Origin of the sequence: Amycolatopsis sp. NPDC089917 (genome assembly GCF_040684635.1) — a bacterium.
In the GTDB taxonomy this organism is placed as follows: Bacteria; Actinomycetota; Actinomycetes; order Mycobacteriales; family Pseudonocardiaceae; genus Amycolatopsis.
In genome coordinates this window covers 1-56318 of record NZ_JBFBGL010000044.1, presented here as the reverse complement: position 1 = coordinate 56318, position 56318 = coordinate 1, and the positions used below count along the sequence as shown (strand labels likewise).

At 69.2% G+C, this 56318-nt stretch carries 55 protein-coding genes (1 of these 55 running past the window's edge); 24 read left to right on the top strand and 31 right to left on the bottom strand.

The features are described from left to right. Positions 1–470 carry the 3' portion of an N-acetyltransferase gene (locus tag AB0N89_RS28220; protein ID WP_364210202.1) on the top strand. It extends 46 nt beyond the left edge of the window, so the window shows 470 of its 516 coding nt (coding positions 47–516); its start codon lies beyond the left edge, outside the window; it ends in the stop codon at positions 468–470. Here the strand turns inward: AB0N89_RS28220 and AB0N89_RS28215 are convergent. Genes AB0N89_RS28215 through AB0N89_RS28200 form a run of 4 tightly spaced genes read right to left on the bottom strand, consistent with a single transcriptional unit; the run spans position 467 to position 3820 of the window. Further along, a complete protein-coding gene (locus AB0N89_RS28215) occupies positions 467–1366 on the bottom strand; it encodes an ABC transporter substrate-binding protein (protein ID WP_364210199.1) in 900 nt (299 codons plus the stop codon). The genes AB0N89_RS28220 and AB0N89_RS28215 overlap by 4 nt on opposite strands. Next, positions 1363–2052, bottom strand: a complete 690-nt coding sequence (locus AB0N89_RS28210; RefSeq protein ID WP_364210196.1) for an ABC transporter permease subunit — start codon at positions 2050–2052, stop codon at positions 1363–1365. Before AB0N89_RS28210 ends, AB0N89_RS28215 begins: the two co-directional genes overlap by 4 nt. Beyond that, complete coding sequence (locus AB0N89_RS28205; protein ID WP_364210193.1) at positions 2049–2732, bottom strand: ABC transporter permease; 684 nt, start codon at positions 2730–2732, stop codon at positions 2049–2051. Before AB0N89_RS28205 ends, AB0N89_RS28210 begins: the two co-directional genes overlap by 4 nt. Continuing rightward, a complete protein-coding gene (locus AB0N89_RS28200) occupies positions 2732–3820 on the bottom strand; it encodes an ATP-binding cassette domain-containing protein (RefSeq protein WP_364210190.1) in 1089 nt (362 codons plus the stop codon). The genes AB0N89_RS28205 and AB0N89_RS28200 overlap by 1 nt, the downstream gene beginning before the upstream one ends. 91 nt (positions 3821–3911) lie before the next feature. Between AB0N89_RS28200 and AB0N89_RS28195 the strand changes: the two genes are divergently transcribed. After that, the gene (locus AB0N89_RS28195) at positions 3912–5315 is read left to right on the top strand and encodes a bis-aminopropyl spermidine synthase family protein (RefSeq protein WP_364210187.1); all 1404 of its coding nucleotides are present in this window, start codon (positions 3912–3914) and stop codon (positions 5313–5315) included. Positions 5316–5429: 114 nt separating this feature from the next. On the opposite strand, the gene AB0N89_RS28190 is transcribed toward AB0N89_RS28195, so the two are convergent. Next, positions 5430–6590, bottom strand: a complete 1161-nt coding sequence (locus tag AB0N89_RS28190; RefSeq protein ID WP_364210184.1) for an NADP-dependent malic enzyme — start codon at positions 6588–6590, stop codon at positions 5430–5432. A 402-nt stretch (positions 6591–6992) separates the two neighbouring features. Here AB0N89_RS28190 and rfbC point away from each other — a divergent pair, with 402 nt between their 5' ends. Continuing rightward, the gene (gene rfbC / locus AB0N89_RS28185; RefSeq protein WP_364210181.1) at positions 6993–7598 is read left to right on the top strand and encodes a dTDP-4-dehydrorhamnose 3,5-epimerase; all 606 of its coding nucleotides are present in this window, start codon (positions 6993–6995) and stop codon (positions 7596–7598) included. 1 nt (position 7599) lies between these two features. On the opposite strand, the gene AB0N89_RS28180 is transcribed toward rfbC, so the two are convergent. Further along, positions 7600–9207, bottom strand: a complete 1608-nt coding sequence (locus tag AB0N89_RS28180; RefSeq protein WP_364210178.1) for a GMC oxidoreductase — start codon at positions 9205–9207, stop codon at positions 7600–7602. A gap of 168 nt (positions 9208–9375) precedes the next feature. On the opposite strand from AB0N89_RS28180, the gene AB0N89_RS28175 reads away from it, so the two are divergent. After that, a complete protein-coding gene (locus AB0N89_RS28175; RefSeq protein ID WP_364210175.1) occupies positions 9376–10053 on the top strand; it encodes a hypothetical protein in 678 nt (225 codons plus the stop codon). Positions 10054–10155: 102 nt separating this feature from the next. On the opposite strand, the gene AB0N89_RS28170 is transcribed toward AB0N89_RS28175, so the two are convergent. Both AB0N89_RS28170 and AB0N89_RS28165 read right to left on the bottom strand, forming a co-directional pair. Further along, a complete protein-coding gene (locus AB0N89_RS28170; RefSeq protein WP_364210172.1) occupies positions 10156–10470 on the bottom strand; it encodes a hypothetical protein in 315 nt (104 codons plus the stop codon). Positions 10471–10500: 30 nt separating this feature from the next. After that, positions 10501–10977 carry a hotdog fold domain-containing protein gene (locus tag AB0N89_RS28165; protein ID WP_364210169.1) on the bottom strand — a complete coding sequence of 159 codons (477 nt, stop codon included), beginning with the start codon at positions 10975–10977 and terminating at the stop codon, positions 10501–10503. Between the two features lie 62 nt (positions 10978–11039). On the opposite strand from AB0N89_RS28165, the gene AB0N89_RS28160 reads away from it, so the two are divergent. Next, a complete protein-coding gene (locus AB0N89_RS28160) occupies positions 11040–11633 on the top strand; it encodes an acid phosphatase (protein WP_364210166.1) in 594 nt (197 codons plus the stop codon). Positions 11634–11635: 2 nt separating this feature from the next. Then, on the top strand, positions 11636–12118 hold the full coding sequence (locus AB0N89_RS28155; RefSeq protein WP_364210163.1) for a GNAT family N-acetyltransferase: 483 nt from the start codon (positions 11636–11638) through the stop codon (positions 12116–12118). Here AB0N89_RS28155 and AB0N89_RS28150 read toward each other — a convergent pair. Beyond that, on the bottom strand, positions 12115–12615 hold the full coding sequence (locus AB0N89_RS28150; RefSeq protein WP_364210160.1) for a hypothetical protein: 501 nt from the start codon (positions 12613–12615) through the stop codon (positions 12115–12117). The two genes, AB0N89_RS28155 and AB0N89_RS28150, sit on opposite strands and share 4 nt — an antisense overlap. Positions 12616–12897: 282 nt before the next feature. Here AB0N89_RS28150 and AB0N89_RS28145 point away from each other — a divergent pair, with 282 nt between their 5' ends. Together AB0N89_RS28145 and AB0N89_RS28140 are read left to right on the top strand one after the other, a co-directional pair. Beyond that, a complete protein-coding gene (locus AB0N89_RS28145; RefSeq protein WP_364210157.1) occupies positions 12898–13824 on the top strand; it encodes a diacylglycerol kinase family protein in 927 nt (308 codons plus the stop codon). 273 nt (positions 13825–14097) lie between these two features. Then, positions 14098–14352: a WhiB family transcriptional regulator gene (locus AB0N89_RS28140; RefSeq protein ID WP_026466945.1), complete on the top strand. Its 255-nt coding sequence runs from the start codon at positions 14098–14100 to the stop codon at positions 14350–14352. Between the two features lie 302 nt (positions 14353–14654). Here the strand turns inward: AB0N89_RS28140 and AB0N89_RS28135 are convergent, their stop codons facing one another. From AB0N89_RS28135 to AB0N89_RS28125, 3 genes are all read right to left on the bottom strand, one after another. Next, positions 14655–16178, bottom strand: a complete 1524-nt coding sequence (locus tag AB0N89_RS28135; protein ID WP_364210154.1) for a histidine kinase N-terminal domain-containing protein — start codon at positions 16176–16178, stop codon at positions 14655–14657. A gap of 248 nt (positions 16179–16426) precedes the next feature. Beyond that, entirely contained in the window at positions 16427–16750 is a 324-nt protein-coding gene (rsrA, locus tag AB0N89_RS28130) for a mycothiol system anti-sigma-R factor (RefSeq protein ID WP_093939353.1), read from the bottom strand. Further along, positions 16747–17385, bottom strand: a complete 639-nt coding sequence (locus AB0N89_RS28125; protein ID WP_364210151.1) for a sigma-70 family RNA polymerase sigma factor — start codon at positions 17383–17385, stop codon at positions 16747–16749. The genes rsrA and AB0N89_RS28125 overlap by 4 nt, the downstream gene beginning before the upstream one ends. Before the next feature lie 190 nt (positions 17386–17575). Between AB0N89_RS28125 and ybaK the strand changes: the two genes are divergently transcribed. Together ybaK and AB0N89_RS28115 are read left to right on the top strand one after the other, a co-directional pair. Beyond that, positions 17576–18052 (top strand): Cys-tRNA(Pro) deacylase, encoded by a 477-nt coding sequence (gene ybaK, locus AB0N89_RS28120; RefSeq protein ID WP_364210148.1) that lies wholly within the window; start codon positions 17576–17578, stop codon positions 18050–18052. Positions 18053–18282: 230 nt separating this feature from the next. Then, positions 18283–18846: a hypothetical protein gene (locus AB0N89_RS28115; RefSeq protein WP_364210145.1), complete on the top strand. Its 564-nt coding sequence runs from the start codon at positions 18283–18285 to the stop codon at positions 18844–18846. Here AB0N89_RS28115 and AB0N89_RS28110 read toward each other — a convergent pair. Together AB0N89_RS28110 and AB0N89_RS28105 are read right to left on the bottom strand one after the other, a co-directional pair. Further along, positions 18796–19404: an alpha/beta family hydrolase gene (locus AB0N89_RS28110; protein ID WP_364210142.1), complete on the bottom strand. Its 609-nt coding sequence runs from the start codon at positions 19402–19404 to the stop codon at positions 18796–18798. The two genes, AB0N89_RS28115 and AB0N89_RS28110, sit on opposite strands and share 51 nt — an antisense overlap. Next, positions 19401–20159, bottom strand: coding sequence for an SOS response-associated peptidase (locus AB0N89_RS28105; protein WP_364210139.1), 759 nt, complete (start codon positions 20157–20159; stop codon positions 19401–19403). The genes AB0N89_RS28110 and AB0N89_RS28105 overlap by 4 nt, the downstream gene beginning before the upstream one ends. Positions 20160–20260: 101 nt before the next feature. Here AB0N89_RS28105 and rsgA point away from each other — a divergent pair, with 101 nt between their 5' ends. The 6 genes from rsgA to AB0N89_RS28075 all read left to right on the top strand — a co-directional run bounded on the left by rsgA (position 20261) and on the right by AB0N89_RS28075 (position 25745). After that, the gene (gene rsgA, locus AB0N89_RS28100) at positions 20261–21271 is read left to right on the top strand and encodes a ribosome small subunit-dependent GTPase A (protein WP_364210136.1); all 1011 of its coding nucleotides are present in this window, start codon (positions 20261–20263) and stop codon (positions 21269–21271) included. A gap of 60 nt (positions 21272–21331) precedes the next feature. Continuing rightward, the gene (locus AB0N89_RS28095) at positions 21332–22228 is read left to right on the top strand and encodes a hypothetical protein (RefSeq protein ID WP_364210133.1); all 897 of its coding nucleotides are present in this window, start codon (positions 21332–21334) and stop codon (positions 22226–22228) included. Beyond that, positions 22225–23100 carry a hypothetical protein gene (locus tag AB0N89_RS28090; protein WP_364210130.1) on the top strand — a complete coding sequence of 292 codons (876 nt, stop codon included), beginning with the start codon at positions 22225–22227 and terminating at the stop codon, positions 23098–23100. The genes AB0N89_RS28095 and AB0N89_RS28090 overlap by 4 nt, the downstream gene beginning before the upstream one ends. Before the next feature lie 142 nt (positions 23101–23242). Next, a complete protein-coding gene (locus AB0N89_RS28085; RefSeq protein ID WP_364210127.1) occupies positions 23243–23920 on the top strand; it encodes a hypothetical protein in 678 nt (225 codons plus the stop codon). 72 nt (positions 23921–23992) lie between these two features. Then, positions 23993–24799 (top strand): hypothetical protein, encoded by an 807-nt coding sequence (locus AB0N89_RS28080; protein ID WP_364210124.1) that lies wholly within the window; start codon positions 23993–23995, stop codon positions 24797–24799. A 61-nt stretch (positions 24800–24860) separates the two neighbouring features. Further along, the gene (locus AB0N89_RS28075) at positions 24861–25745 is read left to right on the top strand and encodes an NAD-dependent epimerase/dehydratase family protein (RefSeq protein WP_364210121.1); all 885 of its coding nucleotides are present in this window, start codon (positions 24861–24863) and stop codon (positions 25743–25745) included. A 13-nt stretch (positions 25746–25758) separates the two neighbouring features. Here AB0N89_RS28075 and AB0N89_RS28070 read toward each other — a convergent pair whose 3' ends face one another. Beyond that, positions 25759–26250, bottom strand: coding sequence for a hypothetical protein (locus AB0N89_RS28070; protein ID WP_364210118.1), 492 nt, complete (start codon positions 26248–26250; stop codon positions 25759–25761). After that, positions 26247–27653 (bottom strand): wax ester/triacylglycerol synthase family O-acyltransferase, encoded by a 1407-nt coding sequence (locus AB0N89_RS28065; protein WP_364210115.1) that lies wholly within the window; start codon positions 27651–27653, stop codon positions 26247–26249. Before AB0N89_RS28065 ends, AB0N89_RS28070 begins: the two co-directional genes overlap by 4 nt. Positions 27654–27687: 34 nt before the next feature. On the opposite strand from AB0N89_RS28065, the gene AB0N89_RS28060 reads away from it, so the two are divergent. Continuing rightward, positions 27688–28452, top strand: coding sequence for an RNA methyltransferase (locus tag AB0N89_RS28060; RefSeq protein ID WP_364210112.1), 765 nt, complete (start codon positions 27688–27690; stop codon positions 28450–28452). On the opposite strand, the gene AB0N89_RS28055 is transcribed toward AB0N89_RS28060, so the two are convergent. Beyond that, a complete protein-coding gene (locus AB0N89_RS28055; RefSeq protein ID WP_364210109.1) occupies positions 28449–28853 on the bottom strand; it encodes an HAD-IA family hydrolase in 405 nt (134 codons plus the stop codon). The two genes, AB0N89_RS28060 and AB0N89_RS28055, sit on opposite strands and share 4 nt — an antisense overlap. A 110-nt stretch (positions 28854–28963) precedes the next feature. On the opposite strand from AB0N89_RS28055, the gene AB0N89_RS28050 reads away from it, so the two are divergent. Beyond that, a complete protein-coding gene (locus tag AB0N89_RS28050; RefSeq protein ID WP_364210106.1) occupies positions 28964–29464 on the top strand; it encodes an Rv3235 family protein in 501 nt (166 codons plus the stop codon). Between the two features lie 52 nt (positions 29465–29516). Here the strand turns inward: AB0N89_RS28050 and secA are convergent, their stop codons facing one another. The 8 genes from secA to AB0N89_RS28010 form a co-directional block, all read right to left on the bottom strand. Beyond that, positions 29517–32348 carry a preprotein translocase subunit SecA gene (gene secA / locus AB0N89_RS28045; protein WP_364210103.1) on the bottom strand — a complete coding sequence of 944 codons (2832 nt, stop codon included), beginning with the start codon at positions 32346–32348 and terminating at the stop codon, positions 29517–29519. 249 nt (positions 32349–32597) lie between these two features. Next, positions 32598–33287 (bottom strand): ribosome-associated translation inhibitor RaiA, encoded by a 690-nt coding sequence (gene raiA, locus AB0N89_RS28040; protein WP_364210100.1) that lies wholly within the window; start codon positions 33285–33287, stop codon positions 32598–32600. 543 nt (positions 33288–33830) lie between these two features. Further along, positions 33831–34469, bottom strand: a complete 639-nt coding sequence (locus AB0N89_RS28035) for a ComF family protein (RefSeq protein WP_364210239.1) — start codon at positions 34467–34469, stop codon at positions 33831–33833. Between the two features lie 204 nt (positions 34470–34673). After that, positions 34674–36401 carry an LpqB family beta-propeller domain-containing protein gene (locus AB0N89_RS28030; RefSeq protein WP_364210097.1) on the bottom strand — a complete coding sequence of 576 codons (1728 nt, stop codon included), beginning with the start codon at positions 36399–36401 and terminating at the stop codon, positions 34674–34676. Continuing rightward, positions 36398–38116: an MtrAB system histidine kinase MtrB gene (mtrB, locus tag AB0N89_RS28025; RefSeq protein WP_364210094.1), complete on the bottom strand. Its 1719-nt coding sequence runs from the start codon at positions 38114–38116 to the stop codon at positions 36398–36400. The genes AB0N89_RS28030 and mtrB overlap by 4 nt, the downstream gene beginning before the upstream one ends. Before the next feature lie 7 nt (positions 38117–38123). Continuing rightward, on the bottom strand, positions 38124–38801 hold the full coding sequence (mtrA, locus tag AB0N89_RS28020; RefSeq protein WP_005150760.1) for an MtrAB system response regulator MtrA: 678 nt from the start codon (positions 38799–38801) through the stop codon (positions 38124–38126). Positions 38802–38912: 111 nt separating this feature from the next. Continuing rightward, on the bottom strand, positions 38913–40049 hold the full coding sequence (locus tag AB0N89_RS28015) for an FAD-dependent oxidoreductase (RefSeq protein WP_364210091.1): 1137 nt from the start codon (positions 40047–40049) through the stop codon (positions 38913–38915). Continuing rightward, the gene (locus tag AB0N89_RS28010) at positions 40046–40363 is read right to left on the bottom strand and encodes a bifunctional 3-phenylpropionate/cinnamic acid dioxygenase ferredoxin subunit (protein ID WP_364210236.1); all 318 of its coding nucleotides are present in this window, start codon (positions 40361–40363) and stop codon (positions 40046–40048) included. The genes AB0N89_RS28015 and AB0N89_RS28010 overlap by 4 nt, the downstream gene beginning before the upstream one ends. 153 nt (positions 40364–40516) lie before the next feature. Between AB0N89_RS28010 and AB0N89_RS28005 the strand changes: the two genes are divergently transcribed. The 4 genes from AB0N89_RS28005 to AB0N89_RS27990 all read left to right on the top strand — a co-directional run bounded on the left by AB0N89_RS28005 (position 40517) and on the right by AB0N89_RS27990 (position 46146). Next, positions 40517–41302: an IclR family transcriptional regulator gene (locus AB0N89_RS28005; RefSeq protein WP_364210088.1), complete on the top strand. Its 786-nt coding sequence runs from the start codon at positions 40517–40519 to the stop codon at positions 41300–41302. A gap of 154 nt (positions 41303–41456) precedes the next feature. After that, positions 41457–43895: an FAD-dependent oxidoreductase gene (locus AB0N89_RS28000; protein WP_364210085.1), complete on the top strand. Its 2439-nt coding sequence runs from the start codon at positions 41457–41459 to the stop codon at positions 43893–43895. Continuing rightward, positions 43892–45037, top strand: a complete 1146-nt coding sequence (solA, locus tag AB0N89_RS27995; protein ID WP_364210082.1) for an N-methyl-L-tryptophan oxidase — start codon at positions 43892–43894, stop codon at positions 45035–45037. Before AB0N89_RS28000 ends, solA begins: the two co-directional genes overlap by 4 nt. Next, the gene (locus tag AB0N89_RS27990; RefSeq protein ID WP_364210079.1) at positions 45034–46146 is read left to right on the top strand and encodes an aromatic ring-hydroxylating dioxygenase subunit alpha; all 1113 of its coding nucleotides are present in this window, start codon (positions 45034–45036) and stop codon (positions 46144–46146) included. The genes solA and AB0N89_RS27990 overlap by 4 nt, the downstream gene beginning before the upstream one ends. Here the strand turns inward: AB0N89_RS27990 and AB0N89_RS27985 are convergent. The 3 genes from AB0N89_RS27985 to AB0N89_RS27975 all read right to left on the bottom strand — a co-directional run bounded on the left by AB0N89_RS27985 (position 46143) and on the right by AB0N89_RS27975 (position 48192). Next, the gene (locus tag AB0N89_RS27985; RefSeq protein WP_364210233.1) at positions 46143–46775 is read right to left on the bottom strand and encodes a dTMP kinase; all 633 of its coding nucleotides are present in this window, start codon (positions 46773–46775) and stop codon (positions 46143–46145) included. The two genes, AB0N89_RS27990 and AB0N89_RS27985, sit on opposite strands and share 4 nt — an antisense overlap. A gap of 83 nt (positions 46776–46858) precedes the next feature. Next, positions 46859–47626, bottom strand: coding sequence for a hypothetical protein (locus AB0N89_RS27980; protein ID WP_364210076.1), 768 nt, complete (start codon positions 47624–47626; stop codon positions 46859–46861). Continuing rightward, positions 47623–48192, bottom strand: coding sequence for a papain-like cysteine protease family protein (locus tag AB0N89_RS27975; protein WP_364210230.1), 570 nt, complete (start codon positions 48190–48192; stop codon positions 47623–47625). The genes AB0N89_RS27980 and AB0N89_RS27975 overlap by 4 nt, the downstream gene beginning before the upstream one ends. Positions 48193–48547: 355 nt before the next feature. On the opposite strand from AB0N89_RS27975, the gene AB0N89_RS27970 reads away from it, so the two are divergent. Further along, positions 48548–49516 carry a hypothetical protein gene (locus AB0N89_RS27970; protein ID WP_364210227.1) on the top strand — a complete coding sequence of 323 codons (969 nt, stop codon included), beginning with the start codon at positions 48548–48550 and terminating at the stop codon, positions 49514–49516. A 163-nt stretch (positions 49517–49679) separates the two neighbouring features. Here the strand turns inward: AB0N89_RS27970 and ahcY are convergent, their stop codons facing one another. Continuing rightward, a complete protein-coding gene (gene ahcY, locus AB0N89_RS27965; protein ID WP_364210073.1) occupies positions 49680–51152 on the bottom strand; it encodes an adenosylhomocysteinase in 1473 nt (490 codons plus the stop codon). 92 nt (positions 51153–51244) lie between these two features. Between ahcY and AB0N89_RS27960 the strand changes: the two genes are divergently transcribed. Continuing rightward, positions 51245–53539 (top strand): hypothetical protein, encoded by a 2295-nt coding sequence (locus tag AB0N89_RS27960; RefSeq protein WP_364210070.1) that lies wholly within the window; start codon positions 51245–51247, stop codon positions 53537–53539. Positions 53540–53583: 44 nt separating this feature from the next. On the opposite strand, the gene AB0N89_RS27955 is transcribed toward AB0N89_RS27960, so the two are convergent. Together AB0N89_RS27955 and AB0N89_RS27950 are read right to left on the bottom strand one after the other, a co-directional pair. Further along, complete coding sequence (locus AB0N89_RS27955; protein ID WP_364210067.1) at positions 53584–54279, bottom strand: LPXTG cell wall anchor domain-containing protein; 696 nt, start codon at positions 54277–54279, stop codon at positions 53584–53586. A gap of 224 nt (positions 54280–54503) precedes the next feature. Beyond that, on the bottom strand, positions 54504–56024 hold the full coding sequence (locus AB0N89_RS27950; protein WP_364210064.1) for an amino acid permease: 1521 nt from the start codon (positions 56022–56024) through the stop codon (positions 54504–54506). Positions 56025–56318 lie beyond the last annotated feature (294 nt).

Below are 56318 nucleotides of genomic sequence, written 5' to 3'. Positions count from 1 at the left end.
CCGTGCATCTGGCCGCTTTCGCGAAACGAAGTGTCCCGGTGGTCGAGGCGAAACTCGTCGACGAACTCCGCGCCGACGGCGATCTGCTCGGCGCACTGTCCATCGTGGCCGAACGCGACGGCGAGGTCGTCGGCCACGTGTGCTGCAGCCCGTCCCGGCTCGGCGCCGACGAGAAGTCGACGGTCGGCCTCGGCCCGCTGGGAGTACTGCCCGAGCTCCACGCCTCCGGCATCGGATCCGCGCTCATGCACGCCGTGCTCGGCGCCGCGGACGCGCTCGGCTACGGCGCGGTGGTCCTGCTGGGCGACCCGAAGTACTACTCCCGCTTCGGTTTCGTGCTCGCCGAGCGGCACGGGATCACGCCGCCGGTCGCCGAATGGGCGCCGCATTTCCAGGTCCGCACCCTGAGCGCGTATCGCCCCGGGCTCCAGGGCGAATTCCGCTACTCCCCCGCCTTCGACCGCCTCTAGGCGGGCGCGAGGAGGTTGTTCTTCCTCAGGAACTCCTCCGCGACGTCGAGCGGGTTCCGCTTCTCCTCGCTGAACTGGACGTTCAACTCGGTCAGCTGATCGGTCGTGAGCGCCGCCGAAACCCGGTTCAGCGCGTCGGCTTCCTTCGGCGACAGCGTCCCCTTCGCGACGAGCGGGACGATGTTCTGCGCCGGGAACATGTTCTTGTCGTCCACCAGCGGCACGAACCCGTTCGCGGTGATCGAGGACGACGTGCTGAACAGGTCGGCGACCTGGACGTCACCGGATTTCAGCGCGGCGACCGTGACCGGGCCGCCGGTGTCGGTCGTGCGGATCTCGGCGAACTCGCAGCCGTAGAGATCCTTGATCTTGTCCTTCCAGCGACTGCTCCACTGCCCCGGACCGCCGAACACGAACTCCTTGCACCGCTTGCCGAGATCGGAGAAGGTCTTGATCCCGGAATCGGCGAGTTCCTTGCGCACCACCAGAAGATCCTTGTCCTCCGCGGGCGCCTGGTCGAGCACCTCGAACCCGGACGGCAACTTCTGCTTCAGCTGCGCGTAGACGTCCTGCGGAGTGGTGGCCTGGGTCTCCTTGTCGAAGTAGCGCAACAGGTTCCCGCTGTAGTCCGGCACCACCGAAAGCGATTTGTCCTGCAGTGCCTTGACGACGACCTCGCGGCTGCCGACCGGCGGGCGCACGGTCACGTTCTCCGCGCCCGCGTTGCGCAGCGCGCCCGCGTAGATCTGGGCCAGCAGAAGGCTTTCCCCGACATCGGACGCGCCGATGATGATGTCGCCGGTCGCCCCGCCCTCGGCACCACCGGCGAGCGGGTTGCCGCACGCCGTCGCCAGCAACGCGATCCCGGCCAGAAGCGCCGTCACCGTCCGCTTCATACCTTCGCCTTCTTCCCGCTCGCGGCCTGCGCCAGCCGAACGCCCTTGGGCACCAGCAGCCGCTGGACGCCCGCCAGTGCCAGGTCCAGCACGACGGCGAGCAACGTCGTCAGGAGCGCGCCGGCGACCACCTGGGGATAGTCCAAAATGGCCAGTCCGTCGAGCAGGAACCGGCCGAGCCCGCCGAGCCCGACGTACGCGGCCACGGCGGCCGTCGCCACCAGTTGCAGCACCGAATTCCGCACCCCGCCGAGCACCAGCGGCAGCGAAATGGGCACCTCGACCTTCCACAACCGTTGCCAGCCGGTCATCCCGATGCCCTGCGCCGCGTCGACCACGCCGTGATCGGTCGCCTGCAGGCCCGCGTACGTCCCGGCGAGGATCGGCGGGACGGCGAGCACCACGAGCCCGATGATCGTCGAGATCTCGCTCTCGGTGAAGAGCAGGAACAGGAAGGTCACCAGGCCCAGCGTCGGCAGCGCGCGGATCGCGTTGCCCCCGCTCACCAGCAGCACCGCGCCGCGGCCGGTGTGCCCGACGTAGAGCCCGAGCGGGATCGCGATGATCAGCGCGAAGACCAGCGCCAGCGCCGTGTAGCCGAGATGCTGCAGCAGCCGGGCCGGGATGCCGTCCGTGCCCTGCCAGTGCGCCGGGTCGCCGAACCAGTTCAGGACGTCGCCGATCATTTCGCCCCCGCCGTGGTCGCCACCCGGTCCCAGGGTGTGAGGAGATTGCGGAGCTGCACCAGCACCAGGTCGACGATCAGCGCGAGCAGCAGGGTCGCGACGATCCCGACGACGATCGGCGAGAAGTACTCGCGCTGGAAGCCGTCGGTGAACAGCACGCCGAGCCCGCCGGTGCCGATCAGCGCGCCGACGCTGACCAGGCTGATGTTGCTGACCGACGCCACCCGGACGCCCGCCGCGAGCACCGGCACCGAAAGCGGCAGCTCCACGGTGAGGAAGCGGCGCGCGGGTTTGTAGCCGACCGCCGTGGCCGCGGCGACGACGTGCGGCGGGACGGCGTCGAGCGCGTCCAGCACCGGCCGCACCAGCAGGGCGGCCGTGTAGATGGTGAGCGCGACGATGACGTTGACGCTGTCGAGGATCTTCGAACCGATGATGCCCGGGATCACCACGAACAGGGCGAGCGACGGGATCGTGTACAGCAGGTTCGACGCCACCAGCAGCACGGACCGCGCCGGGCCGAACCGATGGCCGAGCCAGCCGGCCAGCACCGCGATCACCAGGCCCAGCACCAGCGGCACCAGCGAGAGGTAGATGTGGTCCAGCAGGTCGCCGAAGAACTGCGAGCGGTTGTTGGCGCTGCCCAGATAGCGTCCGAGCTCCGCGAAGAAGTCGCCCATCAGGAACTCAGCGACGGCGCTTCGATCACTTCGAGGACTTGCTGGGCTCTGACCACCCCGAGGACCTTCTGGTCGGCGTCGACCACGACCCCGAGGCTCGCGGGCGAGGACAGCGCGGCGTCGAGCGCGCCGCGGATCGGCGATCCCTGGACGTACAACGAGCCGCCCGCGACGAGGTCGGTCTCGGCGAGATCTCCGTCCACAGTGGACCCGGGACGCAGCCAGCCGCGCGGCTGCCCTTCGGCGTTGACCGCGACCAGCCAGTCTTCGGACGGCCCGGGAACCGGCTTGCCGACCTCGACCCGCTCGACCTCTTCGACGACGATCCCTTCCGAGGAAAGGAAGGAGAGGCCGCGGTAGCCGCGGTCCTTGCCGACGAACGACGCCACGAAGTCGTCGACGGGATGGCGCAGCACCTCCGACGGCGTGCCGTACTGCGCGAGCACACCGCCGACGCGGAGCACCGCGATCTTGTCGCCGAGCCGCACGGCCTCGTCGATGTCGTGGGTGACGAACACGATCGTCTTCCCCAGCTGCGACTGCAGGCGCAGCAGCTCGTCCTGCAATTCCTCGCGGACGATCGGGTCGACGGCGGAGAACGGCTCGTCCATCAGCAGCACCGGCGAATCCGCCGCGAGCGCCCTGGCGACGCCGACCCGCTGCTGCTGTCCGCCGGAAAGCTGGGCGGGGTATCGCTTGCCGAGTTCCGCGGGCAGGCCGACGGTTTCGAGCAGTTCGGCCGCGCGCTTGCGTGCCTTGCCCTTGTCCCAGCCGGACAGCAGCGGCACGGTGGCGACGTTGTCCAGGACTGTCCTGTGTGGAAAGAGGCCGGCGTGCTGGATGACGTAGCCGATGCCGCGGCGCAGGAGCGCCGGGTCGCCGTCGCTGACGTCCTTGCCGTCGAGCAGCACCGCGCCCGAGGTCGGCTCGACCATGCGGTTGATCATCCGCAGCGACGTGGTCTTGCCGCAGCCGGACGGCCCGACGAAGACGGTGATGGTGCCGTCCTCCACGGTGAGGTTCAGGTCGTCGACCGCGACCGTCCCGTCCGGATACCGCTTGGTCACGCCACGGAACTCGATAGTCACGTGTCTCCCCCCATGTCTGGTCGAAAAACCGTAGCCCACATCGGCCCTGTTGGCACGGTGTCCCAGGGATCGAGTCACTAGGCTGCGGGCCGTGAGTCTTTCCGTCGATGACGTCCTCGCGGCGCACGGTGTCCACGTGCGACCGCTCCATCAGGTGATTTCCCTGCTCCGGACGGATTGGCGGGACCTCGGCGAGCTGGTCCGGATCAGCACCGCGCCCCGCCGGAGTGTCGAAGACGTCCTGAACGCGCTCGGCGGCGACCTGGAGCGGGACGACCCCCGCTTCCGGCTGGCTCCCGCCGCCCGTGAGAAGTACGCGCGCTTCGAGACGCGGGACCGGAAAACCGGCCCCGACCTGCTGAAGACCATCACCGGCCACATCGAAAACGTGCCCGCGCCGCTGGCCGCGCTCGACCACGTGCAGGCGACGCCGGAGACCGTGCTCGACCGGGCGCTGTGGCTGGACGAGCGGTACGACCTCGGCACGGCGAAGCTGCTGTTCCTGGGCGACCACGACCTCACTTCGCTGGCCGTGCGCGCGTTGCGGCCCGACGCGGACCTCACCGTCGTCGATCTCGACGACCGCGTGCTGGCCTACATCGACGAACTCGGCGAGCGGTCCATCCGCACCCTGCACACGGATCTGCGCGTCGGGCTGCCACCGTCGGTGACCGGGCGGATGGACCTCGTGTTCAGTGATCCGCCTTACACCCCCGAAGGAATGGGCCTGTTCGCCGCGCGCGGGGTCCAGGCGCTCGCGGAACCCTCGGACGGGCGGCTGCTGCTCGCTTACGGCTACAGCCCCCGGCATCCCGCGCTGGGCGCGCAGGTGCAGCGGGCGCTCGCGACGCTCGGACTGACCTTCGAAGCGATCCTGCCGGGCTTCAACCGGTACTTCGGCGCGCAGGCGATCGGGAGCGCGGCGGACCTCTACGTCTGCCAGCCGACCGCGAAGTCGAAGAAGAGCCGCGGCGGCAAAGGGAAGTCCGCGATCTACACACACGGCCCGCAGTCGGTGGAGTCCGCCGGCGGGGCCAAGCCCTCACTGCTGGACAAGCTGCACGAGATCGCCACCGAGGGGGGGCTGGCACTGGAGTCGCGGCCGGTCGACTGGTCCGTTTCCGGCCCGGAAGGCGACGCGGTCGCGATGGACCTTTCGGCCGACCCCGGCCCGTGGCTGCTGCGGACCCTGCTGGGCACCAACGCGCGGCGGCTGGCGCTGCTGGTGCCGAACGCGCATCCCGACCTGACGAACGCCGAGGCGCAGAACGCGCTCAACCGGCTGATCGGGGCGAAGTACAAACTGCGGCTGCTGCGGAGCACCCCGGACAACCGGCACGCCGTCGTCGTCGCGGACGCCGTCGAGCATCAGGAAGAGCTGCTGACCCGGGCGCACGCGCGGCTGGCGAACGTCTCACTGGACATCCCCGCGGACCTGACGGACGCGCGGTTGATCGACCTGCCGCGGCACCGGCTGGTGGAACTGCTGGGCTGAGGTGCGCGGCCCTTGCCGATCCGGATCGCCCCGGAGTGTCATGAGGGGTCCCCATGGGACGAAAAACGTCTCATGGGGACCCCTCATGACACTTGAGCGAGAGTGAAAGGGCCCCTACACCACGCCGTCGGCCTCGGCGGCCTTCGCGACCGCGGCGGCCACCTCAGGTGCGACCCGCGGGTCCAGCGGGCTCGGCACGATGCGGTCCGGACCGAGGTCGTCCTGCGCGACCGCGAAGATCGCTTCGGCCGCGGCCAGCTTCATGTTCTCCGTGATCGCCCGCGCGCCGGAGTCCAGCGCGCCGCGGAAGACGCCGGGGAACGCCAGCACGTTGTTGATCTGGTTCGGGAAGTCGCTGCGCCCGGTCGCCACGATCTTGGCGTACCGCGACGCCACCGCCGGGTGGACCTCCGGGTCGGGGTTGGACAGCGCGAACACGATCGCGTCGTCGGCCATCCCGGCCAGCAGGGACTCGTCGATCGTCGCCCCGGACAGGCCCAGGAAGACGTCGGCGCCCTTGAGCGCCTCGCCGAGGCCGCCGCGCAGACCGGCCGAGTTCGTGGTCTCGGCGAGCTTCCGCTTGATCGGGTTCAGCCCGTCGCGGCCCTCGTGGATGATGCCGCGCGAGTCGAGCACGGTGACGTCCGCGACGCCGGCGTTCTGCAGGATCCGGGCGCAGGCCACACCCGCCGCGCCCGCTCCCGAGACGACCACGCGCTGGCCGGAGATGTCCTTGCCGAGCACCTGGTTCGCCCCGCGCAGCGCGGCCAGCGTGACGATCGCCGTGCCGTGCTGGTCGTCGTGCATGACCGGGCAGTCGAGGGCCTCCTTGAGACGGTCCTCCAGCTCGAAGCAGCGCGGCGCCGAGATGTCCTCCAGGTTCACCGCGCCGAACGACGGGCGCAGCCGGACCAGGGTCTCGATGATCTCGTCGACGTCGGTGGTGTCGAGCACCAGCGGGATGGAGTCGAGCCCGCCGAAGGTCTTGAACAGGACCGACTTGCCCTCCATGACCGGCAGCGAAGCGCTCGCGCCGATGTCACCGAGGCCGAGCACCGCCGTACCGTCGCTGACCACCACGACCAGCCTGTCCGCCCACGTGTACCGCTTCGCCTTGGCCGCGTCCTCGGCGATGGCCCGGCTCACCTTCGCCACCCCAGGCGTGTACGCGACCGAAAGGTCACGGGGCGAGGAGATCGGGCGCGTCGCGGCCACGGAGAGCTTGCCGCCCTCGTGCCCCTCGAAGATCTCGGTGTCGGTCACTGGCGTGGTCATCGTGGTTCCCGTCATTGCATCCGCCGTGTCTAAGGACGGCGAAGTCTCGATTCGAGCGAAGGTCATGGGATTCTCCTGGGACTGCGAGCGGGGGAACTGGCCGGTGAGCAGGCCGGAAATGGGCGTGGCCTGGCCACCTGGGGTAACTCGTCCTCCGACACGGCAGCCCAGCGCGGTAGCGCCGGCCTGTCGGCGAAGCGTCCAATCGGCCATCGGTGCCGTGGGTGTGGCGACGGCCGCGGACGCAGCGGTCAGATCATTGTGACAGGCATGCGGACCAGTGTGCCCCTCTGGTGCGGTTCATGTCACAAAGGGGTCCGGCTTTCCGCAGCTCAAGAGAGGTATCGCAAGACGTCCGTCCGGTTTGGGAAAGCGGTGTAGGCGCTGGCTAGCATGAGAGGCATGCAAGCCAGGCGCCTCAGCATCCCCGACTGTTTCGAGTTCACCCCGCGCGTTTTCCCCGACCACCGCGGCCTGTTCGTGGCGCCGTTTCAGGAAGAGGCCTTCGTCGGAGCGGTCGGGCACCGGCTTCGCCTGGCGCAGACCAACACCAGCGTTTCCCGGCGCGGCTCCATCCGCGGCGTGCATTTCGCGGACACCCCGCCCGGGCAGGCGAAATACGTGTACTGCCCGAGCGGTTCGCTGCTGGACGTGATCGTCGACATCCGGGTCGGGTCGCCCACTTTCGGCGAATGGACGTCCGTGCTGCTCGACAGCGCCGAATACAAAGCGGTCTACATCGCCGAGGGTCTCGGCCACGCTTTCATGGCGCTCGAAGACGACACGGTCATGGCGTATCTCTGCTCCGAGCCGTACAACCCGGCCGCCGAACACGGCGTCAACCCGCTGGACGCCGATCTCGCACTGCCGTGGCCGCAGGACATCGAACCCGCGGTGTCCGAAAAGGACACTCAGGCTCCTTACCTGAAAGAAGCCCTGGAGCAGGGCTTGCTTCCGCGGTACGACGAATGCGTCAAGTACTACGAGAAACTGCGGGCCGAAGGCTGAATCAGCGCGACACGTCCTCCCGCAGCACCCGTTCCACGTTCCGCTCCGCCAGCGCGGTGATCGTCACGAAGGGGTTCACCCCGGTGCTGCCCGGGATCAGCGAGCCGTCGGTGACGTAGAGATTCCGGTACCCCTTCACCCGGCCGTACAGGTCGGTGGCCTCGCCCAGCACCAGCCCGCCCAGCGGGTGATAGGTGAACCGGTTCTCGAACGACCGCGTGTCCCCGAACAGGTCACTCCGGTAGATCGTGCGATTCGCCCGGTTGACCTTGTCGAACAACGACTTCGCCGCGTCGATCGACGGTTTCCCCTGCGAAGCGCTCCACTGGAGCCGGGCGGAGTCGCTCGCCGCGTCGTAGGTGAAGTGGCCGCGTTCGGGGTTCTTCGTGATCGCCAGGTACAGGCTCAGCCACGTCTCGATCCCGGCGGGCACCGGCGCGACCTCGGCGAAGACCGGGTTCACCGGGTCGTCCCACGCGTCGATGCCGAGCGCGGGCATCCCCGACTGCAGTGATCCGCAGACGTCCCACACGTGGTTGGCGCGGCCCAGCATCACGTTGCCGTTGGTGCCCCAGCCGCGGCCGACCTCGTCGCCGAGTTCGGGCAGCGTCCCGGTTTCCCGCGCCCGCACGAGCAGTTCCGTCGAACCGAGGCTGCCGGCGCCGAGGAACAGGTACTTCGCGCCGAGCTGTTTCCTCGCCACGACGGCGCCGTCCTCGGCGGTTTCGTGCACGGTGAGGACGTAGGTGCCGTCGGTCTGGCGGGTGATCCCGCGGACCTGGTGCAGCGTCTTGATGGTCACGTTCCCGGTGCCCAGCGCGGCCGCGAGGTAGGTCTTGTCGAGGGAACGCTTGCCGTGGTTGTTGCCGTAGATGACCTCCGAAGCGAGCGCCGACCGCGGCGCCGCGCCCGCTTCTTCCCGCTTCATGTGGTCGAAGTCGTAGACGCTGGGCACGAACACGGTCTTGAGCCCCGCTCGTCCCGCCGCCTTCCGCGAAACCCGCGCGTAGCGGTAGGAACGGCAGCTTTCGAACCATTCCGGGTCGATGTCGTTGACGCCGAGGGCGTGGTTGGCGCGGGGGAAGTACGTCCCGTACATCTCGTCGGCGTCGACGCCGGGAAGGATTTCCTCGAAGTACGATCGCTTCGGCGTCACCGCCATCGCGCCGTTCACCAGCGAACCGCCGCCGACGCCTCGTCCGACGTAGACGGACATGTCGCCGTGGTCCACCCTGTCGAGGACGCCGGGGTACCGCTTGATGTCCCGGTTGGCCACGTCCAGCCAGAGGAACGACGCGAGCGGGGCCTGCGTGCGGTTCTTGAACCACGCGGCCCGCCGGTCCGGCTTGAGCATGTCGCAGAAGATCTTGCCGTCGGGGCCGGGGTCGGCCCACAGCTTGCCCATTTCGAGCATGACGGTGGGAATCCCGGCTTCGCCGAGCCGGAGCGCGGTGACCGCGGCGCCGTAGCCGGTGCCGACGACGACCGCCGTCGAGAAGCCCGGGGCCGATTCTTCGGCCTGTGCGGTGGAAATCGTGGTGAGCCCGAGAGCGGCGGCGGAGTTGAGCGCGGTGAACCCGAGGAACTTGCGGCGCGACAGTGGGGACATGGGCCGATGATCGCCCGGCGTTCGAGCCACCTTCAAGACCGAATCCGAAATGGATTCGCGTCAGCTGGGTAAACACCGTTTATTTTCACTCGAACGGGGTGATCCCAGGGACCCCCTGGGGGTCTTCCCCGATGTGTCCCAGACCGCCACAGACCACTCTTTCCGGTCATGAGACGCCTTCTCGCAGCGGCCGCGGCCGCGCTCTCCGCCGCCGCCCTCGTCGCCCTGCCCGGCCACGCCTCCGCGGCGCCGTCCCCCGTGCCCGATTTCGACTTCTCCGCGTGCCCCGCCCCGCCCGCCGGCGCCGATCCCGGCACCTGGCGATGCGAAGCCTTTGTCTCCCAAGGAGTCCTGACCATCGGCGAGCGCGATATCCCGCTCGGGGAGATGCGGCTGACGTTCTCCGAGGGCGAAGTGGACGGAAAGTACGCGCAGGTCTTCGGCGAACTGCGGCACGCGCCCGCCAGGATCAAGGACGCTTTCGGCGCGAGCATGCAGCTGAAGTACGGGGGCTATTCGGACTTCCTGTCGAACGACGAACGCCGCGGGGAACTCGACATCTACGCGGTTCTGCGGCATCCCTTGCTGCCCAGGGAATGCACCATCGGCACACGCGACGCGCCGCTCCACTCGGTGGTCGAGGACGATCCCGCGGTGCCCTTCGAGGTGATCTCGCAGAACCCGACGACGGTGAAGTTCGGCGTCGTCGACACGCAAATCGCCGTGCCTCGCACCACCGGCTGCGGCCCCCTGTCGCCAGTAGCCGACCACTTGCTCGGGCTGCCCTCGGCGAGCGGGAAGAACACCTTCAAGCAGGTGACCTACGTGCGCTTCAAGCCCCTCTGACCGCCGTGTTTCGTCCTCTGGACGCGGTAGTTGCACGCGCAAGGACCGCATTCAGAGGACGAAACACGGTCGGTCGGGTGGTCGTGAGTGACAAGTGCCGTTCTAACCCGAATCGCCACTCACGACCTCGTCGAGATGCTGGGCCACGCGATCGAGGAACACCCTCATCGAAGTCACAGTGACCGCCTGGCCGGGCCCGACGTAGACGCACGGAACCGACCCCACCTCGGGGTCGTAGGCCATCACCGTGGCCAGCGCCTCACCCGGCAAAACGGCGTCCGCCGAGGGCGTCCCGGTCCACGAGTCCGGAACCGGACGAGCCTCCCTCAGTTGATAGACCCAAGCCTCGTCGCTGTCCAGACGGGTCGCCTGGAAGCAGAGTCTCTCGTCGCCGTCCTCGAACGCCTCGATCGTCACGCCGGAATCCTGGCATCCCGATCGACGCGGTCACATCTCTTTCTTCTTGGTGACCCAGATGGTGATGGTCGCGGTCACGACGGGCTTCCCGTGCGTGTCCGTGATCGTCACCGGCACGGGGAGCTCGAAACCCTCGTCGCCGAATTCCGGCAGCTCCGGCAGTTCCGCGACCGCGCGCAGGCTCGTCTCGGCCTTCGCCACGTACTCGACCGTCATCCCCTTGGGCAGCCAGCGATGCGTCGCCGGGACGGTCGCCTCGGCGAGCATCCCCATCGCGATCTCGGCGAGGTTGCATGCCGCGATCGCGTGAAAAGTCTTGATGTGGTTGTAAACACCCCACCACTTCGGGGAGGTCACCTCACACCGGCCGGGGCCCAGATCGCGCACCGACGGGAGCACCGTCCGGAAGTACGGCACACGCAGGCACATCGCCGCCGAGAACAGCTGTTTGCCGACCGGCTTGCCCGCCAGCCGGTTCCACATCGCGTAGGTCGGATTCTGCGCCATCACGGTCTCCTCACCATGTTACTCACGAGTAGCATAACCGGACCGCAGGCTATATTCGCAACGTGGCTCATCGGCTCTTCCTCCTCCGGCACGGTCAGACCGAGTGGTCCGTCAACGGACGGCACACCGGACGCACCGACATCCCGCTCACGGCGGCGGGCGAAGGGCAGGCCCGCGCCGCGGGCGGCACCCTGCGCGCCGTGCTCGGCGGCAATCCCGCGCTCGTCCTTTCCAGCCCCCGCACCCGCGCGCTGCGGACGGCCGAACTGGCCGGTCTGCGCGTCGACGAGGTCACCGAAGAGCTGGCCGAATGGGATTACGGCGACTACGAGGGCGTCACCACCCCGGTGATCCGCGAGACGGTTCCCGGTTGGACGGTCTGGTCGCACCCGATCCCCGGCGGCGAAAGCGCGGACGACGTCAACGCCCGCGCGGACAAGCTGATCGACCGCGTCCGCGAACCGCTCGGCAAGGGTGACGTGATCCTCGTCGGCCACGGGCACTTCAGCCGTGTCCTGGTGGCGCGCTGGATCGGCCTGCCGTCGACGGCGGGCGTCCACTTCGGACTCGACCCGGCGGGCGTCGCGGTGCTCGGCGACGAACGCGGCGAGCCCCAGGTCGAGCACCTCAACCTGCTCCCCACGACGGAGGACTGACAGTGGCCGACGACCGCATCCGGCGGATCCGCGAAGAGGACGTCGACGCCGTCGTCCGGCTCGTCTACGACCTCGCCGAGTTCGAACGTGCCCCGGACGAGTGCCACCTCACGCTCGAGCAGCTGCGCACGGCTCTGTTCGGCGACGCGCCGGCGCTGTTCGGGCACGTCGCCGAGGTCGACGGCGAGATCGTGGGCTACGCGCTCTGGTTCCTCAATTTCTCCACCTGGCGCGGCGTGCACGGCGTCTACCTCGAAGACCTCTACGTCCGCCCCGAGCAGCGCGGCTCCGGCCTCGGCAAGGCGCTCCTGGCCACCCTCGCGGCGGTCTGCGTCGAACGCGGCTACGCCCGTCTCGAGTGGTCGGTGCTCAACTGGAACCCGGCGCAGGGCTTCTACAAGTCACTCGGCGCGGTGCCGATGGACGAGTGGACCGTGGACCGGCTCACCGACGAACCCCTGAAGGCGCTCGCCGCCCAGGTCTAGTCCCGCTCCTCGCGTTCGCGACGCGCCGCACGACCGGCGGCGCCGTCGCGTTCCGCGGCCTCCTCCTCGGTCTCGCCCTCCTGCAGCCCGAGCGCCCACGCGCGCGACGGGCGCCGGAACAGCAGCACGAGGACGGCGACGCCGATCAGGCCCAGTGGCACACCCCACAGCGGCTGCCCGGACGGGCCCGCGCCGTACCAGCCGACGCCGACCAGGATCAGCGCGACGACGACGCCGGGCGACCTCGCCCAGGTCTTCCCCATGACCAGCCCGGCCGCGCAGGCCACCGTTCCGGCGGCGAGGACGAGGTAATAGGCGACCTCGGCCAGCAGGTTCTCAGGTCCGGCCTGGCCGTTGACCAGGAGCAGGACCGCGAACACGATCAGGGCGAACCCCGGCAGCGCGGTGATCACCCCGGCGAGGCGGACTTCACGGGGCGCGGGTGAGAGCTTGTCGGCGATGGACACGGCGAAACAGCCTTCCAGGCTTCCGGACACGGCGCTCCACCAGGGCGGGTCACCGTACGTGAGCACTTTCGATCGTATGCCACCCGGTCGGCCGGTTTCCCCTGACCGTCGTAGGGGAAGAATTGGGAGTGTCGTCGATGAGCGGGCGGTCGGCCCGGGTGCACTTGTCACGACGGAGCTGTCATTCACCGGCAGTGAAGGAGGGACGCCCGCCACAGGGCCATGCGGTGCTGCCTCGAGGACGTCGCGCGGCTGAGCTTCGCGTCACGTGAAGCTCCCACCTTCGAACCGAAGTCACTTACCCTGCGGTATGTGCGTGCCATCCTCCTCGTGAATCCCCAGGCAACCTCGACCACCGCCGGTGGCCGTGACGTGCTGGCGCACGCACTGGCCAGCCAGGTCAAACTGGACGTGGTGGAGACCGACTACCGCGGCCACGCGATGGCCGTGTCGCGGTCCGCCGCCCGTGACGGGATCGACCTGGTGGTCGCCCACGGCGGCGACGGCACGGTCAACGAGGTGGTCAACGGCCTGCTCGCGGACGCCGACGGCGATCCGGCGAAGGTCGGCGACGTCCCCATGCTCGGTGTCGTGCCGGGCGGCTCGGCGAACGTCTTCGCCCGCGCGCTCGGCATCGCGCACGATCCGGTGGAAGCCACCCATCAGCTCCTGAACGCCATCGAGAACGACCGGAGCCGGAAAGTCGGCCTCGGGATCGCAGACGGCCACTGGTTCACCTTCAACGCCGGACTGGGCTGGGACGCCGACGTCGTCGGCCGGGTGGCCAAGCGCCGGGGCAAGCAGACCACCGCCGGGCTCTACATGAGGGCCGCGGTGGCGTCGCACCTGCGGCCTCCGCTGGGCCGCCCGCCCCTCACCGTCAGGATCCCGGGTGAAGAGCCCACCGAAGTGCTGAGCGCTTTCGTGTCGAACACCGATCCGTGGAGTTACCTGGGGGACCGTCCGGTCCACCTGAACCCGGGCAGCTCGTTCGACACCGGATTGGGCCTTTTCGCGTTGAGCGGTCTGCGCTTGCCCACCGTGTTCAAGCATGTACGGCAGGCGTTGCTCACGAAGAGCAACCAACGCGGACGACGTCTCCTTCGTCACGATGACCTGCCGATGATCCGCATAGACGCTGCTGAACCGGTAAACTTCCAGGTGGACGGCGACCTCGTCGGCCAGCGGAAGAGGGTGGAGTTCTTCAGCGTCCCGGAAGCACTGACGGTAATCGTCTGACGACCGGACCGCTGATCGCCTGCGGCAAAGTACGACCTGCCGCTCATCGACGCAGAACCTCCGCTCACCGCATCGACCTTCCCTTCGGAAGGCCGTTTCGGAACGAAACCGCAGGTCAGAAGCGTCGCTCGGCCGGGTGAGCTGACTCACCGATCTTCGGAAAACCCTTGTCGAAACGGGTGCTTCGTGAAAGCATTCACAAGCACCCAAAAAAACGACCGCCATGACGACTATGGCGCGGAGTACCGCGCCATTATGAAGGAGCTCAGAAACATGGACTGGCGCCATGACGCTGCCTGCCGAGACGAGGACCCCGAGCTGTTCTTCCCGGTGGGAACCAGCGGTCCTGCTCTGTCGCAGGTGACTCAGGCGAAATCCGTGTGCCACCGCTGCACCGTCGCCTCCGACTGCCTGGCCTGGGCCTTGGCCAGCGGGCAGGACGCGGGCGTGTGGGGCGGGATGAGCGAGGACGAGCGACGCGCCCTGAAGCGCCGTCGTACGCACATCGGCACGCGTACTTCCGCCTGAGTTTTCAAGACTCAGCACGCTTCACCAATAATCGAGCAAGACCCCAAGCTTCGGGAAGTTCCCGCGGCGCGATGGCTGCATGGCCCTGCGTCGTGAGGTGACACGTACCCGACTTGAGCTTAACAAGCGAGGCCGACACACCCTCACGGGGGTCTGGCTTCCAGGACTTTTTCAAGTCCTCCCGCGGAACCGTTACAGGGCCGGCGCCATCTTCTCTTCGGGCGCCGGCCCTAAAACGTGTCCGGGTGAGACTGTCCACCGCGAACGACCACAAGGGACAGTCCATTCCGGACCGCGCTGATTCACAGCCGACGTGACAACGGGATCCGCAAGGCCGCTTCCGTCCCGGCGCGTCGTCCGCCCGGTTCCTCGGAATCCCCGCGCAGCCCGCGGATCGACAGCGAGCCGCGCAGTTCCGACTCCACCAGGGTCCGCACGATCTGCAGCCCGAGACCGTCGCTGCGTTCCAGTGAAAAACCCGAAGGCAGTCCGCGCCCGTTGTCGCGGATGACGATGTCGAGCCAGCGGGCGGATCGTTCCACGACGAGTTCGACCTTGCCCGGCCGTGCGTCGGGGAACGCGTGCTCGATGGCGTTCTGGACCAGTTCGGCGAGCACCATCACCAACGGCGTCGCGATCTCGGCGACGACGACCCCGAACGAGCCGGTGCGCGAAAGCCCGACCTGCGACTCGGCCGTCGCGACCTCGCCGACCATCGGGAGGACGTTGTCGAGCAGCTTGTCGAGGTCGACCCGCTCGTCCACCGAGATGGACAGCGCTTCGTGGACCATCGCGATCGACGAAACCCGGCGCACGGACTCACCGAGGGCGAGCCGCGCCTCCTCGCTGGAGGTCCGGCGTGACTGGAGCCGCAGCAGCGCGGCGACGGTCTGAAGGTTGTTCTTCACCCGGTGGTGGATCTCGCGGATGGTCGCGTCCTTCGACAGGAGGGCGCGGTCACGGCGTTTCACCTCGGTGACGTCGCGCACCAGCACCAGCGCGCCGGCGGCCTGCCCGGCGGGGCGCAGCGGCAGCGCACGGAACAGCACGACGGCGCCACGCCGGGAATCCGCCTCCGTGCGGCTGCTGGGCTTGCCGTCGAGGGCTTCGATGATCCGGTGCGAAACCTCGGTCGCGTCGAACGGGTCGCGGATGAGCGACCTGGTCAGCGGCGCGAGGCGCTGCCCGACGAGGTCGGATTCGTGCCCCATCCGGTGATAGGCCGACAACCCGTTCGGGCTGGCGAAGACCACCGTGCCGGTCGGGTCGAGCCGGATCAGGCCGTCGCCGACCCGCGGGCTGGTGTGCGTGTCCGTCTGGTTCCCCGGGCTGGGGAAGGTGCCGTCGACGATCATCTGGCACAGGTCGCCCGCGCTGCCGAGGTAGGCGATTTCGAGCGGGCTCGGCACCCGCGAGGCCGCGAGGTTCGTCTCGCGGCTGAGGACGGCGATCACCGTGCCGCCGAACACCACCGGGATGGCTTCGCGGCGCATCGGCAGGTCGCGGTACCAATGGGGGTCTTCTTCGCGGCAGATCCGCACCTCGCGGCTCGCCTTGGCCAGCTGCGGGTGCTCGCCCTCGGTGAACCGGGTGCCGACGACGTCCTCCGGATGGGCCGTCGGCGCCGTCGTCGGGCGGGCGTGCGCGACGCAGACGTAATCGCCGCCGTCGGGCTGCAGTTCCTGTGAGACGGCGACCCAGAGCAGGAAGTCGGCGAAGGACAGGTCGGCCAGCAGTTGCCATTCGGCGACCACGGTCTGGAGATGGTCCGCGGCTTCGCCGGACAGGCCGGTGTTCTCCGCGAGCAGATCGGAAAGGGTGGACACGTCCCCATCCAAGCAGGGTGAGGGCCGCATGACACACTGGAGAGGTTGACCCTGGCCCAGCGGTGTCGTATCACCCCGCGAGGGCCACCCGGACGAGGAGTGAAACATGTCGAAGCGCGCCCGCAAGCGTCGCGACCGTAAGAAGAACGGCGCGAACCACGGCAAGAAGCCCAACTCCTGATCATCGATCAGACAGCGAAGGCCCCCGCACCGATCCGGTACGGGGGCCTTCGTGTGTCCTGAGCGGGCTACTCGAAGGTCTGCTCGATCTTGACCTCGGTGCGCTCGATGGTGATCGCGCCCTTGGTCTGCACGGTCTGGCGGATCGAGGCCCGCAGCCGGGACTTGAGGTCGTCCGGCGCGTGGTCGCCACCGCACTTGCGGGCGAGCAGCTGCTTGATGTGCTCGTCGATGCCGTATTCCTCGAGGCACGGCGGGCAGTCCTCGATGTGCTTGCGGAGGGCGGCGTCACGCTCGGCGCTGCACTCCTTGTCGAGGAGCAGGTAGATGTCGGCGAGGGCTTCCTCGCACTTCACCTTGTCGTCCGCGCCGGAGCAGTAGTCGTCGGTCATCGCCCCGCCACCTCCTGCTTTTTGCCGGCGCGGATGAAGCCCCGTTCGCGGGCGACGTCGGCGAGCAGGTCGCGGAGCTGGGCGCGGCCGCGGTGCAGCCGGGACATCACGGTGCCGATGGGCGTGTCCATGATCTCGGCGATCTCCTTGTACGCGAAACCTTCGACATCCGCGAGGTAGACCGCGAGGCGGAACTCCTCGGGCAGCTTCTGCAGCGCTTCCTTGACGTCGGCGTCGGGCAGGTTGTCCATCGCCTCGACCTCGGCCGAGCGCAGCCCGCTGGAGGTGTGACTCTCCGCCTTGGCGATCTGCCAGTCGGTGATCTCCTCGGTCGGCTGCTGCACCGGCTGGCGCTGACGCTTGCGGTAGCCGTTGATGTAGGTGTTCGTGAGGATGCGGTACATCCACGCCTTGAGGTTCGTACCCGCCTTGAAGGACGCGAAGGCCGCGTACGCCTTCAGGTACGTCTCCTGGACGAGGTCCTCCGCGTCGGCGGGATTCCGGGTCATCCGCATGGCGGCCGAGTACAACTGGTCGAGCAGGGGCATCGCGTCCCGCTCGAAGCGCTCGGCCCGCGCGGCCGCCTCTTCGGCGTCCGTGCCCGTGTCCGGCGCGGGATTCTGCGTGCTCGGCAAACCGTTCCCTTCCCGATCGGCGTCGATGCGCTTGTGCGCATGAGACGTCGTCGAGTTTACGCGCGGACGGATCACCTGGCCGCCCGGCGTGCGCGGGATCAGGATTCGGGGAGCTTCGAGTGTGGTGGACACGTGCCTTTCAACAGTGCGGCCCGGCCGGGCATTCCCGGCGCGCTCGTAGACTCCGCCCATGGCAGGCAAGGGAACCCCGGCGACGGCGCTGCTGGCGAAGCGCAAAGTGGCGCATGTTCTGCACGCCTACGACCACGACCCGCGGGCCGAGTCGTACGGCCTCGAAGCCGTCGAAGCGCTGGGTCTGGACCCCGCGCGCGTGTTCAAGACACTGGTCGCCGAAGTTGACGGGAAACTGACCGTCGGTGTGGTCCCGGTCACCGGCCAGCTGGACCTGAAGGCGCTGGCGGCCGCCGCCGGCGGGAAGAAGGCGAAGATGGCCGACCCCGCGGCCGCGCAGCGCGCGACCGGGTACGTGCTCGGCGGGATCTCGCCGCTCGGGCACCGGAGCCGGCTGCCGGTGGTGATCGACGCCTCGGCGGAGAAGTTCGAGACCGTGCACTGCTCGGCCGGCCGTCGCGGCCTCGAAGTCGAACTCGCGCCCGCCGACCTGGTGCGCCTCACCGGCGCCGTGGTCGCCCCCATCGCCGGCTGACTCCTCCGGCGGGCGGTCTGCTGAACGCGGCGGGAGCGCGTAGGTCGGGGTGGTCGTGAGTGGCACTTTCGCGTGCCCGACCGGACGACACGCGTGATCAGCTGGACGAAACGCGGGAGGGCGGATTCACCCCAGCGAGGGAGGGCGGTCGGTCCGCGGCGGGAAGATCCAGCGCCCGCGTCCGGGAATCGTCGTAGTCCAGCGAACGACGACTCCTGGGGAGCGACGAAATGACCAAGACCGTGCCCGATGTTCCGAGGTGGGCGAACCTCGCCGCCCACGCGGCCCTGCTGACGACCCTCCCGTCCGGACTGTGGCGGATCGCGATGGGACTCGGCATCCCGGTCGGGTTCACCGCGCAAGGACTGACGGAGTTCGGCATCCCTGGCTGGGGCACCGCCTACGTCTTCGGCCTGAGCCTCCTCGCCGAGACGCTCGCGTTCCTCACCCTCGGGCTCGTCCGGCCGTGGGGTGAGGTGTGGCCAAGCTGGATCCCGGTGCTGCGGGGACGGCGGGTTCCACCGCTCGTCGCGATCGCGCTGGCCGCCGCGGGCGCGATCGCCCTGACCGTGCTGAGCGTCCAAGCACTGTTCGGCTGGAACGAGGCGGGGTCGTCGATGTCGCCGGGCAGCTGGGAGGACTCGCCCGTCTACGGCGTCGTGATGGCCGCCTGTTACGCGCCACTGCTGCTCTGGGGTCCGCTGCTGGCCGCGGTCACCGTGCACTACGCCCGGCGACGGCTTTCAGGCGAGCGGCCGCAGCACACGCTCCAGCCACTCGGCGGCCGCGCGTGACACGCCGTCGAGATCGGCGCTGAGGTTGTGGTCGCCCTTGAGCACCACGATCTCGTGATGCGGCCCCGCCTTGGGCAGGCCGAACGGGTCCCGCTCGCCCTGGACGACCAGCGTCGGGACCTCGACGGCGTCGAGTTCACCCTGCCGGGTCTTCTCCGGCTTCCCCGGCGGATGCTCGGGGAAGGCCAGGCAGAGCACCGCCACCGCCTGCCCCGCCGCGGCGGTCCGGCAGGCGACACGGGCCCCGGAGGACCGGCCGCCGAACACGATCGGGAGATCGTCGAAACGCTCGGAGATCTCGTCGGCGACGGTGAGCCAGGCGGTGTCGAGCTGCGTGGCGGGGGCGGGGGCCCGGCGGCCCGCCACCCGATACGGCTGTTCGACGAGCGCGACGTGAACGCCCGCGACCTGCGCCGCCCGCGTGACCGCGACCAGGTCCTTCGCGCCGATCCCGCCGCCCGCGCCGTGGCCGAGCATCAGCACCGCGGTGCCTTCCTCGGCGCAGTGCAACTCGGCCCGCGCGGGGCCGTAGGCGGTGTCGATCTCCAGCGTCGTCATGAGTTCGGCATGTCGAACAGCGCGCTTTCGGCGGCGGGCTCGACCCGGTCCAGCAGCTCGGGACCGTTGTTGCGGACGCTGTTGACCAGGCTGGACACCGGCCGCAGCTCGATCGTGTCCACCAGGTCCACCGGCGGCGGGACGAGCAGGTCGGTGACGTCGGGCAGGTCGGGGTCGAGCCAGGTGTCCCACTTCTCGCGCGGCATCAGCAGCGGCATGCGGTGATGGACGTCGGTGAGCCTGCCGACCGAGTCCGTGGTGATCACCGAAAAGGTGATCAGCGGGTCGGCGTCCCTGTCGTCCTTCGGCCGCCAGGTCTCCCAGATGCCGGCGAAGGCGAGCGACCCGTCACCGGGTCCGGTCATGAAGAAGGGCTGCTTCTCCTTGCCGTCGCGCCGCCACTCGTACCAGCCGTCGGCGGGGACCAGGCACCGCCGCGAGGAGACGGCCTTCTTGAAGGACGGCTTCTCCTTGGCGGTCTCGGCGCGCGTGTTGATCATCTTCGAGCCCACACCGGGGTCCTTCGCCCAGAACGGGACCAGGCCCCAGCGCATCATCCGCAGCGACCGGACGGTGGGCTCGTCTTCGAGCACCGCGCCGTCGGCGTCACGCGGGTGGCGCTGCACCACGGTGGGGACGTCCTTGGTCGGCGCCACGTTGTGATCGGTCCGGATGCGGCCCTCGGTCAGGTCGACCGCGGCGAATTCGTCGATCAGCGCCGCGGGGTCCTTGGTGGCGGCATAGCGCCCGCACATGCGAAAACCTCCCTAATCGACAGTCATCGTTACACGCCGGCCGGACGTTGGCGAGCAGCATGGGATCATTGGCGCGCGGTGTTCGGAGAGCAGGAGGCGGTTTGGCGGGCAAGGACTGGCGCAAGCTGGACGAATCCGATGTGCGGATCCGCCCCGGCAAGGGCACCAGGCCGCGCAGCAAACGTCGTCCCGAGCACGCGGACGCTTCCACGGCGATGGTCATCGGGAAGGACCGCGGCCGCTGGACCTGCGCGATCGACTCGGATCCGGAGCGGGTCGTCACCGCGATGCGGGCCCGTGAGATGGGCCGGGTCTCGGTGGTCGTCGGCGACACCGTCGGCATCGTCGGCGACGTGAGCGGCAAGCCCGACACCCTCGCCCGGATCATCCGGGTGGAGGAACGCTCCAGTGTGCTCCGCCGGACGGCGGACGACACCGATCCCTTCGAACGGGTGGTCGTCGCCAACGCCGAGCAGCTGCTGATCGTGACCGCGCTGGCCGATCCCCCACCGCGCACCGGCTTCATCGACCGTTGCCTCGTCGCCTGTTACGCGGGCGGCCTCGAACCGGTCCTGTGCCTGACGAAGGCCGACCTCGCGAGCCCGGACGAGCTCCTCTCCGGCTACGCGGGCCTCGACATCCCGGCCGTGGTCACCCGCCACGACGAGCACCCGGAGGAGCTGACCGAACGGCTCAAGGGCCGGGTCACCGCGCTGGTCGGGCATTCCGGCGTCGGGAAGTCCACTTTGGTCAACCGGCTGGTGCCGGACGCCGGCCTGGCGACCGGCGTGGTCAGCGCGGTCGGCAAGGGCAGGCACACGTCCGTCGCGGCGGTCGCGCTCCCCCTGCCCGGCGGCGGCTGGGTGGTCGACACCCCCGGCGTCCGTTCGTTCGGGCTGGCGCACGTGACCGCCGACGACATCGTGCTCGCGTTCGAGGAGTTCGCCGCGGCGGCCGAGGAGTGCCCCTCCGGCTGCGGTCACCTCGGACCGCCTTCGGATCCGGATTGCGCGCTCGACGACGTGGTCACCGAGGGTCACGCAAGCGTGGACCGTTTGGACTCTTTGCGAAGGCTTTTGGGCTCCCGAGCTGGACATGACGACGATCGGTAACTAAATCCAGCTTCGCGCGATAACCCGTTCGGATTAGATCAACTTTTCTGAGGGGTCCCCTTGAAGCGCGTAACCACGCTCGCCGCCATCACCACGGCCGCCGTCCTGGCGCTGTCCGCTTGCGGTGGCGAGAAGCAGTCCGGCGCGGCTGCTCCCGCACCTTCCGAAGCGAAGAGCTCGCTTTCGTCGCCGCTCGGCGACCCGATCCAGCTCGCGACCCTGAGCCGCGAGAGCACCAAGAAGGCCAAGTCGTCGAAGATGACGATGGAGTCCGTCGCCGGCACCGAGAAGAACACGGCGTCCGGGCAGGGCGTGTACGACGGCGAGAACAGCAAGCTCGCGATGGTCATGGACAGCGACGGCAAGAAGCTCGACATGCTGTTCATCGACAATGCGCTGTACTTCAAGCTCGACGCGGAGGACAAGGCCGAGCTGAAGACCGACAAGGCGTACCTGAAGATCTCGCCCGACGGTCAGGACCCGCTCTCGCAGCTGCTCGGCAAGATGATGTCGAAGGCCGTCAAGGACAGCGACCCCTCCCGCGTCTTCGAGCAGATCTCGAAGGCCGGGAAGATCACGAAGTCGGACCAGATCGAGCTGAACGGCGAGCAGACCAACCACTACGTCATCGAGGTCGAAGCCGAGAAGGCCATCGCCCTCATCATGGGTGAGATCGGCATCCCGCTGCCCGCCGAGACCCTGAACCAGCTCAAGGCGAAGCTCGAAGGCAAGAACGTCACGATCCTCACCGAGCTGTGGCTCAACGCCGACCAGCTGCCCGTGCAGGTCATCTCGGATCAGACCGCGTTCGTGAAGGCCATGGGCGCCCCCGGTGACGGCGTCGCCAAGACCACGGTCAAGTACACCGACTGGGGTTCCCCGGTGACCATCGAGGTCCCGCCCGCCGACCAGGTCGGCGACATGGCGGAGCTCGCGAAGAAGGCAGGCGGCCGGTGAGGCGCGCCACCGTCAAGCTCGCCGCGGCGGCCGCGGCCCTGACCCTGGTGGTCACGGGCTGCGGCACCCGTCCGGACGCCCAGGCCGAGAACAAGGGTGGCGAGCTCGCGCTGGCCACCCCGTTCACCGACGCGCTCGGCCTGGTCGAGGCCGCGAAGCAGGGGACACGGAAGAGCAAGTCCTCCAAGACGACCATCGACACCGCGGGCGGGAACTCCCGGATCACGGGCACCGTGCTCGCCTACTACGACGGTCCCGCCACGAAGCTCGAAGCGAACATGACCATCGGCGGTGAGACCGGCGTCCTGCGCCTCGTCGACCAGATGCTGTATCTCAAGCTGCCGGCCGAAGAGAAGGCCCAGCTCAAGACGGACAAGAACTGGGGGAAGATCGACCTGAACAGCCAGGATCCCCAGGCGAAGGCCATGGGGAAGGCCATGCAGAGGTCGTTCGAGATGGGTGACCCGGCGAAGCAGCTGGAGATGGTCGAGAAGACCGGCCGCATCATCCGGTCGGAACAGACCCGGCTCGACGGCGTCCCGGTGAACCACTACTTCGTCGAATTCGACGTCAGGAAGCAGTTCGACCTGTTCCTCGGCGACGAACTCCCCGCCGACAAGCGGACGCAGGTCGAAAAGCAGCTCGAGGGCAAGGATCTGCAGGTCCCGGCCGAGCTGTGGTTCAACGCCGAGCAGCTCCCGCTGAAGATGACCATGGACCTTGCCCCGTTCCTGAAGTCGATGGGACGGAGCGATGCCGACGGAGCCAAGTCGACGTACACCTACAGCGACTGGGGCACGTCGGTGGACGTCGTTCCGCCTCCGGCCGCCGAGGTGGGCGACTACTCCGAAATGGTGAAGCAGCACATCTGAGAGCCCGATCCCCGTGAAGGCCCCCTTCCCCATGCTCAACCGAGGGAAGGGGGCCTTCACGCGCTTCCGGACCATCGGACGGTGGAAATTCACGCGCTAGGCGCTACGGTAGTGGTACAGACCATTCACCCGAGGGAGTCCTATGCGTGCCACCGGATTCGCCGTCGTCTGTACCGCTCTCCTGCTGTTGGGAGGCTGTTCCGGCGAAGAGAAACCGGCGGCGCCACCGGCGGACGCGGCGCAGCTGGCCTCGGTCGCCGGCGCGGGCACGCAGAAGGCCCGGTCGTCCAAGATCGCGCTGGAGACCACCGCCGAGGACGGCCGCAAGGTCGTGGTGACCAGCTCCGGGCTCTACGAGGGCCCGAACAGCAAGTTCTCCATGGTCGCCGAGGTCGCGGGCGAGAAACGGGACCTGATCTACGCCGACGGTGTCCTCTACTACCACCTGTCCGACGCGCAGGTTCAGGAACTCAAGACCGACAAGGAATGGGTCAAGATCACCGCCGGCGGCAAGGACGCGCTCTCCGCGGCCAACGGCGCGCTGATGACGGACGTCGTCGAGAAGCTGGATCCGACACGCACGATCGAGCGGATCTCGAAGTCCGGCAAGGTCACCAAGTCCGAACAGGCCGACCTGAACGGGACGGCCACCACGCACTACGTTCTCGATCTCGGCGGCTCGCCCGCCGAGGTGTGGCTGGACGGCGAGCAGCGTCCGGTGCAGGTCAGCATCGACAAGGCCACGATCAAGTACGACAGCTGGGCCTCGGACGTGGTGATCATCGCGCCGCCGCCCGAGGCCATCGGCGACAGCCGCTGAGCCGTTCCCCCGATCGGGGCGAGGGTCCCGCCTGTGTTTCGCTTGAGTGCCCGCCTTGGAAAGCAGGTCCTCATGCGGAGAACGGCCCTGTCCGCCGTAGTGCTCGTACTCGGCGCGACGCTCGGCGCTTGCGACGGCGAAACGGCCGTCTCGTTCGCCGACGCCCGCGCGCTCGCCGACGGGGCCGCGGCCGCCATGGAGGGCAAGGCGGCGAAGTTCGCCACCGAGGTCACGGCGGGCACGATGCGTTCGAAGAGCCAGGGGCAGGCCCGCGTCGCGCGGGCGGGCACGGCGCTGGCGATGACCACGGACTTCCTCGGCGAGCCGCTCGAACTCCGGCTCGTCGACAAAATCGTCTTCGCCAAGGTTCCCGAAAGCAGCCGTGAGGACGTCCCCGGCGGGAAGCCGTGGGTCAAGGTCTCCGATAACGGCACAGTCGGCGCCGATCCGTTCTCGCAGGTCGCCGGGGACAGCATCGACCAGCTGGCGAAGCAGAACGACCCCGGCCGGGCGCTCGACCAGGTCCGGCGGGCGGGCACGGTCACCGAGTCCGGGCACGCCGATCTCGACGGCGCGTCCACCGAGCACTACCGGCTGGACATCGACATGGCCGCGCTGGGCGGCGATCTGCCCGCCGGGTTGTCGGCGGAGGCCGTCGGGGAACTGCACGGCAAGCTCGGGAAGATCCCCATGGAGGTCTGGCTCGACGACGCGCGTCAGCCGGTGCAGATCGTGCTCGACCTCGCCCCCGTCCTCGCCGCTTCGGGGGTCCCGGACAGCGCGATGGCGCGGATCGTCACGCGCTACAGCGATTGGGGCACGCAGGCGGACATCCAGGCTCCGCCGCCGGAAGAGATCGGGGAGATCCCGGCGGGCTGACCCTGTCACGTTCCCCGCGCCCGTCTCGTCCAGGTCGTGAAGGCGGACAGGAGGAGCGAACATGCGCGTGATGGTGATCGGGGCGACCGGGGTGCTGGGGCGGCCGCTGGTGCGGCGGCTGCTGGCCGAGGGGCACGACGTGAGCGGGCTCGCCCGCGGCGAGGACCGGGTCGCGGCCGTGCGCGCGACCGGCGCGAAACCGGTGACGGGTTCGCTGTTCGACGTCGATTCCCTGGCCGGGGCGCTGAACGGGCACGACGCGGTGGTGAACGTCGCGACCCGGATCCCCGACGCGCGCCACGCGATGACGGCGTCCGGCTGGGCGGAGAACGACCGGCTGCGGATCGACGGCAGCCGGACGCTCGCGGCCGCCGTGCGCCGGGTCGGGGAGCTGGGAATCGTGGTGCAGGAAGGGATCTCGTTCGTCTACGCCGACGGCGGCGACGTGGAAATCGACGAAGACGCGCCTCTGGCGGCGCACGGCCACATCGCGTCTTCGACGGTGGGACACGCGAACATCGCGGCGCTGGCGGACGAGGGACGCACCGCGATCCGGCTGCGGATCGGGCTGCTGGTCTCCGACGATCCGATGACCACGATGATGCTGACGTCCGCGCGACGCGGTTCGCCGTTGATCATCGGCCGCCGGGCCGAGTGGACCGCGGCGATCCACCCGGACGACGCGGCGGCGGGCGCGATCGCGGCGCTGCGGGCGCCGAGCGGCGTCTACAACCTGGCCGCGGATCCGGTGCGGAAACAGGACCTCGGCGAGGCGATGGCCGCCGCGGCCGGCGTCCGGCGGCCACGCGCGCTGCCGAAATGGCTGGCGAACCGGGTGGGGTCGATGTCGGTGCTGGCCCGTTCGCACCGGGTGGTGTCGGCCCGGCTCACCGAGGCGACCGGCTGGCGGCCCGAACGCCCGGTGCCCGGCCCCTCGTGGTTCTAGCGTTTCGAGGGGGTTAGAGGAGCTCCAGCAGGAAAGGGAGCTCCTGGGGCGCGTACCAGGCGAGTTCGTGGTCTTCGGCGTCGCCGAGGGTGAATTCCGCGTCCGGGTCGCCGAGGTCGGCCTGGTCGATCACCGCGGCGGCGGCCTGGACCGACTCGGCGGCCTCGGCGGCGTCGACGTGGATCGCGGCGACGTCGGCGATCTTCACCGGCCCGGACAGCCGGACGACGGCATCGTCGAGGTCCGGGCGCAGGGTGACCTCGTCGAGGTCGGCCGAGATCACCACCCGCCGCGGCTCGGGTTTCTCCTCGGCCGCGATCAGCCGGAGCGACGCCCTGGCGGCGTCGAGCAACGCGGCGTACTCGAGTTCCTCGTCGGATCCGCTGGCGTAGGACTCCCGCAGCGCCGGGGTCAGCGCGAAGCCCGTGCCACTGCGCGCCCGGAGCTCTCCGGCGGTTTCGAGCTCACGGAGCATCGCGATCGTCCCGGGCAGATAAACCCTCACCAGTGCGCACCCTTCAGCTCTTCCAACGATTCCTCGATCATCCCGGCGAGAAGGTCCACATCGGACACGGCCTTGCGGTCGCCGTTCAGTCCGAAGTAGACACCGCCGTGATACGAGGTGACCCCGATCGCCAGCGCCTGATTGCGCACCAGCGGCATGACCGGGAACATCTCCACCATCTTCGCCTGTCCCGCGTAGAGCGGCACCTGCGGCCCCGGCGAATTCGTGATGAGCACGTTGAAGATGCGCCCCGACATCGACCCGGCCGCCCGTGCGCCCAGCGAATGCAGGGTCGCCGGAGCGAAGCCGCCGACCGTCAGCAGCCCGCGCGCGGCGACCGACCGGCCCGAGTCGAGATGGTCCGCCATCGCGTGGCCGATGTGCTGCAGCCGCAGGACCGCGTTCGGTTCCCCGACCGGGAGGTCGACCAGGTAGGCGTCGACCTGGTTCCCGACCAGGGCCGGCGTCGAGTACTCGGCCGTCTCGGCGTCGCGGACGGCCATCGGCACCAGGGCGCGCACGGTGGTCGTCGCGGTCAGGGCCGAGCCGCGGGAGAGCAGCCATTCCCGCAGCGCGCCGGTGATCGCCGCCAGCACGACGTCGTTGACCGTGCCGCCGTGCTCGGCGCGGACCTTGCGGAAGTCCTCCAGCCGCGTGCGGACCACGGCGAACATGCGGCCGCCGGAGGTGCGGACGTTGAGCGGTCCGGAAGGCGCGGGTTTGACCATGGTCTTCAGCGCGGACGCGACGTCACCGACCGTTTCGGTGACCTTCCCCGCCATCGCGGTGGCGTCGTGGGCGATGGACCGGACGTTCTCGACCAGCTCGGTCGGGCGCTGCACGGTCTCGGCGACGGCGTCGAGCATCAGCTGGGTGCGGCTCGGTTCCCGGCGCGGATGCCAGTTGTCGTCGAACGGTTCCGGCTCCTGCGGGGCGGTCTCCAGGATCAGCTGGCCGAGCTCGATGGTGCCGACCCCGTCCACAACGGACTGATGCGTCTTGGTCACCAGCGCGATCCGGTCCCCCGCCAGCCCTTCGACGAAGTACGCCTCCCAGAGCGGCCGTCCCGGGTCGAGCCGCCGCGACATCAGCCGCGCCACGAGGTCGAAGAGCTGGCCGTCGGAGCCCGGCTGCGGCAGCGCGGACCGGCGGACGTGGTAGTTGAGGTCGAAGTCGACGTCGTCGACCCACACCGGCCGGGCGAGATGTCCCGGCACCTCCAGCACTCGCTGCCGGTAGCGCGGCAGGTACGCCAGCCGCTGCCCGATCAGGTCCAGCAGCTGCTCGTGGGTGAAGCCGCCGCGCGGCCGTTCGAAGATCGCCACGCCGCCGACGTGCATCGGGGTCGAGTGGTCTTCCACGTACAGGAACGAGGCGTCCAGCGCGGAGAGGCGGTCGGGCATGAGCCGATCCTTACATAGTGGGACACTCGCCGGTGTGGGTGATGAGTCGGTGATCTCGCCGAAGGACCGGTTCCTGACGGTGTACGGCCGGAAACCGGTGCTCGAGGCACTGGACGACGCGGCTCTCGAGGTGGACAAGGTGATTCTCGCCGACACGGTGCGAGGACCGAACGCCGCCGAGATCCAGCGTGCCGCCAAGGCCGCCGGGGTGCCGGTGCAGCGCGCGAGCGCGCATCGCGTCAAGGTGCTGGCCGGCAACGGCAAGCAGGACCAGGGCGTGCTGGCCGACGTCGTCGCCCCGCGCATGCGGTCGCTCCAGGCGGCGCTGTCCGACGGCAGGCCGCCGTCGCGGGTGCTGCTGCTCGACGGCATCACCACCCCGGCGAACGTCGGGATGATCCTGCGCACGGCGACCGCCGCCGGGCTGGAGGGCGTCGTCGTGCCTCGGCGCGGGGTCGCCGCCCTCGACCCGATGGTGGTCAAGGCCTCCGCCGGGGTCGCGTTCCGCGCGCCGGTCCTGCGGTGCGGCAGCGCACGTGAGGCCGCCGAGATGCTCACCGAAGCCGGGTACGGCATCTACGCGCTGGGCGCTTCGGCCCGCGAGACGGTGTTCGACGTCGAGCTGCCGCAGCGCGCGGCCTTCGTGCTGGGCGGGGAGACGAACGGCGTCGGCGCCGAGGTCGGCGAGCTGGTGACGGAGTGGATGTCGATCCCGATGCCGGGCGAGGTCGAGTCGCTCAACGTGTCCGCGGCCGCCGCCGTGCTCTCGTTCGAGCTGGTCCGCCGCGCGAAGGCTTAAGGCTTCGGGAACAGGGCGCCGAGCTCGGTCAACGTCTCCTCGACCGACGTGTGGTGCACGCCCGCCATCCCGGCCGCCACCGCGGCCCGGACGTTGTGCGCGGCGTCGTCGACGAACACGCACCGCCCGGCGGGCAGGTCCAGCAGCCCGGCGGTGAGCAGGTAGACCTCGCGTTCGGGTTTGGCCACGCCGACCTCGCCGGAGAACACGAGCGCGTCGAAGAACGGGTTCAACGCCCGCTTGGCCTCCTTCGACGCCCCGGGCGCGTTCGACAGCAAGGCCGTTTTGATGCCGCGTGCCCTGACGGCCTGGAGGAAGGCGTACAGCTCGTCCGCGCCGTCGTCCGTCAGCACCCCGACGTAGTCGATGACCAGCCCTTTCAGCACCGTTCCACCGTACACAAGCGATCACCGCCGATTCATCCTCTCGGGCGGTTGGTGTCGCGACATCGCCTGTCTCCCGCCCCTTAGTTGCTGGGCGCGGCCGAGGGGCCGCGGAGGGGGACTGCCTGATGCGTTCGTACGTACTGAGACGGCTGAAACCGTGTGAACCGCCTTACCGGGTCGCGAGCAGGCTGGTGCACCGGGTGGCGCCGCCGGACAACCAGCTCGTGCTGGACCTGCGGCTGGGCGGGGAACAGATCGTGGAGGAACCCCGGCCTCGGCCCGACACGCCGGACCGGCGCCAGGTGGGCAGGCTGCTGACCACCATCCTCGAAGCCTGCGACGGACGCCGTCCGGCGAGCCAGGTGCGGCCGATCCTCGACCCGGCGCTCCACAGCGCGCTGCTCGACAGCGGCCGCCGTCGCCCGCCGGGCGGCTACCGGCCGAAGTCGATCCACCTGTGCCATCCGGCGGACGGCGTCGTCGAGGCCTGCGCGACGGTCGAACAGAACGAGCGCTGCCTCGCGCTGGCCGCCCGCTTCGAGCGGACACCGTCGGGCTGGGTGTGCACGCGTTTCAACCTGCTGAAGCCGCCGCGCCGGGTTTCCGCGCTCCGGCTCGTGGCATGACGAAGGGGCCTTTCACCGTGTCTCACACGGTGAAAGGCCCCTTCGGACACTCCTAGCGGCGCGGGCCCTTCTTGCCCTTCTTCTGGGAGGCGCGCTGCGCGGCACGACGCTCCCGGCGGGTCCCGCTCTGGTCGCCGCCGTCGCTGCCGGCACTGTCCGAATGCGACTCGACGCCGCCGTCCTCGGACGGGCCCGACAGGGTCAGACCGGTCTGCGAACCACCGCCGAGTCCCTTGCCCCGCAAGGCGGACGGCACGGACTCGGTGTCGGTCGCCGGCCCCTGCGGAGGCGTCGGGCGGGCGTGCCGTCCGTCGCCGTTGGCGGCCTGGCCGTTCCCGGACCCGACACCGGCGGGCAGCGCGGACGCGGACTCGGGCGACGGGGCGGCGGGTTCGGCCTGCTCGACCTGGAGGTTGAACAGGAAGCCGACGGCCTCCTCCTTCAGCGACTCCAGCATCGCGCGGAACATGTCGTAGCCCTCGCGCTGGTACTCGATGACCGGGTCGCGCTGCGCCAGGGCCCGCATGCCGATGCCCTCCTTGAGATAGTCCATCTCGTAGAGGTGCTCACGCCACTTGCGGTCGAGCACGGTGAGCATCACCTGGCGCTCCAGGCTGCGCATCGCGCCTTCGCCGACCTTGCCGTCGATCTCGACCTCGCGCTCGTCGTACGCGCGGTGGGCGTCGTCGAGCAGCGCCTCGCGCAGCCCTTCGGCGTCGAGGTCGTCGTCCTCGGTCAGCGAGTCCCAGGTGACCTTCACCGGGTACAGCGTCTTGAGCGCCGTCCACAGCTTCTCGTGGTCCCAGTCCTCGGCGTAGCCCGAAGAGGTCTCCTCGTTGACGTACGCGTTGATGACGTCGACGAGCATGTGCTCGATCTGCTCGCGGAGGTCCTCTCCTTCGAGGACGCGCAGGCGCTCGGCGTAGATCACCTTGCGCTGCTCGTTCATGACCTCGTCGTACTTGAGGACGTTCTTGCGGATCTCCATGTTCTGCATCTCGACCTGCGTCTGCGCGCTCTTGATGGCCTTGGAGACCATCTTGTGCTCGATCGGCACGTCGTCCGGCAGCCGCATGGTGGTCATGACCCGCTCGACCATCGTCGCGTTGAAGCGGCGCATGAGCTCGTCACCGAGCGACAGGTAGAACCGGGACTCGCCCGGGTCGCCCTGACGGCCGGAACGACCGCGGAGCTGGTTGTCGATCCGGCGCGATTCGTGCCGCTCGGTGCCGAGGACGTACAGACCGCCCGCCTCGCGGACCTCTTCGGCCTCGGCCTTGGTCTCCGCCTGGATCTGCTCGAGCACCTTCGGCCAGGCCGCCTCGTACTCTTCGGAGTGCTCCACCGGGTCGAGGCCGCGCTCGCGCAGCTCCTCGTCGGCGATGAGGTCCGGGTTGCCGCCGAGCACGATGTCGGTACCGCGGCCCGCCATGTTGGTGGCGACCGTGACCGCGCCCTTGCGCCCGGCGCGGGCGACGATCAGCGCCTCCCGGTCGTGGTGCTTGGCGTTGAGGACCTCGTGCGGGACACCCAGCTTGAGCAGCAGTTTCGACAGGTGCTCGGACTTCTCGACACTCGTGGTGCCGACCAGCACCGGCTGGCCCTTCTCGTGCCGCTCGGCGATGTCCTCGGCGACGGCCTCGAACTTGGCCTGCTCGGTCTTGTAGATCAGGTCGGCCTGGTCGGCGCGGACCATCGGCTTGTTGGTCGGGATCGGCACCACACCCAGCTTGTAGGTCTGGTGGAACTCGGCCGCCTCGGTCTCGGCGGTACCGGTCATGCCCGACAGCTTGCCGTAGAGCCGGAAGTAGTTCTGCAGCGTGATCGTGGCGAGAGTCTGGTTCTCGGCCTTGATCTCGACGCCTTCCTTGGCCTCGATCGCCTGGTGCATGCCCTCGTTGTAGCGGCGGCCGTGCAGGATACGGCCGGTGAACTCGTCGACGATGAGGACTTCGCCGTCACGGACGATGTAGTCCTTGTCGCGCTTGTAGAGCTCCTTGACCTTCAGCGCGTTGTTCAGGTAGCCGACCAGCGGCGTGTTCGCGGCCTCGTAGAGGTTGTCGATGCCGAGCTGGTCCTCGACGAAGGCGACACCCTTCTCGGTGACACCGACGGTGCGCTTGCGGATGTCCACCTCGTAGTGGATGTCCACCTTCATCAGCGGCGTCATCCGCGCGAACTCGACGTACCAGCGCGAGGACTGGTCGGCCGGGCCCGAGATGATCAGCGGCGTCCGGGCCTCGTCGATGAGGATGGAGTCCACCTCGTCGACGATCGCGAAGTTGTGGCCGCGCTGCACGCAGTCTTCGAGGCTCCACGCCATGTTGTCGCGCAGGTAGTCGAAGCCGAACTCGTTGTTCGTGCCGTGCGTGATGTCGGCGGCGTACTGCTGGCGGCGGACCTCGGGGGTCTGGTCGGCCAGGATGACCCCGACCTCGAGGCCGAGGAAGCGGTGGATGCGGCCCATCCACTCGGCGTCACGTTTGGCGAGGTAGTCGTTCACCGTGATGACGTGCACGCCCTTGCCGGACACGGCGTTCAGGTACGCGGGGAGGACCTGGGTCAGGGTCTTGCCCTCACCGGTCTTCATCTCGGAGACCTGGCCGAGGTGCAGCGCGGCGCCGCCCATCAGCTGGACGTCGTAGGGGCGCTGGCCGAGCACGCGCCAGGCGGCTTCCCTCGCCACCGCGAACGCCTCCGGCAGGAGGTCGTCGAGTGACTCGCCGTCCGCGTGCCGCTTACGGAACTCCTCGGTCTTGGCCCGCAGCGCGGTGTCCGAAAGGTCCTTGACGTCGTCTTCGAGGGTGTTGATGTGATCGGCGATGTTGCGCAGCCGCTTCACCATCTTGCCCTCGCCCGCGCGGAGCAGGCGGTTCAGCACCATCCGGTCGACCTCACTAGCTGATTGTGATCGCACCCGAGCCGGTCCCGGGCAATCTTGTCCGCGGTGGCGCACTGGTCACGCACCACCGTCCGCCCCCATCGTAGGGAACACCTCGGTGTTCGCGCACGCACCGTCTGTCGGTATCTGACCTGGCCGGTGCGCATCCCGGCCGATCCGGACAGGAAGGTGGCCCGTACGCGCACGCGTACGGGCCACCTCACGGTCGTTGCGGGTTGTCGGAGGGACCGGCTAGCTCAGCCGGATGACGCCGTAGTCGAAGCCTCGCCTCCGGTAGACGACGCTCGGGCATCCGGCGTCGGAGTCGTTGAACAGATAGAAGTCGTGACCGACCAGTTCCATCTCGTAGAGAGCCTGGTCGACCGTCATGGGCTCCGCGTCGTGCTTCTTCTCGCGGACGACGCGACCGGGCTGGTGTTCGGTCACCCCGTCATCCCAGCGCTGCTGGGGCATCTCGAACTCTTCACCGCTCTCGACGGCGAAACCGTTGGCCAGGGGTTCGGCCTCAGGCGCCTCGAGCACAGCGGTACCCGCCGAAGGCCGGGTGTCGGTGGTCATGCCACCGGCGACCGCCATCGAAGTCGCCTCGGCGACGGATTCCGGGCGGCTGCGGCCATAGTGCACGCGCCGGCGGTCGTGTGTCTTCCGCAACCTGTTCTCGAGCTTGTTGAGTGCGGAATCCAGCGCTGCGTAGAAGTCGCCGGCACACGCTTCGGCGCGTACGGCGGGGCCCCTGCCCTTACCGGTGATTTCGACGCGCTGGCAGTTCTTCGACTGCCTGCGATTGGGCTCATGGAAGAGCTCCACGTCGTAACGGATGACCTTCTTGTCGTAGCGCTCTAGCCGGGCCAGCTTTTCGCTGACAAGTGCCCGATAGTGGTCAGGCACCTCCACGTTGCGGCCCTTAACGACGATGTCCATACACGACCTCCCTCGCTGAAATGACTGCGAGCTGTAGATGTGTTCACTAGGGCGCCGGTAAAGCGGGGACGAAGCCCGGATCGCGGGCGATGAGGGAACTCGGCATGCGGTCACGACGTCTCGTGGCGGATGTCCGAGCGCGGACTCAGCGCGGCTCCGGCGCCAGGGACATGGGCTGGTCACCTCCCTGCCTGCCGGGATTGCTGATAGCGCTGCACGTTAGCTGCAACACGCCCCGAGCAACAGCCCCCGAGCCGGGGGATATCAGGACGTGAGACCTCGTCACCGCACGCGACGACGGCAGCCTGTCCAGCGGGACAATCCGGCTCGCCGGGCGCGGTCCCCGTGATTTGTTTTCACGCGGACGGCGCAAGCCTTCGGACAGGAAAAAGCCGAGGGTGACGCCGCCAAGGGAATCCGCCGCCACCCCGGTGGAGTGGCGGGCCGCTCGAGTGTTCCCCGGAAGCTGCCTCATATCCCGTCAACGCCCTTGTACCCATTCCCGTTCCCGATCATTCATCACTCTTGTAGGTGACACTCCGATCACCCGGCGGCGGCCAGTGCCACCACCGCGGAAACGTGAATTCGGCTTATGCCCAGAACGCGCACACAAGCGGCGGCGGTCGCTCCGGTTGTGATCACGTCGTCAAGAAGCACGACGCTCTCCGGACGCGCTCCCGGGACCAGGCGGACGCGGCCGTCGAGGTTCACCGCACGTTCGGCCCTGGTGAGTCCCACGGCGTCGCGAACCCCGGACCGGAGTGCGAGGATCGGCGCCACTTTCGCCGGTTTTCCCTTACCTGCCAGCACTTTCACGCATTCTTCGGCGAGCCGCCGGACATGCGGTCCACCTCGGACACGCGAGGCGTGCCGTCGCGAAGGGACCGGGACGAGACACGGTTCCGCGGCGGGCCCGGGCAGATGGACCAGGGCTTCGGCGACGGCGCGCCCGAGGGACGGCGCGAGGTCGCGACGGCCGCGTTCCTTGTAGGCGAGGATCAGGCGGCGGGCGTCGTCGGCGTAGCGGGCCAGGGCGTAGACGGGGACGAGGCCTGCCGTCGGCGCGCGGGTGATCTCGCTGAGCGAACCCCAAGCGGTCCGGCAGGTGGCGCAGCAGGGCGCGCCGGGTGCCCCGCAGGAGGCGCAGCGGGCGGGGATGAGGAGATCCAGGAGTTTGGTCATGCCGTCGAGGATCGCGGCGGGGTCCGACAATTCCCGGCCCCGTTGTGTCATGAGGGGTCCCCTTAGGACACTTTTCGTCCCAAGGGGACCCCTCATGACAGCAGTCGAGGAGAAGGAGCCGGGGTCCGTCGGCGCGCCGGGATGCCAGCCGAGAAGAAGCCCGGACGCCAGTCGAGGAGAAGGGGGCGCGGTGGCCTCGGCCGCTCAGCCCGGATAGAACGGGTCCGCGTCGGTGACGGTGTGCGCCTGCGGCCGCCAGACCTCGCCGAGTTCGGAGGCGACCCACAGCCCGCCCGCGTCCGCGACCAGGTTCTGTTTGCTCGGCGCCGCGGTGACCCCGTGCAACGGCGGGGTCAGGTTCGAGCTGTTGAAGGTGTCCATCCGCTGCCCGTCCAGCGGCACCTTGACCACCGGCAGGGTGCTCGACGAGGTCACGGCGATCAGGTGGTCCTGGGTCGCCCAGTCGACGTCGACGACGTCCTTGAGGTCGCGTTCCTGCAGCTTGCGCGGCGCCCGGAGCACGACGGAGTCCGCCGTCCGCACGATCGAGGCGACCACCAGCTGCCCGTTGACCACGGCGGCCAGCCGGGACCCGTCACGCGAAAGGCGCAGTTCGGTGATCTGGCCGAGCCCGGTGAGCAGGGTCGCGTCGACGCCGGCCTTCACCCATCGGCCGTCCGCGGCCAGGGTGACCCTGGCGACGGTGTTGTGGTCGACGACCGTCCAGACCTCGCCCGAAACCCCGCCGCCGCGGGCGACCGGACGCCAGGTGGGGCGGCTCAGGCTGCCGCCGAACAGGTCCACCGAAGCGAGATCGCGGCCGAGGTCGCCGACCCGGAGCCACTGCCTGCCGTCGCGTTCTTCGACCACCGCGAGCCGTTTGCCGTCGACGGACTGAGCGCCGCTGACGACCTTGTAGCCGCCGTTGCCCGCGGGCCCGCCGATCGGCTGCCCGTCACCGAGCGACCGGACCCGCCCGTTCACGGTCATCAGCCCCTGCTCCGAGTCGGGCGCGATGTCCACGTTGTAGTTCGGCAGTTCGCCGGCACGCCAGTACTCGTGTTCCGGCACCAGCGCGGTGCCATCGGCCAGCAGCCGGATCCGGCTCAGTGTCACCGTCTGCAGCGAGAGGACGATCTGCGCGGCGATCAGGTTCCGGTCCGCGACGCTGGCCCCGCCGATCCCGGTCAGGGCGACGTCCAGGGTCCCGTCGTCCGTGCTGCGCACGTTGGTCTCGGTGGTGACCTGGTCGTTCAGCAGGTCCTTGACCGCGCCCTTCAACCCTTCCGACGGTCCCTGCAGCACCAGGTCCATCACCCGGCCGGGCAATCCGGCCTGCGGTTTCGCCGCGACGTAGCGAAGGTCGGGGACGAAGGCGCCGGAGTCGGGCGAGTAGAAGCTGATCGGCACCCGGAAGTAGTTCTTCGCGAAGTCCGCGTCGGTGACGGCGAGCTCCTGCGGCGGGTCCACGATCCGCCACTGGCCGTTCTGCTGTTTCCGCAGCTTGAACTGCTGCGAGTACTCGGCCTTGACCGGGATGAACGCGCTGTCGGGGCTCAGGTTGCCGAGTTTGAACCCGCGGACGTTCACCAGCTGCTCGTCCGGGTTCCCTGTCGGCGAACCGGTGTCGTAAACGGTGCCGAAGGTGTTGTCGATGATCGTCAGACCGGGCGACGGCTTCCAGTTCCGCCGGGCGTCGTCGTCCAGGTACACCCGTGCGTCGGCGTTCGCCGTGCCCGGGGTCGCGGAGTTGCGGATGAACTGGCGGATGACGGTCAGCGAGTCGATCCCGGCCTGCGGTTCGGGGACGTCCACCGGCGCCTGCCCGGGTTTGTCACCGGGGACGGCGACGGGCTGGGTTTCGAGCGGGATGTTCGCGCAGCCGGCGACCAGCAGGAACACCGCAAGCAGGGTCAGCAGCCGTTTTTTCACCGGCCGACCTCCTCGGGCTCGGCGAGGATCGCGTCGGGCGCCGGGCGGACTTCGAGCAGTCCCGACGACGAACCGCGCGTGTCGGTCGCCTTGTGATCGGGCGGGGGCAGGACCAGCGGGCTCTCCCCCATCGGCGTGTCCTGCTGCCGCGGCAGCACGAGCCGGAAACAGGCGCCGTGGCCGGTCTCGCCCCAGGCGTCGAGGACGCCGCCGTGCAACCGGGCGTCCTCCTGGCTGATCGCGAGGCCGAGACCGGTGCCGCCGGTCCGGCGGTTGCGGGACGGGTCGGCCCGCCAGAACCGGTTGAACACCAGTTCCGCCTCGCCGGGGCGGAGCCCGACTCCCCGGTCCCGCACGGTGATGGCGACGGCGGTCTCGTTGACCGCCAGCGTCAGCACCACCGGATTCCCTTCGCTGTGGTCCACCGCGTTGGCCAGCAGGTTGCGCAGGATCCGCTCGACGCGGCGCGCGTCGACCTCGGCGGGCGCCTCCTCGTCCGGCAGGACCAGCTCGACCGAACTGCCCGCGTTGCCCGCGATCACCCGGACCTGTTCGACGGCCCTGGTCGCGATCGGCCGGACGTCGATCAGCTCGGCGGAAAGTTCCTCGACGCCCGCGTCGAGCCTGCTGATCTCCAGCAGGTCGCCGAGCAGGGCCTCGAACCGGTCGAGTTCGTCGACCAGCAGTTCGGTGGAACGGGCGAGCCCGGCCGGGAACTGTTCGCGCGACGCGTGCAGCACATCGGCGGCCATCCGGACGGTGGTCAGCGGGGTGCGCAGCTCGTGCGAGACGTCGGAGGTGAACCGGCGCTGCAGGCCGCCGAACTCCTCCAGCTGGCGGATCTGCCGCTGGATGCTCGCGGCCATCTCGTTGTAGGACACGGCGAGTTTGGCCAGATCGTCCTCGCCGAGCACGGCGAGACGCTGGTCGAGGTCTCCGCCCGCGAACTGTTCCGCCGCCGCGGCGGCCTGCCGGACCGGCCGCACCACCTGCCGGGTGACCAGGTTCGTGATCCCCGCCAGCAGGATCAGCAGGACGAGACCGCCGACGAGCAGCGTGTTCTGCACGGTCGAGACGGTGTTCTGCTCGCTGGTGAGCGGATACAGCAGATAGAGCTGGAGCGGGTTGATCATCGTGCTCACCGGCGCGCCGACGATCAGGTACGTCGTCTTGCCGCCGTCGGCTTCGGTGACCGTGTGGATCAGCCAGCTGAGCTGCTCGGTCTCCACGAACTGGCGCAGCCGGACCGGCACCTTGTCGTAGGGGCCGGCGGCCACCGGTTTGCTCGACTGGTCACGGCCGCCCGCGGCCAGCACCGGTTCGAAGGTGCCCGCCGTCGATCCCGCGCCGTCCTGCGTGGTCGTCGTGCTGGTGATCTTCTTGAGCGCGTTGTTCATCCGCGCCGTCAGCGCTTCCGAGCCTTCGGTGCCGACGCCGATCAGCTCGTTGGCCGCGGTCTCGACGACCGCCCTGGTCTGCGTGATCGCCGCGTTCTGCTTGGTCTCCATCAGCCGTTCGGTGATCTGGTTCTGCAGCACCATGCCCAGTACGAACACCACGGCCGACGACAGCGCCAGTGTGGACACCGTGACCCGGAACTGGAGCGAGTACCGCCACAGCTCGTTGAACGAGACGACCTTGCGGCGCACGAAAACCACGATGCGCCGGATATGGCGCATCGTGGTGTGGGCGACCCCTCGCAGACCTCCGCTCATGGGGTGATCACGGCGGGCCGGCCTTGTACCCGACGCCGCGGACCGTCAACACCACCTCGGGGTGCTCCGGGTCCTTCTCCACCTTCGAGCGCAGACGCTGGACGTGCACGTTCACGAGACGGGTGTCGGCGGCGTGGCGGTAGCCCCACACCTGTTCGAGGAGCACCTCGCGGGTGAACACCTGACGCGGCTTGCGGGCGAGCGCGACCAGGAGGTCGAACTCCAGCGGGGTCAGCGGGATGGCCTTGCCCTCCCGGGTCACCTCGTGGCCGGGGACGTCGATCGCGAGGTCGCCGATCGTCAGCGACTCGGCGGGCTCGGCCTCCGTGCGGCGCATCCGGGCGCGGACGCGGGCCACGAGCTCCTTCGGCTTGAAGGGCTTGACCACGTAGTCGTCGGCACCCGACTCGAGCCCGAGGACGATGTCGACGGTGTCGCTCTTGGCGGTGAGCATCACGATCGGCACGCCGGACTCGGCCCGGATCGCCTTGCAGACGTCGATGCCGTTCATCCCGGGCAGCATGAGGTCGAGGAGGACCAGGTCCGGTTTCAGCTCACGAAGCGCGGGCAGCGCTCGTGAGCCGTCGGCCACGACGGCTGTGTCGAACCCCTCCCCACGCAGCACGATGGTGAGCATCTCCGCGAGAGCAGGGTCGTCGTCGACGACCAGAACACGTGCCTTCATAAACCTATGTTCGCACTAGTTTCCCCGCGCGGGCGCACGACCCGGCGATGTGACCACCAGAAAGATCATCGAATCGGTCAAATTGCTCCATCCGAGTAGGGTCTTCGGCCCCTAGAGAGCCCGCCGGAGCTTGGTGAACGGCCTCGGGGAGTCGATCGCGAAGACACCGGTCAGGGCGCCGCCGCGGTGATACGCCGCGACGAAGCGCTTCGACGCGACGTCGCCTTCGACGATCCGCACGTCTTCCGTGGCCACTCCGGCGAATTGGAGCCGCCGTCCGTACTGATCGGACCAAAAGTAACCGTGTCGTGCGAAATGCGTGACGGTCGCGCCGGCGAGGAGGTTCTCGGCCGCGACCCCCGCCTGCTCGTTCGCCGCCGTCCAGTGTTCCGCCCGGACACGACGGCCGCGCAGGCGGCAGCGGTACCGCGCGACGTCACCCACCGCGATCACTCGGGGATTCGCTGTGACACAGCCGGAATCGACCAGCACCCCGTCGTCGACGGCGATCCCGGAACCGGTCAGCCATGCGGTGGCCGGCCGCGCCCCGACTCCGGCGACGACGAGATCGGCGCGGATCTCCCGGCCGTCGGCGAGCCGCACACCGGTGACGCGGTCGCTTCCGGCGAACCCGGCGACGGCGACGCCCGCGATCAGCCGGACGTCGTTCTCGGCGTGCAGTTCCCCGGCCACCGCGCCCATCCGCGCGCCGAGGACCGGGGCGAGCGGGACGGGCATCGCCTCGATCACGGTGACGCCGTGACCGAGCAGACGACAGGCGGACGCGACCTCCGCGCCGATGAATCCCGCGCCGACGACGACCACCGAAGCGGGCCCGGCGGCGAGTTCCCGTTTCAGCGAGACGGCGTCTTCGAGCGTCCGCAAGGTGTGAACGCCTTTCAGATTCCTCGCCGCGCCAAGGGTTCTGGCCACCGAGCCGGTCGCGATGACGTAGCCGTCGGCGGCGATCGTGGTGCCGTCGGTGAGCGTCACGCCTTCACGGCCGAGCCTTTCGGCGCGGATCCCGACGCGCCATTCGGCGTCCAACGCGTCGAGGTCGTCCTGACCGGCGAGCGCGAGGTCATCGGCGGAAATCTTGCCCAGCAAGAAATCCTTCGACAACGGCGGCCGGTCGTACGGCGGTTCGGCGCCGATCATCACCAGCCGTCCTTCGAATCCCCGCGCACGCAACTCCTGCGCCGAACGGAGTCCCGCCAGGGAAGTGCCGACGACGGCGACGGTTCTCAAGCGACGTCCCGCTGTGCCCCGGTGTCGACGTAGATCACCCCGTCGGCGACCACGACCGGGTACGTGCGCACGGCGTTCTTCGCGGGCAGGCAGTCCGGGACGCCTGTCCGCAGATCGAACCGGGCGGCGTGCAACGGGCATTCGACGAAACAGCCCTCGATCCAGCCGTCGGCGAGCGACGCGTCCTGATGGCTGCACGTGTCGTCCAGGGCGTAATAGCCGCCCTCGGAATGGAAGACCGAGACGGGCACGGGACCTTCGAGGCGGAGAGCTTCGCCCTCGGGGAGTTCGGAGACGGAGCAGGCACGGATCATCGGGGCCTCCGGGGAAAGGGCCGACGGTTTGTCGATGTTGCGCATTACGAGACGAGACGTGCTCTGCGCAACAATCAACCCGGAGGGGCCGGCGCGTCAAGGGATTCGCCCACTCAGCCGAACGAATCCCGGCGAAACGGCTACTGTTGCGTCATGCGGAACCAGGACGCGGGGAACGCAACGCCCAGTCAGGTGCAGTCCGTCGACCGCGCGATCAGCGTGCTGGAACTGCTGGCGCGCAACGGGGAAACGGGGATCACCGAGATCGCGGGCGAGCTCGGCGTGCACAAGTCGACGGCTTCCCGGCTGCTGAGTGTCCTGGAAAACCGCGGTCTCGTCGAGCAGCTCGGGGAACGCGGCAAGTACGCGATCGGCTTCGGCGTCGTCCGGCTGGCGGGTGCCGCCACCGGCCGGATGGACCTGGCGAAACTGGGCAGGCAGACCTGTCAGGGCCTGGCGGAGACGCTCGGCGAGACGGTCAACATCGCGATCGCCGACGACGGGGTCGCGATCAACGTCAGCCAGGCCCGCGGCTCGGCCGCGATCACCACGCAGAACTGGACCGGCCAGCGCACGCCCCTGCACGCGACGTCCAGCGGGAAGGTGCTGCTCGCGTACATGGGCGACGGTGAGCGCAAACGCTTGCTCCGGCGGAAACTCGAACAGTTCACGCCACGGACCACGGTCGATCCGGACGAGCTGAGCACGGAGCTGGAGCGGGTCGCCGAGGACGGGTACGCGGCCTGTTTCGAGGAGCTGGAGCTGGGGATGCACGCGGTCGCGGTGCCGGTGCTGGGCCCCGGCGGCGACGTCGTCGCCGCGATGAGCGCTTCCGGTCCGTCGTACCGGCTTTCGAAACAACGGGTGCGGCAGATCGTGCGGCCGCTCGCCGAGGCCTCCGCCGATCTTTCGGCGCAGCTGGGGTATTTCGCGGACTGAATCAGGGGACCTTTTCGGGCTCTTGACAGCGCGCCCGCACGTGCCGCACTTTGTTGCTGAAGACGGAACAACGTGCCTCATCCGCAACACGCCTGTCACCCCGATGCCCGTGTCCTTTGTGGACTTACCGGGCAGGCAGGAGGTTCCCCGCACCATGCCCCCTGGACCCCGCGTCGTCGTGATCGGCGCCGGCATCGTCGGCTGCGCGCTCGCCGACGAGCTCACCGAACGTGGCTGGACCGACCTCACCGTGCTGGACCAGGGCGACCTGTTCGCCACCGGCGGCTCCAGCTCGCACGCGCCCGGCCTGGTCTTCCAGACCAACACCTGCCGGACGATGACCGAGTTCGCCCGCTACACCGTCGCCAAGTACGGCGCGCTCGACCTCGACGGGAGCCCCTGTTTCCGGCGGGTCGGCGGGCTGGAGGTGGCCACGACCCCTGAACGGTTCGCCGATCTCGAGCGGCGGCACGGCTGGGCGACCGCGTCCGGGGTCGAAAGCAGGCTGATCGGGCCGGGCGAATGCGCCGCGCTGCATCCGATGCTCGATCCGGCGAAGGTGCTCGGCGGGTTCCACATCCCCTCCGACGGCCTGGCCGAACCTCTGAAGGCAGCCGAGGCCCAGGCACGCCGCGCGATCGGGCGCGGCGCGAAGTTCCTCGCGCGCCGGAAGGTCGTCGGTGTCGAACGCGCGGGTGGCCGGGTCACCGGCGTGACCACCGAGACCGGCGGCTTCCGCGCGGACGTCGTGATCTCGTGCGCCGGGATATGGGGCCCGCTGCTCGGCGAACTGGTGGATCTCCCGATCCCGCTGGTCCCGATGGCGCACCAATACGCGCGCACCGGTCCCCTGCCGTCACTCGCCGGGGTGACCGAGGACGCCACCCGGCCGATCCTGCGGCATCAGGACGCCGACCTCTATTTCCGCGAGCACGCCGACCGGATCGGCGTCGGCGCGTACGGGCACCGGCCGATGCCGTTGCCTCCCCGGGAGATCGGCTCCGGCGAGGGCATGCCGTCGGAGCTCGCGTTCACGCCCGCGGACTTCGAGGAGTCCTGGGCCGCCGCCGTCGACCTGCTCCCCTCCCTCGGTGAGACCAAGGTCGAGGAGGGCATCAACGGCCTGTTCTCCTTCACTCCGGACGGTATGCCGCTGCTGGGCGAGCATCCGGATCTCGACGGGTTCTGGGTCGCCGAAGCCGTCTGGATCACGCATTCGGCCGGGGTCGCGAGGGCGATGGCGCGCTGGCTGGTCGACGGGCAGCCCGGCGCCGACCTGCACGGCTGCGACCTCGCCCGGTTCGAGCGCGTGCACCTGGCCCCGGACTATGTCATGGCGCGCAGCTGCCAGAGCTTCGTCGAGGTCTACGACATCGTCCATCCTTTGCAGCCCATGGAAGAGCCGCGGCCGCTGCGGACGAGTCCCTTCCACGACCGGCAAGCGGCACTCGGCGCGTTCTTCCTCGAAGCGAGTGGCTGGGAACGGCCGCACTGGTACGAGGCGAACGCGAATCTCCCCGAGATCGGCCTCGTCCCGGAGCGCAACGACTGGGCCGCGCGGTACTGGTCCCCGGTCGGCGGCGCCGAAGCGCTGGTCGCGCGAAAACGGGTCGCGATGTTCGACATGACGTCGTTGAAACGCGTCGAGGTCACCGGTCCGGGCGCGTTGCCGTTCCTCCAGACGATGACCACGAACCAGCTCGACAAGAAGCCCGGTTCGGTCACGTACACGCTGCTGCTCGACGAGGACGGCGGCGTGCGCAGCGATCTGACCGTCGCCCGGCTCGGCGCCGAACGGTTCCAGGTGGGCGTCAACAGCGCCATCGACGTCGACTGGCTGCGACGGCATCTCCCCGGCGACGGCGCCGCGCAGATCCACGAGACCACACCCGGCACCTGCTGCATCGGGCTGTGGGGCCCGCTCGCCAGAGCGGTTCTCCAGCCACTGTCCACAACGGACTTCTCCCACAAGGCGATGGGGTACTTCAAGACGAAGCAGGCTTACGTCGGCCTGGTGCCGGTGACCGCGATGCGACTGTCCTATGTGGGCGAACTCGGCTGGGAGCTGTACACGAGCGCCGAACTCGGCCGCGAACTGTGGGACACGCTCTGGGAGGCCGGGCAGAGGCACGGCGTCATCGCCGCCGGCCGGGAGGCCTTCTCCAGCATGCGGCTCGAAAAGGGCTATCGGCTGTGGGGCACGGACGTCACCGCCGAGCACGACCCGTACGAGGCAGGGCTCGGATTCGCCGTGCGGAGGGACAAGGGGTACTTCATCGGGCGGGACGCGCTGGCGGGCCGATCGGAGGAAACGGCCACCAGGAAGCTGACCTGCCTCACCGTCGACGATCCGTACGCGGTGGTGATGGGCAAGGAGCCGGTGTACGCGGACGGCCGTCCCGCCGGATACGTCACCAGCGCCGCGTACGGCTACACCGTGGGCAAGAACATCGCGTACGCCTGGCTTCCGGTCGAGTTCACGCGGCCGGGCAGGCCGCTGGAGATCGAGTACTTCGGCGAGCGGATTCCCGCCGTCGTGGCGAGCGAACCGCTGTTCGACCCCGGCATGACCCGGATCAGGAGCGCCGCATGACCCACTACGACGTCATCGTCATCGGCCTCGGCGGGATGGGCAGCGCGGCCGCGTACCGGCTCGCCCGGCGAGGACAGCGCGTGCTGGGCCTCGACCAGTTCGCGCCGGTGCACAACCTCGGCTCCAGCCACGGCGGCTCGCGGATCACCCGGCAGGCGTACTTCGAAGACCCCGCGTACGTCCCGCTCCTGCTGCGGGCGCACGAACTGTGGGACGGCATCGAACGGGACTCCGGCCGGAAGATCTTCACCCGCTGCGGCGGGATCATGCTCGGCGGACCCGGCTCGCGGACCGTGTCGGGCAGCGTGGCCAGCGCCCGGAAGTGGGAGCTGCCGCACGAACTGCTGGACGCGGCGGAGATCCGGCGCCGGTTCCCGACGCTGAACCCGGCGGACCACGAGATCGCGCTGTACGAGGAGAACGCCGGCTTCGTGGTGCCGGAAGGCAGTGTGGCCGCGCATCTCCAGCTCGCCGCGCGGGCCGGGGCGGAGCTGCGCCACGAGGAGAAGGTCCTTTCGTGGTGGCAGACGTCCACCGGGGTCCGGGTCGGGACTTCGCAGAACCACTACACCGCGGAACAGCTGGTGATCTGCCCCGGCGCCTGGGCACCGGGACTGCTCGCCGAACTCGGCGTCGGCTTCACGATCGAACGTCAGGTCCAGTACTGGTTCGCGCCGTCGGGCGGGGCGGAGCCGTTCCGCGCCGAACGGCATCCGATCTACGTCTGGGAGGGCGAAACCGGGCGTCAGTTCTACGGGTTCCCGTCCCACGACGACGCCGGGAGCGTGAAGGTCGCGTTCTTCCGCGGCGGCGAGACCTGCACGCCGGAGACCATCGACCGGACGGTGCGCGCCGAAGAGGTCGACGAGATCGCGGAGTTCGTCGGGCGGAAGATCCCGTCGCTGCCCGGCGCGTTCCTGCGCGGGGCGACCTGCATGTACACGAACACCCCCGACGAGCATTTCGTCATCGCGCGCCATCCCGCGCACGAACGCGTGGTGGTCGCGTGCGGATTCTCCGGGCACGGCTTCAAGTTCGTCCCCGTGGTCGGCGAGGTGCTCGCCGACCTGGTGGTGGACGGCACCACCGAACATCCGATCGCCCTGTTCGACCCGGCCCGGCTGACGGGAGCGGGAAGATGACGCGGACCTCCAGCCTGATCCCGACGCTGGGCGGCGGTTACTACACCGATCCCGCGATCTTCGCGGCGGAGCAGGAAAAGATCTTCGAGCGCCTGTGGTTCTGCGCGGTGCGCTCGGCGGACCTTCCGTCGGCGGGCGACTACCGGACCGTCCGAATCGGACGGGAGAGTGTGCTGGTCGGCCGCGGACGGGACGGCGGGCTGCGGGCGTTCCTCAACGTCTGCCGTCATCGCGGCGCCCGGCTGTGCACCGAGGAGACGGGCACGGTGAAGCGCGCGTTCCAGTGCCACTATCACGCGTGGACGTACGGCCTCGACGGGAAGCTGATCGCGGCGCCGAACCTGGCGAACCTTCCCGGCGTCGACCGCGCCGAGTACGGCCTGCACACCGTGCACCTGCGGGAATGGCTGGGTTACGCGTGGGTCTGCCTCGCCGAAGACCCGCCGTCGTTCGAGGACGGCGTCGAAGGCGCGGTGCGCGAACGGCTGGGCGATCCGGAAGCGATCGGGCACTACGGCCTCGACGGGCTGTCGGTCGGACGCCGGATCACCTACGACGTCAAGGCGAACTGGAAACTGATCGTCGAGAACTTCATGGAGTGCTATCACTGCGCGACCATCCATCCGGAGCTGACCGAGGTGCTGCCGGAGTTCGCCGACGGGTACGCGGCGCAGTACTACGTCGGGCACGGCGCCGAATTCGGCGAGGACGTCGAGGGGTTCACCATCGACGGCGGTTCGGGTTTCGGGCGGCTCGACGGCGTCGCGAACGACCAGGACAGGCGGTACTACGCGATCACCATCCGGCCGCAGGTGTTCGTGAACCTGGTGCCGGACCACGTGATCTTCCACCGGATGTACCCGCTCGCGCCGGACCGGACGGTCGTCGAATGCGACTGGCTCTATGCGAAGGAGGTCGTGGCGTCGGGGCGGGACGTGTCGCGGTCGGTGGAGCTCTTTCACCGCGTCAACGAGCAGGACTTCGACGCCTGCGAACGCTGCCAGCCCGCGATGGCTTCCCGCGCCTACCGCGGCGGCGGGGTGCTGATGCCGTCCGAACACCACATCGGCGAGTTCCACACCTGGCTACTCACGCGTTTAGAGGACTAACCGCGGAGAAGTTCGGTAGCCAAAGCCGTGGTGTCGACACCGGCGACGCCGTCGAGGACGTGCCAAGGCGCGAGCCAGCCCGTCGCGGCGAGTTCGTCGTAGACCACCGAGCACCGCTTCTGGAGCGCGTCGTCGGTCTCGAAGGAGTCCCGCGCGCGGTCGGCGTCGCTCGCCGCGCGGCGCTGGGCGCGGTCGGCGGCGACGTCGGCGGTCACCCGGAGCAGCAGATGCGCGGCGGGCACCGGCAGCCCGAACCGGTCGATCTCCTGCCCCCGGAGCCAGCGCACGAACTCGCCGTCCGCGCCCTGGTGGAGCCGGGCGGCACCGTACGCCGCGTTCGACGCGACGTACCTGTCGAGCAGGACGACGTCGTGATCGTCGAGGCGGGCGCGGATCTCGTCGGCCGCTCCCCGCCGGTCGAGCGCGTAGAGCAGCGCCATGCCGTACACGGAGTCGATGAGGTCGCCGTGCCCGCGGTGCAGCGCTTCCTTCACCAGGTCGGCGTGCACGCTTTGGCCGTACCTGGGGAACGCGATGGACGCGACGCTCGCCCCGGCCGCGTTCAGCGCACCGGTCAGCGAATCCGCGAGTGTGCGCTTGCCGGCGCCGTCCAGACCTTCGATCACCACGAGTCGACCCACCGCCACAGAATAAGGCGAGGTGGTCGACCGGCGGGCCAGACGGGTCAGCTCACGTCCGGCCCACCGGTCCGCTAGGGGGTGTGCCTCTTCGAGTGCAGGAAGAAGCCGGCGACACAGATCAGCAGCAGGCCGCCGAAGATCAGCAGCGGGACGAAACCGGTGTCCTGCGCGTCGGGCGCGGGGCCGCCGTCGCCGCGAGGCATCACCTGGGCGTTGTAGCCGCCGGCCTTGCCCTCCTGGGCGTACGGTGAGTTCGCGAGCATGGCGCCGTACCGGCCGGAGACCGTCTTCTGGTACTCCGCGAGGGTGGCCGTGGCACCGGCCGCGTAACCGCTGGCGCCCGAGTCGAGCAGCGTCACCCGGCCGTCGCGCAGCGCGTACCAGGCGTCGACCTGGGGTTCGTGGAGCAAGGTCGCGCCGACGGGCAGCCGCCGGGCCAGTTCGCTTTCCCGGTCACCCGACGCGATGTTGCCGACGCGCCAGGCGCCGTCGTCACCGCGGACCGACCAGACGGTCGCGGTCTGCCCGTCGGACGCCGTCACCGGGACGGCGACGTACGCGAGTTGCCCGGCGACCGCGCCACCGCCGGCAACGAAGTCCCTCGAAAGCTCGTAAACGGGGAAGGAATCGTCGATCACACTGACCGACGGCGTCTGACCCGAACCACCCGTCTGTGTGAGGAAGCGGCCGATTTCGGCACGCAGAGTGGGGTCGTCGGCAGCCGCCTTCGCGGCCGCGAGATCTTCACTCGACAGGCTGTCCGCGCGAGCTCCGGGCGCCGACATCAGCAGCGCGACCGCGACCAGCCCGGCGAGCCCGAGGAACCGCCGCGCGCTCATCGCCGGATCCCGGTGAGCGTGTGGGTCCAGGTGAACGACTTGTTCCCGGCGTAGAAGTCGTAGGTCGACCAGTTGTAGCGGTTCCCGGTGGGCAGTGGATCCCCCCACGAGACCCACTTCCGGCCGGCGTCGTGGCCGTAGAGGACGTGCATGTGGCCACCACCCGCGGCCCAGCCGACCCGAGTCTGCACCGGGCGGCCCGCCCCGGTCTGCGCCTGGACCTCGGCGAAGGGAATACGTCCCTTGAGGTAGTTCCCCGGGGCCGAGAAGCCGAGCTTGCCGAAGGCGCGCCGGACGTCGCCCAGCGTTCCCGGCTCGTCCGCGCACTCCCGGCGTCGCTCACCGTGAGCGATCCGGCAGAATTCGTTCTGGGTGACGGTCACGCCGTGGTGTGCCGCGATGGTGTTGCCGGAAGCCACCCAGCACCACTGGGACTTCTCCTGCACCTGCATCGCGAGGGCGCCCTGGCGGGCAGGCGGCTGGGGCAGCGCGCTCGCCGGGGTCTGGATCGCCAGCCACGCCACGAGACTCGCGGCGCCGGCGGCGCAAACCCTCCTCGAGAACACAGGCACGACGGGCCTCCTGGTCACCATGGCGAACCAATGTGGTCACAACGGTGAACAGCAGGCTCACACAGAGCAAGATGGGCACTCGGCGGAACGGACCGTTCCGGGGCGTTTCCACACCCCGGAACGGTCACTCTTCCGGGGTCAACCACCCCGAACGGGGGACGTAGTGTTCACAGTGCGCTGCTAACGTGAACGTTCCGCGGTGTTCACGCTCAGCGCACACACTGGTCTGGTGAAGGGACGAGCGGTGACACGAGACGGTGCCGATGCGTTCTCGGCGGGAAAGCTTGCCTCGACTCGGGCTGATGCGTTCTCGGCGGGAAAGCTTGCCTCGAACGAAGACACCCCGACGATCATCGACGGCACGCGCCGTCAGCCGCTCGAATCCTTGCCCAAGGAGCTCGTCGAGGCCCTTCGCAGCGGCGAGTTCCACCACGCGCTCCGGCAGGCGATCGCGTATCGCGGCCTCTCCCTGGCCCGGCTCCGCGCCCACCTCGGGCTCCGCGGTGTCCAAATCGGACAGTCGACGTTGAGCTACTGGCAGCGCGGATTGCGCCAGCCGGAGGTACCCAAGGCGCTCCCGGCGGTCCGCGCGCTGGAATCGGTGCTGCAACTGCCCGCGGACGCGCTCGTCGTGCTGATCGGGCCCCGGACGGCGCGGGCGCGCGGGCACCAGATGGCCGCGTCGTTCCACGACATCCGGTCCGGCGACATGGGTTCGATCGTCGACCAGCTGCTGGCCGAACTGGGCGCGTACCCGTCGTCCAATCGGTACAACGCGGACCTCGAAATGCTGGCGGTGCACGACACGATCACCTTCGACGCCGCCCACCGGCAGGTCGCGCTGCACACCCGGCTGGTGTGCCGGGCACGGCGCCACGGGCCGGACCGGTACGTCACCGTCTACAACGGCGACCCCGGCTGCGACATCGGCGACGTCGAGATGATGACCGCCGAAGGCTGCCGCGTCGGCCGGATCCGGCGCAACGCCGAGGCCGAGACGATGGCCACCGAACTGCTCTTCGACCGGAAACTCGCCGAGGGCGAGATCCACGTGTTCTGCTTCGAGGTCCGCGACGACTCCGGCGCCGCGTCGCCCGGATACTTCCGGATGCTGCGGGACCAGTGTTCGAGCTACCTGGTGCAGCTGAAGTTCGCGCTCGGCGCGCTGCCCGCCCGCTGCACGCGGCAGTTCCGGACGCGCGACGACGCCGTGCCCGTCGAGTCGGAGGAGCTGCCCTGCGACATGGGCGGCGTGACCAGCGGTTTCTTCAGCGACGCCGGGCCGGGGCTGGCCGGCATCGAGGTCGAGTGGCAGTAGCGTCCCATGAGTGGCGGTGACGCGTGCCTGGCGGGACGACTCGCGTGACGGGACGGACGACACTCGTGTCCAGATGGACGACTCGCCGGCCCCGGCCGGCCCGCGATGGGAGTCGTGAGTGGTGAGGACGGTTCCCACTGTCCTCACCAGTCACGAGCTTCACTCAGTACCGGTAGTGGTCCGTCTTGAAGGGACCTTCGACGTCCACGTCGATGTACTCGGCCTGCTCCTTGGTCAGCTTCGTGAGCTCACCGCCGAGCGCGTCGAGGTGGATCTTCGCGACCTTCTCGTCGAGCTTCTTCGGGAGGCGGAAGACCTCCTTGTCGTACTCCTCGTGCTTGGTGAACAGCTCGATCTGCGCGATCACCTGGTTGGAGAAGCTGTTCGACATCACGAACGACGGGTGCCCGGTCGCGTTGCCCAGGTTCAGCAGGCGGCCCTCGGACAGCACGATGATGCTCTTGCCGTCCGGGAAGACCCACTCGTCGACCTGCGGCTTGATGTTGACGCGCCGGATGCCCGGGTAGCGCTGCAGACCGGCCATGTCGAGCTCGTTGTCGAAGTGGCCGATGTTGCCGAGGATCGCCTGGTGCTTCATCCGCGCCATGTGCTCGACGAGCACGACGTCCTTGTTCCCGGTGGTCGTGATGATGATGTCGGCCTCGGGGAGGACGTTCTCCAGCTTCTTGACCTGGTAGCCGTCCATCGCCGCCTGCAGCGCGCAGATCGGGTCGATCTCGGTGACGACCACCCGCGCGCCCTGGCCGCGCAGCGATTCCGCGGCGCCCTTGCCGACGTCGCCGTAGCCGCAGACGACCGCGACCTTGCCGCCGATGAGGACGTCGGTGCCGCGGTTGATGCCGTCGATCAGCGAATGCCGGATGCCGTAGCGGTTGTCGAACTTCGACTTCGTCACGGCGTCGTTCACGTTGATCGCCGGGAACAGCAGTTCACCGGCCGCGGCGAGCTGGTAGAGCCGCAGCACGCCGGTCGTGGTCTCCTCGGTGACACCGCGGACGCCCTCGCCGATCTTGGTCCATTTGCCGGTGTCGGCCGCGACGGAGGCGCTCAGCAGCTGGAGGAAAACGCGGAACTCGTCCGAAGTGTCCTCGTCCGGGGAAGGGACGACACCGGCCTTCTCGAACTCGGTTCCCTTGTGCACCAGCATGGTGGCGTCGCCGCCGTCGTCGAGGATCATATTGGGGCCCTCGCCGTCCCAGGTGAGCATCCGTTCGGTGCACCACCAGTACTCCTCCAGCGACTCGCCCTTCCAGGCGAACACGGGCACGCCCTTGGGTTCCTCGGGCGTGCCGTGCGGGCCGACGACGATCGCCGCGGCGGCGTGGTCCTGCGTGGAGAAGATGTTGCACGAGGCCCAGCGAACCTCGGCACCCAGTGCGACGAGGGTTTCGATCAGGACCGCGGTCTGTACCGTCATGTGGAGCGAGCCCGAAACCCGGGCTCCCCGCAGGGGATACACCTCGGCGTACTCGCGGCGCAGCGCCATCAGGCCCGGCATCTCGTGCTCGGCGAGGCGGATCTCCTTGCGGCCGAACTCGGCGGCCTCGAGATCGGCGACGGCGAACTCGATGCCGTTGCGGGTGTCGTGCCGCTTGGCAACGCTTTCGGGGGTCATATGCGCGCTTCCTCCAAGGTTGGATGACAACGGAACAGTACCGTTGTCGGCTCAAAGCCCACTGAAACGGATTGGAGGCCTTCACCGTGGTCATGCCGGGTCCCGACACCCGCGTCGTCGAAATACGCGTACCCGGGCTAGTGGGCACGAGCGGTGAAAGCCTGCTGGATTCGACGTCGGTCGTCGACGTCGCGGGCGACGGGATCGGCAGGCTGATCCGGCCGTCGGACCGGCTGCGCCGTCCCGCTCCCGGTCCGGTGCTGCCCGCGCTCGGCCGTTCGATCCCGCGCATCCTCGAAGGCTACCTGTGGAGCGGCATGACGTCGGGGGGCGCGGCGAAGGCGACCTGGGCGCTGCTGTTCCCGTTCTCGCTGGCGAACGTCGCGCACTGGATGCTGCCGCCGGTCCCGGAGGGCAGGCGGTTCGCGGCGGCGCTCGGCGCGATCTGCCGGGGGCTGCTGCGGGTGGCCTCGCTCCTGCTGACGATGCTGCTGATCAGCCAGCTCGCGGTGGTCTCGCTCGACCTGTTCGCCGCGCAATGCCTCGCACCCGGTTCGGACTGCCTGTCCGGTATTCCGTCGTTCGTGCGGGATTTCGCGCCGCTGCGGACGGCGATCGGGGTGTTCCCGCTGCTGGTGCTGATCTTCGTGCTCGACCGGATCCCGTCGTCGGACTGGCGATCGCGGAACCGGTTGCACCGCGCGCACAGTTCGAGCCCGTTGCAACCGCAGGACCTGCCGCGGACGCCGGGCCTGCGCACGCTGCACACCGTCGCCGCCTTGACCTGTGTGGCGCTTCCGTTGCTCGGCGGGCCGTTCCGGCTGCCGACGACGACGTTCGATCTGATCGTCTGGATCTGCGCGCTGGCACTCGCCGTCGCGTCGCTGCTGGCCTCCACGGTCGGTTTCTCGGCCGGACCGGTGATCCGGGGCGGGCTGATCGCGTTCGCCGTCGCGCTGGTCGGGATCGCCGTCGTGCGCCGGACCCCGCTGCCCGCCGGGCTGACGGGCGGCGGGCTCGGCGGAGCGGACGGGACGGTCGAGGCGCTGGGCGCGTCGATGGTCGTGGTGACCGTGCTGTTCGCGCTGATGCTCATCCCGGCCGCCTTGTTCGGCCGGTCGGCCTGGAAGCACATGCCGCGACGGCTGCGGCCCTGGCTCGGCGGCTGGGCCGCGGCGCCGGTCGTCGCGCTCGCCGGTCTGCTCGGCGGCGGCTTCGGCGCGGGCCTCGCGGTCGCGATGCGGCAACTGGTCGGCGAGCCCGATCTCCGGCTGCCCGACACCTACGTGCTGGTGACCGTCCTGTGGGGCGCCGGGCTGGCGCTCTCCCTCGTCCTCGGTCTGCTGGGCTTCGCGGTCGCCGTCCCGCTGCGACGGCTGCGGCGCGGCGTCCCGGAGGCCGTCACGCTGATGGAGATCGGCAAGGAGCAGGAAGAGGAAGCGGCCCGCGTCTGGGCGCGTGCCTCGTGGGAGCGCAAGCATCTGCACCATCTCGCGCTCGCCGTGGCGCTGGCGATGGCGGCGGGCGGCGGCGCGCTCCTCGTGCTGCGCTTCGGTTTCGGCCCGCTCGCGAGCTGGTTCACCCCGATCTCGGCGATCGGCGTCTTCGCGCTGGGCGCGCTGGCCGCGGGACTGCTGCGCGTCGTGTTCGCCGCCGCGACGAAACCCACGCGCAGCCGTCATCTCGGCGCGCTGGCGGATCTCGTGTGCTTCTGGCCGCGCGCCGCCCATCCGACCGTCCCGCCGAGTTACGCGCTCAAGGTCGTCCCCGAACTCGCGGACCGGGTCAAGGAACATCTGGCCGATCCGGGCACGCGCGTCGTGCTGTCCGGCTACAACCTCGGCAGCCTGCTGACCGTGCTCGCCGCGGCGCGGGTGATCGCCGATCTCCCGCCGGAGGACCGTGACCGCGTCGGGCTGCTGACCGCGGGCTCGCCGCTGCAGTGGGGTTACCAGCGCGCGTTCCCCGCGATGCTGCCGCAGGCGCAACTGGCCGGGCTGTACGAGGATCTCGACGGCCGCTGGCGCGCGCTGTGCCGCGGCACGGACGTCTTCGGCGGCGGCGTCACGACGTGGCGGCATCGCGTGGTGGGCGGGAAACTGCTGGGCGACGGCTACCTGCCCGGCGGCGGGACGGGCCCGCTGGCCGCCGAACCCGACGAACAAGGCGTCCTGGTGCTCGGCGGCGATCACTGGCTGCCCGACCCGATGCGCGGGCCGACCGGCCGCCACCGCTGGGCACCCGGCGTCCTCAAGCACACGGACTACGTCGCCGACGCCGAATGGGACAACGCCGTCGCGATGGCCGCCGGTCTCGGCCGTCCTCGCCCGAAGAACCCTTGGGGCGAACAAGGATCGCTGTTCGGGGACTTCCCGCAAATGCGCTGAAGGCCCCCTTCGCGAGGAAGAGGGCCTTAAGCGACTGGCTGGTTTCAGTCGGCCTTGCCGCGGCGCACGCGCAGCAGGACCAGGACGCCGGCACCGGCCAGGACCAGCAGGCCACCGGCCCACAGCAGCCAGGCGTTGTCGAAACCGGTGTTCGCGAGGCCACCGCCGTTACCACCGTTGCCACCGACGTTCGGGGCGGGCGCGGCGGTGCTGGTCGGGGTGTCCGACGGCTTCTCCGTGGTGGTCGGAGCGGTCGTCGGCGGCTTGGCCGTCGTGGTCTTCGTCGGCTCGGTCGGCTTCGGCTGCTCGGTCGGCTTGGTCTTCTCGCCGCAGGTGAACCACTTGTCGATGTTCGCCTTGGTGTTGTCGCGGTTGTACGGCGCCCGCAGCTCGGTCCACGGCGGGGTGCCGGCGAGCTTGCGCTTGCCCGGCTCGTAGACGTTGTAGCCGTCGTTGCCGCCGAGGACGACGATCGCGGTCACCTTGACACCCTCGGCGAGGCCGGTGATGTCGAGCTGCCGCTCACCGACACCGCCGGTGAACTTGAAGTCCGAGTCGGACAGGGCCGAACCGCCGGCCTTGACCTGCTCGCACTTGCTGACGCTGCCGGGGATCGGCTTGGCGCGGTCGTCGTCGGAGTGGCAGGCCAGCGCCGAGCCGGCGGTGCCGAGCAGGGCGGCGGTCGCCAGCGCGACGACGGTGACGGCGGAACGGACACGCCGTCCGGACATGATCTGCATTCAGAGCTCTCCTGTACCGATCGGGGGACAAACGAGCAAAGCGCGGTTACCTCTTTCGCGGGATGAAGGTCGACTCGCGGTGTTCTCCACGAGTCCCTTTCACCCGTCAGGGTGAGGCAAGAGTCCGGACGCTATCGCACACCGATTTCACATGGAAACCGGGGCCCCCGAACAAAGCGGCCCACCATCCACAAGGGAATGGTGGGCCGCCGAAACGAGAAAGATCAGTCCGATACGGACTCCGCCTTCTCGTCCTTGTTCTTCTTGCCGAGCAGCGAATGACGGCGGCTGTAGGCGAAGTAGATGACGACGCCCAGCACCATCCACGCGATGAACCGCAACCAGGTCAGCACGGTCAGGTTCAGCATCAGCCACAGGCAGGCGAGGATCGCCAGGATCGGGATCACCGGCACCCACGGCACCCGGAAGGCCCGCGGCAGATCCGGTCGCGTCTTGCGCAGCACCATCACGCCCGCGGAAACGAGGATGAAGGCGAACAGCGTGCCGACGTTGACCATTTCCTCCAGTTTGTCCGCCGGGAAGAACGTCGCGGCGACCGCGACCAGTCCGCCGACGACGATGGTCGCCCGCTTCGGCGTCCCGTTCGCGCCGGTCTTCGCCAGGGAACGCGGCATGAGACCGTCGCGAGACATCGCGAAGATGATCCGGATCTGGCCGAGCATCAGCACCATGACGACGGTCGTCAGACCGGCGAGCGCGCCGACGGAGATGATGTTGGCCGCCCAGTCGACACCGTTGACCGCGAACGCGGACGCGAGCGTCTTCTTGCCGCCGTCACCCGCCGAAGTGGCGAGATCCTTGTAGTTCACCATGCCGACGACCACGAGCGACACCGCGACGTAGAGCACCGTGACGATGGCGAGCGAGCCGAAGATGCCGCGGGGCACGGCCTTCTGCGGGTTGCGGGTCTCCTCCGCGGTGGTCGCGACGATGTCGAACCCGATGAACGCGAAGAACACCAGAGACGCCGCGGCCAGCAGACCGAAGACGCCGAACGAGCTGCTGCTGCTGCCCGCGAACACCGAGAACAGCGACTGGTCCACACCGGTGGCCGACGAGTCGCCGCCGGACTCGGCGTCCGGGATGAACGGGGTGTAGTTGGAGCCCTTGATGTAGAAGATGCCGAGCACGATCACGAACAGCACCACCGCGACCTTGATCCCGGTGATCACCATCGAGAACCGCGAAGACAGCTTCGTGCCGAGAGCGAGCAGCGTCGCCAGCACCAGCACCACGATCAGGGCGCCCCAGTCGACCGGGAGACCGCCGATCTCGAACGTCGTCTTCGTGCCCTTGCCGAAAATGTAGGAGAGCACGGTTTCGAGGTAGGCCGACCAGCCCTTCGACACCGCGGCCGCGCCGACCGCGAGTTCCAGGATCAGGTCCCAGCCGATGATCCACGCCATGAACTCGCCGAACGTGGCGTAAGAGAACGTGTACGCGCTCCCGGCCACCGGGACGGTGGACGCGAATTCCGCGTAACAGAGCGCCGCCAGCGCGCAGGCGATGGCCGCGAAGACGAACGAAAGCGAGACCGACGGCCCCGCGTAGTCGCCTGCCGTGCGCGCGGTGAGCGTGAAGATACCGGCACCGATGACGACGGCGACGCCGAAGACGGTCAGGTCCCACGCGCTCAGGTTCCGCCTGAGCCTGGTCCCCGGTTCGTCGGTGTCCGCGATGGACTGCTCGATGGACTTCGTACGCCACAGACCGTTTCCGGGCACCCTTGACCTCCATACACCTGACTGCGGTTCATCGGACCTTATCGCCCGGTCGTGCCGGCAGCGCGGTGGGAGAGCAACGAAGTACCCGGAGGTCGCGCCGGTAATCGGCGGAGTACGGACAGTTGCGCCGAACGGCGGTCGCGGGGGCTTGAGTGTCTCTGCCCGTGACGTCGAACGTCAGGAATCCTCCCCTGCCCCGATGTCATGAAAGGGTCGTTCAGGACGAAAAACGTCCTGAACGACCCTTTCATGACACTCGAAAGCGCCCGGGACCGAGAGCGCAGACTCAGCGCG

Bases quoted from the DNA above. Each gene is read 5' to 3' on its own strand.
- mtrA (WP_005150760.1), bottom strand. From the start codon at position 38,801: ATGAAGGCACGTGTTCTGGTCGTCGACGACGACCCTGCTCTCGCGGAG.
- AB0N89_RS28115 (WP_364210145.1), top strand. From the start codon at position 18,283: ATGACCAAGACCGTGCCCGATGTTCCGAGGTGGGCGAACCTCGCCGCC.
- AB0N89_RS28105 (WP_364210139.1), bottom strand. From the start codon at position 20,159: ATGTGCGGGCGCTATGCCGCCACCAAGGACCCCGCGGCGCTGATCGAC.
- ybaK (WP_364210148.1), top strand. From the start codon at position 17,576: ATGGCAGGCAAGGGAACCCCGGCGACGGCGCTGCTGGCGAAGCGCAAA.
- AB0N89_RS28000 (WP_364210085.1), top strand. From the start codon at position 41,457: ATGCCCCCTGGACCCCGCGTCGTCGTGATCGGCGCCGGCATCGTCGGC.
- AB0N89_RS28210 (WP_364210196.1), bottom strand. From the start codon at position 2,052: ATGATCGGCGACGTCCTGAACTGGTTCGGCGACCCGGCGCACTGGCAG.
- rfbC (WP_364210181.1), top strand. From the start codon at position 6,993: ATGCAAGCCAGGCGCCTCAGCATCCCCGACTGTTTCGAGTTCACCCCG.
- ahcY (WP_364210073.1), bottom strand. From the start codon at position 51,152: ATGACCCCCGAAAGCGTTGCCAAGCGGCACGACACCCGCAACGGCATC.
- rsrA (WP_093939353.1), bottom strand. From the start codon at position 16,750: ATGACCGACGACTACTGCTCCGGCGCGGACGACAAGGTGAAGTGCGAG.
- AB0N89_RS27955 (WP_364210067.1), bottom strand. From the start codon at position 54,279: ATGCAGATCATGTCCGGACGGCGTGTCCGTTCCGCCGTCACCGTCGTC.
- AB0N89_RS28075 (WP_364210121.1), top strand. From the start codon at position 24,861: ATGCGCGTGATGGTGATCGGGGCGACCGGGGTGCTGGGGCGGCCGCTG.
- AB0N89_RS28010 (WP_364210236.1), bottom strand. From the start codon at position 40,363: ATGATCCGTGCCTGCTCCGTCTCCGAACTCCCCGAGGGCGAAGCTCTC.
- AB0N89_RS28065 (WP_364210115.1), bottom strand. From the start codon at position 27,653: ATGCCCGACCGCCTCTCCGCGCTGGACGCCTCGTTCCTGTACGTGGAA.
- secA (WP_364210103.1), bottom strand. From the start codon at position 32,348: ATGGTGCTGAACCGCCTGCTCCGCGCGGGCGAGGGCAAGATGGTGAAG.
- mtrB (WP_364210094.1), bottom strand. From the start codon at position 38,116: ATGAGCGGAGGTCTGCGAGGGGTCGCCCACACCACGATGCGCCATATC.
- AB0N89_RS28085 (WP_364210127.1), top strand. From the start codon at position 23,243: ATGCGTGCCACCGGATTCGCCGTCGTCTGTACCGCTCTCCTGCTGTTG.
- AB0N89_RS27980 (WP_364210076.1), bottom strand. From the start codon at position 47,626: ATGAGCGCGCGGCGGTTCCTCGGGCTCGCCGGGCTGGTCGCGGTCGCG.
- AB0N89_RS27960 (WP_364210070.1), top strand. From the start codon at position 51,245: ATGCCGGGTCCCGACACCCGCGTCGTCGAAATACGCGTACCCGGGCTA.
- raiA (WP_364210100.1), bottom strand. From the start codon at position 33,287: ATGGACATCGTCGTTAAGGGCCGCAACGTGGAGGTGCCTGACCACTAT.
- AB0N89_RS28205 (WP_364210193.1), bottom strand. From the start codon at position 2,732: ATGGGCGACTTCTTCGCGGAGCTCGGACGCTATCTGGGCAGCGCCAAC.
- AB0N89_RS28080 (WP_364210124.1), top strand. From the start codon at position 23,993: ATGCGGAGAACGGCCCTGTCCGCCGTAGTGCTCGTACTCGGCGCGACG.
- AB0N89_RS28175 (WP_364210175.1), top strand. From the start codon at position 9,376: ATGAGACGCCTTCTCGCAGCGGCCGCGGCCGCGCTCTCCGCCGCCGCC.
- AB0N89_RS28110 (WP_364210142.1), bottom strand. From the start codon at position 19,404: ATGACGACGCTGGAGATCGACACCGCCTACGGCCCCGCGCGGGCCGAG.
- AB0N89_RS28140 (WP_026466945.1), top strand. From the start codon at position 14,098: ATGGACTGGCGCCATGACGCTGCCTGCCGAGACGAGGACCCCGAGCTG.
- AB0N89_RS28165 (WP_364210169.1), bottom strand. From the start codon at position 10,977: ATGGCGCAGAATCCGACCTACGCGATGTGGAACCGGCTGGCGGGCAAG.
- AB0N89_RS28050 (WP_364210106.1), top strand. From the start codon at position 28,964: ATGCGTTCGTACGTACTGAGACGGCTGAAACCGTGTGAACCGCCTTAC.
- AB0N89_RS28035 (WP_364210239.1), bottom strand. From the start codon at position 34,469: ATGACCAAACTCCTGGATCTCCTCATCCCCGCCCGCTGCGCCTCCTGC.
- solA (WP_364210082.1), top strand. From the start codon at position 43,892: ATGACCCACTACGACGTCATCGTCATCGGCCTCGGCGGGATGGGCAGC.
- AB0N89_RS27990 (WP_364210079.1), top strand. From the start codon at position 45,034: ATGACGCGGACCTCCAGCCTGATCCCGACGCTGGGCGGCGGTTACTAC.
- AB0N89_RS28190 (WP_364210184.1), bottom strand. From the start codon at position 6,590: ATGACCACGCCAGTGACCGACACCGAGATCTTCGAGGGGCACGAGGGC.
- AB0N89_RS28215 (WP_364210199.1), bottom strand. From the start codon at position 1,366: ATGAAGCGGACGGTGACGGCGCTTCTGGCCGGGATCGCGTTGCTGGCG.
- AB0N89_RS28005 (WP_364210088.1), top strand. From the start codon at position 40,517: ATGCGGAACCAGGACGCGGGGAACGCAACGCCCAGTCAGGTGCAGTCC.
- AB0N89_RS28180 (WP_364210178.1), bottom strand. From the start codon at position 9,207: ATGTCCCCACTGTCGCGCCGCAAGTTCCTCGGGTTCACCGCGCTCAAC.